The organism is Paraburkholderia phosphatilytica (assembly GCF_003443895.1).
GTDB classification, from domain to species: domain Bacteria; phylum Pseudomonadota; class Gammaproteobacteria; order Burkholderiales; family Burkholderiaceae; genus Paraburkholderia; species Paraburkholderia phosphatilytica.
Genome location: NZ_QQOA01000049.1, coordinates 1 through 48,377 on the forward strand (window position 1 = coordinate 1; position 48,377 = coordinate 48,377).

The following is a 48,377-nucleotide window of genomic DNA, read 5'->3' on the forward strand; positions in this document are numbered from 1 at the left end:
TAAGCTCAAGAGCGGCCAGAAGCGCAAATCGATCATCGTCGCATGTTGGAAACAAGCCGAGCTGTGGTGATGTCATGACTTACGTAAGTCTCAATAAGCTGACCGTCACTTACCTATTGCCTTCGCCGCATCCATTCGCGCGGACCGTGTATCCAACCGGCGTGAAAGGGCGCGTTGAACTGCGTCCAGGAGGGCGTCGCCGCTAACTGACGCAAATGCGGGGCGCTGCAACCTTCTTGAAAACGTGTGGCGAAGTGATCGCCAAGGAGGGATATGCGACCGGGCTTGCTTGAACGGCAATCGGCATCGATGCAAGCCTGGCTTCCGCGGTCGTCGTTCTCGGACTGAGAGAACGACGCTGCCTAACCGCCACTTGCGCGATTGACCGAAGCTGACTGGATTCGAGCAAGAACGGATGTCCGCTAAGCGCTGTTCAGAGCCAGGTACCACCCTGACGTTCGGTCGGCTCTCGTTCCAGGGCGTCGAAATCGTGAATCCAGTCCAGATGATGAAGCAGGCTTTCGCGTGATTGCAGCCGGGCGTTGCGCGCCTGTGCTTCAGGTCCGTCCGGCAGATGCAGCACATCCGCCGTCGATATCGACGCGTACTGCACCTTGCGCGTGCGGCCCCGACGCAAGCGCTCATAAGCCTCCTGTGCATCACGCCAGCGACCCGGGCCCGCTTTGGCCAATTGAGCGGCCAGCACCACGGCGTCTTCGATCGACTGATTGGCGCCCTGACCGTGATGCGGCACGAGCGCGTGCGCGGCATCGCCGATGAGCGTCACGCGGCCCTTGCTCCAGCGCCCGAGCGGCGGACGATGGAACAAGCCCCAGCGCTGGCTGATCGGCACCGCCGAGATCATCTGCACAACCGCCGGATGCCAGTCCTTGATCAGACGCAACTGCTCGCCCTCGCTCGCAGGCGTGACCCAGTCACGAGACGCCCACGGCGACGGATGACGCTCGACGAGCAGGAAGTTCTGGTCGCCGTTGTCGCCGATCGGATAATGCAGCAGGTGGCCCTGCGGGCCGACCCAGAACTGAATCGCCTCGGGATCGGGCAGCAGATGCATGCGTTCGGCCGGCACCAAGCCGCGAAAACCCGAGCAGCCGGAATATAGCGCGTCGTCGTAGCCGAGCATCCAGCGACGCGTAATCGAGCGGGCCCCGTCCGCGCCAATCACCAGATCGGCGTCGATGCGCCGGCCGTTGGCGAAACTCAGGCTCACACGATCCGGATGCTGCACGATATCGGTCAGCCGGTGGCCGAGATTAATGTGCTCGAGGCCGACCGCCTTCGACAGCACGGCCTGCAGATCCGCGCGATGCACGCCCCAGTACGATCCTCCGAACTGCTCGCGATAGCTCGGTTCGCCGTGATGCCGGCCGATCACTTCGCCGCTGCGCCCATCGCGATAGATCAACGCGGGGATCTCGGCGCACACCGCATCAAACGCTGCGCGGAGTCCCATGTGCTCGTAAAACCGCGTCGCATTTGCCGAGAGCGCGACGGCCGCGCCGACCTCGCGAAGCTCGTCGGTCTGCTCGTAGAGTTGCGCGTCGATTCCACGTTCTCGCAGCGCGAGCGCGAGCGTCAGGCCGCCGATGCCGGCACCGATGATTGCGATGTTCAGATCCATTCGTTCCATGAGGCGTCTCCAGTGTTCAGACTGTGTATCCGGCACCGCATTTCCGCCTGGCCAAGGCCGATTGCGTGCGGGGTGTCTGAATTCTCGGTATTGGCCGCGCATTTCACAATAAAATGGCGTGAATCCACGACATCACTGAAATCAATGAAGCTTAGAGATCCGCGCCATGAACCTGAGCGATATCGATCTCAATCTGCTGCTGCTTTTTCATCGATTGATGCGGGAGCGGCGCGTGTCGACCGTTGCCGAGCAGATGAACATGAGTCAGCCGGGCGTGAGCAACGCGCTCGCCAAGTTGCGTCGGCGGCTCGGTGATCCGTTGTTCGTCCGCGGGCCGGGCGGCGTCGTGCCCACGCCCTTCGCCTTGAGCCTCGCGGAGCCGGTCGGTCAGGCGCTCGCGATTCTGCACGCCGCGCTCCATCCCGAGACGGGTTTCGATCCGCTGCGCGTCACGCGCACGATTACCATCGGCATGACCGATATCGGCGAGGTCGTCTTTCTGCCTGCGCTCGTCGAACGGCTGTCACGCGAGGCGCCAGGCATCGCGCTCAACACGGTTCGCGACACGAGCATCGATCTGCGACACGAGATGGCCGAAGGCAGGGTCGATCTCGCCATCGGGCTTTTGCCGCAACTCAAGGGTGGGTTTTATCAGCGCCGCCTGTTCGATCAGCGGTATGTCTGCCTGTTCAGGCGCGGCCACGCGCTCGAAGACGCGCCGCTCACGCTCGCCGCGTGGAGCGAGGCGGAGCATCTGGTGGTGGTGTCCGCCGGCACCGGGCACGGTCGAGTGGACGACTGGCTGAAACAGCGCCGCGTGCACCGCCGGGTGCGATTGACGGTCCCGCACTTCATGAGCGTCGGCTACATCCTGCAACGCACCGACCTGATCGCCACGGTGCCGGAGCAACTGGCTCTCCAACTGGCTGCGCCGTTCTCCCTCAGCCTGCGCGCATTGCCTTTGACGTTACCCGCTGCGCCGATCCATTTGCTCTGGCATGCGCGAGTTCAACAGGACGAAGGCAATCGATGGCTGCGCGAGATGGTGATCGATCTGTTCGCAGAATCGGCGAAAAAGACGCAAGGAAAGAAGATCGTGCGGAAAAGCTAGACGCTGAGCGGTCAAATTTGAGGAAGCGAGCATACAAAGGCACATGGCATGAGGGTCGCTTGCAGACGTCGTCAAGGTACATTCCAAGGTCAGCTGCACCCGGCAAGCGGCCGTTGACGGCCTGCGGTGTAGACCATCAGCTGTGGGTCGGGTTATGCCTCTTGCATGAGACGCGCTGCCGAGGTGATCGTCGCATGCGGCCGCGGGGGCACAGTGCGGCCAGCAGCGGTCGTTCATCGGACAGTGCGGGACGTCGGCTGAAGGTCCGCTTCCAGGCGGAATTCACCCATTCAGAAATTTCAGCAATCTCTTGTTTGTCCTTTGCCCTTCTGATCTGGAAGAATATGAAGAGCAGGCCGAAGATCGCATTGGTTGGTGTCGCGAGAGCCCACAGGCAGGTCTTCCAGTCCGGGGACACCTGGGGCATCATGGCTTGCTCTCGCATCGAGGTTTGTTGCATCCACTTTCACCGCCCGACTTGCCCCGCCGTGCTCGAGAGCCGGTCACGGTCTGAAAGCGGCCGCTTCCAAGCCATGACTGCTCATGCCACCTTCAGTGGGTGCTCTTTCAGGTAGGTCTTGAGCGCGTCATTCATGCGCGTCTGCCAGCCCGCGCCAGTCGCTCGAAATGCCTCCAGAACTTCTGCGTCATATCGCATCGTCAGCTGTTCTTTCGGGTTCTCCTTCGGCGGCCGACCCATGCGCTTCTGCATGACTTCCACGAACGGGCGCGCTTTCGCGAAATCATTGGCGGTCCATTCCGGGTTATCCGGATCCGCTGCGATGCCACGCTGGATTGCTGCCTCCGTGGTGGCGGTGTTGCGGATCAGCTTAGTCTTGCTCATATGCGTCAATCTCCATGTTGCTCGCCTTGCGCAGGCTGATGATGCGCATGGTCTCGTCGCGGGGCGTGAAAACCACGCTGTACAGCCGCCAGCCTAACAGTGCAATGCCCCTGTACCGATCCTCACTGTAGTCGTGCCGGGTGTCCAGCACTACAAGCATTCCGTCCCAGTCGAGCCGCGCGGCCTCGGCGAGCGATACGCCGTGCTTTGCCTGGTTCGAGGCGTCTTTCGCCCGGGTCAAATGTGATTTTCATTCCACTTATTGTAGTGTCGAAAAGCATGGGGTGCAATGACTTTCTGTAACGCCAAAAAATCATTGCACATTGTTTCGTGAGTGCATACTCCGCGAGCGGCCAGCGGCGGGCACAGACCTGAATGACCGGGATGAAGATGGGATCGGCCACACACTTCGCACGAAGGTAGCCGTCTGCTCCGGGTCGGAACTTGTCGCTTGGGTGTCGTCGTGCCGCGGGAGCCCGCGAGAGGGTGTGGCGTCGGGCCGGGCTCCCCCTTATTTTCAGCCGTATCAACAGTGCGATGGCCAGGCGGCAGCATCGTCATCTTGCTGTAATGACGAAGTCATTACGATTCTGATATACTCTAGCCTTCTCCAGCTTTTCAGGGAGGCCTGTATGCCTACCCCGCACGCCGTCGCTCCAAGGCGCGAGGCGCTCAACATGCGAATCACGTCCGACGAGCGCAATCTGATCGACCGGGCCGCTGCTGCTCGGGGCCAGACGCGCACCGACTTCATTCTCGCGGCAGCGCGCGCCGCAGCTGAGGAAACGCTTGTTGAGACCGCGCTCGTCCGTGCGACACCCGAGGTCTTCGCCGAGTTCATGGCGCGCCTCGACGCTGCGCCTGCGCCGAATGAGCGCCTCAAACGCACCATGCGCACACCCGCACCCTGGGACGCTCCCAGCGGAGCGGCATGACGCTGCGCGCACCAGAGCCCCTCCATAGCCACCATGTGCTCAAAACTTTTGAGTCGGGGGAAACGAGCCTCGACGAATGGCTGAGGCGCCGCGCGCTCAAGAACCAAGCGAGCGGCGCCACGCGTACCTTCGTCGTCTGCGACGATGCGGGAGTGATCGCCTACTACGCGCTCGCTTCGGGCGCTGTCGATGTAGACGCGGCGCCAGGTCGTTTCCGCCGCAACATGCCTGATCCTATCCCCGTGGTCGTGCTCGCACGGTTGGCCGTCGATCGCGCTTGGCAGGGTAAAGGCGTGGCTCGGGCACTGATGCGCGATGCCGGCGCTCGCATCGCGCAGGCAGCAGACGTAATAGGGATTCGCGGCGTCATCGCGCACGCGCTCAACCAGGACGCGCACCGCTTCTATCTCGCGCTGGGCTTCGAGGTCTCGCCGCTTGCACCGATGACGGTCATGATGACGCTGGCGGACCTGAAGGCCGCGCTCTGATCCAACGCGACACATGCCTCTTGGGGCTCTGGATGACCATTCGGCGACCTGATCGGTCAGAGGTCGGCCACAAGCGGACGCTCGACCGCAGCTCGAGGATCGCTAACAATCTCGGGAAACCAGTGCTTCCATCAATGGATATTCTCGAACCAAACCGCTCACCGCCTGAATCGGAGATGTCGCTCGCGCCTTGGATGTTGGAGCACCGCGCACCGGGCGCGCGCGAGTTTGTCGGGCAGCTCGCGGCCGCTGAGGTGATGCCATGGCGATGTCCTTGTGGCTGTGGGTTCATCAATTTCCAGATCAATGGCCACGAACCTGCACCGCCGGTGCGTACACATCCTTGGCAACTTCATATTCGGCCCGGACGAGAAGGCAGCGGGAATATTTATATTCGAGAGCGGTGGTCTCTTGAGCGGGATCGAGGTCTACGGGCTGGCCGGCGATGTCCCTGCCGTTTTGCCACGAGCAGACGCACTTCGGCTGTTCTCCATCTTGCCAGAGACGCGCTGAAAGACCCATATATCTGTGATTTCCTCGGCCTACCCGAAAGCACGCAGGAGCGCGATATCGCACGAGCGCTCACGCTGCATATAACTCGCTTCCAGGCGAACTTGATCTCGACACACGCAGGGCACCATCAGGCGACATCAGCGAGAATTTGACCGACTGGGCATTGGTTTGACGTCAATTGAGCAATTTGCTACAATGGTTTGGTTCAAATGCTCATTTTGGGATGTTGCGATGGCTGCGATTTCTTCGTCGGATCAGAAGCCGGTGCGCGGGCGTGCCCGGGCCGCTGCAGCGATGTCAGGCGCGCCAGCCGCGGAAGCGGGCTTGGCGGAATTCGCCGACTTTGTGAGGCTCGGCCCGATTGCCCAGAGCCGGGAGATCCGGCTTGGCCTCGACGCCCAGATCGTTGGGCGTGTTGCGGCGGCGATCCTGAACACGAGCGTGCAGTCGTTGCTGGCCAGCCTTCGCATTCCGTCGAGTACGCTAACCCGGAAGCTCGCGGCCGGCGATCGCCTGAGCAGCGGCGAATCAGACCGCGTCTCGAGGGTCATCCTGATCCACGCACATGCGACCGACGTATTCGAGAGCCGCGACCTGGCTGCACAATGGATGCAGACTCCGCACGCCGAGCTCGATGACGAGATGCCGGTGGCAATGCTCGACACCCAGACCGGCTACGACGAGGTGCAGCGCATCCTGCATCGGATCGAGTTCGGTATCGGTGTATGAAGCTCTACAGGCTCGCGAAGGACCGTCCGGGCAAGTATCGGGCGGACGACCTGAGCGGCAACGGTGCGGCGATCGCGGGCGGTCGCTGGAATCCGCCAGGCATGCGCGCGCTCTACACCTGCGTGAGTCCGTCAACCGCCGTGCTCGAGTTGCGCGTGCACGCGTCGGGGATCATTCCGGCCGGGAACCTTTTCCTGATCGAGGTGAGCGTACCCGACGAGCTGATCGCGCGGGGATATCAGCCGGAGCTGCCGCAGGACTGGGCGGCGCTGGCGGCACCGGCATCGACCGTAGAGATCGGCCGGGCGTGGCTGGCGGAAGGCAGGTCGCTCGCGATGAAGGTCCCGTCGGTAGTGTGCCCCGCAGACTGGAACGTGATTCTCAATCCTCTTCACGGGGATTTTCGGAGCCTGAAGGTGACCCGGCAGGAAGCGTTCGTGCTGGACGCGAGGCTCTTCCGCTGAACGTACGCGAGTGTCACTCGAAACGAGGGCGGTCAGATATTCCGGTTGTATGTCGCCCTCTATGAGAAGCCAAGGGCGAAAGCCGGCCAAAGAACCGTCGCCGCAGTTCGTGGGACGAGGATCGTGAACAGCCGCCGGGCCTCCAGATGAAAAGGCCCGGGTCATCATGCGGTTTGTATTGCCGGCAAAGCGGCGAACTCAGGCAACAGCTGTGTGTTGATACCAGTGCCGGCAGAAGAGCGGCGCAGTGCGGTCAGGTCCTGCAGTAGTGAATGGTGATGGCCGGGATATGCGAAGCAGCTCAGGGTTTCTGGTACAGGTCGGGGTAGCGTCGCGACCGGTCATGCCGCTCCTGTGGATGGTGGAAAAAGTAGCCCAGCTTCGCCCAGAGCGACATCCTGTGCTGGGGCGGATGGTCGGTCGCCGCGTGTTCGCTGTTTGTGCCCTGCCTGCCATGCTCGGTGCGATGATCTCCGTTCGTCGCTTTTCCGTTGGCCGCAGACGTGGACGAGGCCTGCTGTGTGTCATCCGGAGTTGCGGGCGGTGCTTCCGGAATTGCCGCAATGCGCGCGCTCAGCTCGGCCAGCGCCGCCGTTACATCGGGTCGGATCGGAAAAGGGGAATTCCGGTTCGCATCGCGGTGAAACCACCAGCCGGCATACAGCGAGGCGCCGGAAATCGCCACGATTGCGGCGGCAATCCATAACGACCAGCGCAGCAGCCGCGCGGATTCAAAGTGCGGTGCGCCTGCCAGGGCACCGTCGAGCGGTTCGGGTGTCAACGCCGTTTCCAGAGCGGGCTCCCACGATTCATTGGTGTCGGTCACGCGCGCCTCCTGCCTGATCATCTGCGCGAGTTACATTGACGATACATCGCGGCCCGTGACAGCCGCGACCGCGTCGCAGTGTGCGATGGTAAAGCAATTCATCTGCTCCAGCCGGCAACGTGACATCCCGCATGGCGCAATGTTCGCGCCGCGCAGGGATGCCGCGAGGACACCGGCGGGAGCAACGGGGGATCGTCTGGAGTTGCAGGCGTGCTGCGTACGAGGGGTCACGCCTGCGGTGCCGCGCATGAGGCTGGTCTGCACAACCAGCGAATGACGCGTGCGCAAAAAAGTGAGCCGTCGGGTATTCGTTGCCGCAAATGATGGAGCGCCAGTCAGATCCATGTGCCGTCGCGAACATCGTCGTCCGGTGTGGGCGGCGTCTTGTGCGACCGCTGCGTCCCGGCGACTGCACGACGGCGCTTTCATGCAGCAAATTGCGGGCCTTCTGTTGCGGGCGCAGCGGTCTTCCGGCCGACCGTCCGCACCGGTCGCGCGAGGTGCCGTGAAAGCCGCGTCGCGACAGGCCCCGCGCTCAACGGCGCGACTATCGTCCGACAATCGTCGGGACGACCTCGCGCATCATTTCTACAAAACGTACCAGTCGCGATGGATAAAACTGCGCATGCGGATAGGTCAGATAGATCGGCAACGGTGCAGCCTGCCAGCGTGGTGCAAGCTGGATCAGCTCGCCGTTCTCGATCGCGTCCGTGAGCAGCCATGCCGAACCGATTCCCACGCCGAGCCCCAGCAGCGCCGCGCTGCGTAGCGCGTACAGGTTCTCGGTGCTGATGCGCGGGCGGATCGGAAAGCTCACGGTTTCGCCGGTCGTGTCGTGCGTGAGGCGCACCTCGTTGCGGTAATAGGTGCGCAACGCGAGCCACGGCAGCGCAGCCAGCCCGGACGGATGCTCGGGCGGCGGCGCACCTTCGAGCACCGACGGCGCCGCGACGACGATGCGCGGGATGGCCGACAGCCTGATCGCGACCACTGCCGGGTCGGTCGGCTCGCCCGCCTGGATTGCGCAGTCGATGCCGGCACCGATGAAGTCGCGCACCTCGTCCTGCAGCAGCCACTCGACGGTGACGCGCGGATAGCGTCGCAGAAAGTCCGCGAGCGGCCCGACAAACTTCTCCTGACCAAACGCGTGCGGTGCCGCAATCCGCAGCCGGCCTTCCGGCTCTTCCTGTGCGCCGCGCAGGTCCGCCTCGAATGCCGCCCAGCTCGCGAGCAGTTCCTTCGCGCGGCTGAAGCAGCGCTCGCCATCCACGGTGAGACGCATCGCATGGGTGGAACGCTGCAGCAGCCGCACGCCGAGCGATTGCTCGAGCGTCTGCAGGCGCCGGCTGACGGTGGGCTGGGTTGCGTTCAGCTGCGAGGCCGCGGCGGACAGGCTGCCGGCCTCCACGATGCGCACGAACGTTTCCATCAGTTGCAGGCGATCGCCTGCAGCGGCAAGACTGGCGCCGCGCGGCGTCGCGCTCGCGGTGCGGCCGTGCTTCGACGGGGCAGGGCGTGAAGTGATCATGCGCTGAGCGTATAACAAATCTGCGGCCAGTGGTACTACCGTGAAGTGGTGCGACGAAGCACACTCGCCTTCATTGTTCGAATGCGAGGTACCTTGAATGTCCACGATGCATGACACTGGCGTTGAAGCCTGCGAACCGGTCTGCGAACCGGTCGCGCTTCCTGCTGCTTCCACCGAACCAGCCGCGGGCGGCAGCGCGCTGCTCACGCCGCGGCTGGTGCTGCTGCTGGCGGCGGGCGCGGGCCTTGGCGTCGCGCCGCTCTACTACAGCCAGCCGATGCTCGGCGTGCTGGGCGCCGACACCGGCGCCTCGGCGCGGATCGTCGGACTCGTGCCCACGCTGACGCAGCTCGGCTATGCGGTTGGCATCCTGTTCCTCGCGCCGCTCGGCGACCGCTTCGACCGTCGTCGCGTGATTCTCGTCAAGGCTGCGTCGCTTGTGGCGGCATTGCTGCTGGCAGCGCTGTCACCGTCGATTGGGCTGCTGCTTGTCGCCAGTCTTGCGACTGGCATCGCGGCGACGCTTGCGCAGGACATCGTGCCGGCCGCCGCCATGCTCGCGCCGCAGGCGCATCGCGGCAAGGTGGTCGGCACTGTGATGACAGGATTGCTGCTGGGGATTCTGCTGTCGCGCGTCGTGAGCGGCTGCGTGGCGGGCGAACTCGGCTGGCGCGCGACCTTCGGGCTCGCGGCGGCAAGCGTCGCGGCGATCGGCGTGGCGTCCTGGCGCGGCCTGCCGCGCTTCGCACCGACCACGACGCTGCCGTACGGCGCGCTGCTCGCTTCGCTCGCGCAGCTGTGGCGCGGACATCGCGCGCTGCGCCGTGCGGCGCTCGCGCAGGGGCTGCTTGCGATCGGCTTCAGCGCGTTCTGGTCGACACTCGCGATGATGCTGCGCGGCGCACCGTTTCACCTCGGCAGCGCGGCGGCGGGCGCGTTCGGTCTCGCCGGTGCAGCGGGCGCACTGGCCGCGCCGCTGGCGGGGCGTCTCGCGGATCGTCGTGGCCCTGAACTCGTCACGCGCCTCGGCGCGGCGCTCGCAACACTGTCCTTCGCGGCGATGGGCTTCATGCCGCTGCTGTCGCCGCACGCGCAGCTGGCGTTGCTCGCCGTGTGTGCGCTCGGCTTCGACCTCGGTTTCCAGACGATGCTGATCGCGCATCAAACGATCATCTACGGCCTCGATCCGGTCGCCCGCAGCCGGCTCAACGCGGTGCTGTTCGTCGGCATGTTCATCGGCATGGCGACGGGCGCGGCCGCCGGCAGCGTGTTGCTCGCGCAATGGGGCTGGACCGCGGTAACTGTGCTCGCCACCACGATGGGGCTCGCGGCGCTGACCGTGCGGCTCTGCAGTCCGGCCGCTCAGGCGACGGACCTGGCTATTGCTGCGCGCGTCTGAACGGATGCTCCTCGACCGGTTTCATCCAGTGGCTCGATTCCGGGTAAACGACAGGCTCCAGATGAAATGAAAATGTCGGAATCGAATAATTAAACAGACAGGTTCGATTCGAAGTGAATGATGTAGCGCAACGGTATCGAAGACGGCACGGCGACGTGGTATCGCAATGCCAGCCCGGGTGCTGTCGCGACAGAAAGCGAGACGTCAGGAAGCTGAATCAAGTTTGACGGCTGATGTGCAATTATCTGCATTCCTGATGAAAGCAATTCGTCTTTTAGGCATCCAGGACATAGAGGTATTCAAGGCGTGACACGCTATCCCGTTTGTTGTCCGACGAACCGAACGCGCAATGTCGGCGCGTTCCAATGAACCCGTCAGAACGTCGTACGTCGCGCACGTTGCTGTGGAAACCGGCCATGCGGCGGCGATCGCTGGCAACGGGGTGCCGGCGGGTGGAACGTTCGACATACGAGACGCGGCTGGACAACAAGAGAGTGTGCGATGAACCTCAGCAATGAACTGGATCATGTCAACCAGCATGCGTGGAACTCGCGCGATGCCAGACGCGAGTTCACGACCTCACGAGGCTGGAGCGACCCGGGAGAACAGGCGGCGGTGGATTGGTGCGCGCCGTACTGCCGCCGGCAACCGCTACTTGATGTCGGCGTTGGCGCGGGCCGTACCGTGCCGATGATGACCGCGCTGTCGAGCGACTACACGGCGGTCGATTACACGCCGAAGCTCGTCGAGCTGTGCCGCGCGCGTTATCCGCACATCGACGTGCGCGTGATGGATGCGCGCGACATGTCTGCGCTTCCATCCGATCACTACGCGCTCGTGCAGTTCAGCTGGAACGGCATCGACTGCGTCGATCACGACGGTCGCATCAGCATCCTGCGCGAGATGAAGCGGGTCGCGCGTCCGGGCGGGCTGATCCTGTTTTCGTCGCACAATCGCGAAGGCCCGGGTTTTCGCGAGCCGCTTTCGCGCCTGCTGCCGGCGTTTTCGTTCAACCCGCTGCGGTTTGGCGTGCGAACGCTGCGTTCGCTGAAACGTCTGCCGCCCGGCGCGATCAACTACCTGCGCCACGCGCATCTCGCGCGTGACTTCGACGGTTACTCGCTCGCCACCGCGGCCGCGCACAACTTCGGCATTGTGATCGTCTACACGACGATCCAGCACGAACGGCAGACGCTCGCGGCGCTCGGGCTCGAACTCGAGGTCATGTACGGCAGCACGGACAGCCGTCCGATACCCGCCGATGCGCAGTCGAGCGACGCATGGTGGCTGCATTTCGTTGCGCGAAAGCCGGTGCTTCATGCGGCGGTCTGAAGTGCGGAACGGTAGGGTTGCGCGTCGCGCGGAGCATTGAAAATCCGGCGTTATACCAAAAATTGGTAGATGATGGGCGGGTTCGAGAGGAGAGCCTGATGCCGCGCAACACGTCCGTTTCTCTCGGCGATCACCTCGCCGGGTTCGTCGACACCCAGGTCGCTTCGGGCCGCTATGGCTCGGCGAGCGATGTCGTGCGGGCCGGCCTGCGCCTGCTCGAATCGCATGAAACGCAGGTGCGCGCGCTGCAGGAAGCATTGAAGGCCGGCGAGGCATCGGGTGCGCCAGCCCCGTTCGATAGCGAAGCGTTCCTCGCCCGCATGCGGACCTCGCATGGCAAGTAGCAGGCGGCCGCTCAGGCTGACGCCGCTTGCCGGAACCGATCTCGAAGACATCTGGCGTTACTCCGCTGCGCAGTGGTCGCCCGAACAGGCCGACCCGTATCACCGCGATCTGGTCGCGACGATGGAAGCGCTGGCTGCCGGGAAGAAGTCAGGTCGCGCGTGCACCGTGCGGGACGGCTATTTCCGCTACGGCGTGGGTTCGCACGTTGTCTTCTACCTGGAGTCCCCGCATACGCTGGATGTCATCCGGGTGCTTCACCAGCGCACGGACATCGAACGTCATCTGTAGGAGACGGACGCACGCGGGCTGTCCGCTCCGCACTCCAGCCGCAACTGCTCGATGAACGACTGCTGCATGGCCGTGCCGAGCCAGTCGCTGCGGAGCGTGTAGCCAACGGTGCGTTCCGACGCGGGGATTTCGAGTTCCAGCGCGACCATCTCGCTGCCGAGGTACGCCTCGCGGATCTGCGAGCGCGATTGCAGCGTGATGCAGTCGCTCTCCGTGAGCATCGCCATCATCATCGCAAGCGAACTGGTTTCGACCACGAGCGGTGGCTGCTTCGGCAGGCGCGCGAGAATCGCATCGATCACCGTGCGGCGCGGGACGCCACGTTGCGGGACGACCCAGTCGAACGCGGCAAGGTCGCGCGCGCTGACCTTCTTCCGGCCCGCGAGCCGGTGTCCTTTTCTCACCGCCACCACGTAAGGATCGGCGAACAGTTCGCTCTCCTGCACGGATTCCGACAGGCGCGGCTCGCGCAGCGCACCGAGCAGCACGTCGATCGTGCCGAAGCGTAGTTCGCGCAGCAGGCGTGCATGCGAACCCTCGTCGACGGTGACCTTGGCGGCAGGGTAGATCGCGAGCAGCCGGCGGATCGCACGCGCGACGAGCCGGGGCGGCAGCATCGGCAGAATGCCGATCGCGACCTTGCCGGTCATCTGCCCGCGCGCGTATGCGAGGTCTTCGCGAGCCTGGGCGATCTCGTACAGCGCGAGACTCAGGCAGCGTGCGAACTCGACGCCCGCGGCGTTTGCCGACACGCTATGCACGCGGCGCCGGTACAGCGTCACGCCAACCGCCTGCTCGATCTGCCTCGCGGCGCGGTGCACGGCGGGTTGCGAGACGTCGAGCTGCTGCGCCGCCTCCGCGGCCGAGCCGCATCGTGCGATCGCGATGTGACAGCGTACCTGCGTGTCGGTCAGATGCCGGCAGACCTTGGCGATCGACGCTGCAGACAGCGCTTCGCAGCCGGGCAGACCTGCGACCGCGCGCTCCATCTGATCGAGCATGCGCCGCACGCGGCGCTGCAGGATCGCACCTTCCTGCGTCAGTTCGCTGCCGCCGTAGCCGCGCACGAACAATGCGCCGCCGAAGCTCTCTTCGAGCTTCCCGATAGCGAGGCTCACCGCGGGCTGGGTGCGGCCCGCCTGGGACGCCGCCGCGCCGATTCCGCCCGCGGCACAAACTGCGTCGAACAGAAAGAGGCGCCGCAGGCGCGTCAGATCGTCGTCCATCCGGGCTCCTGATTTCGTGGAAGAAGCGCGGCGAAATTCTACGGGAGAACCCTCGGCTTAACCAGAATTTATGTCCGGCAGCAAAGTTCATATTAAGGGATTCGACGCAGGCAAGCTTACAGTGACGTGCATCGAGCAAGCCATCTTTCAGCCAGGAGTTCGTTCATGTCCGTTGTCATCGACACTCACACTCACGCCATTTCCCCGGATCCGCAGCGCTATCCGCTGGCTCCCGTCGGCGGTCACCAGTCGGAATGGTCGGTGCAACGGCCCGTCAGTTTCGAAGGGCTGCTGGCGGCAATGGACGAAGCCTGCATCGATCGCGCGGTGGTCGTGCAGGCATCGACGGTGTATGGCAACGACAATAGTTATGTCGTCGACGCGGTGCGTGCGCATCGCGACCGCTTTGCCGGCGTGTGTTCGGTCGACGTGCTGGCGAGCGATGCGGTTGCGCAGCTCGAGCGCTGGCTCGATGCGGGACTGGGCGGCCTGCGGCTATTCACGACGGGCAGCACGATGCCTGGCCAGGCGGGCTGGCTTGACGACGAGCGATCGTTTCCGGTCTGGGAATACGCGCAGCAGCACGATGTGCCGATCTGCCTGCAGATGACCGCGCTCGGCATTCCGGCATTGCTGAAGATGCTCGCGCGCTTTCCCGCCGTGCGCGTGCTGCTCGATCATCTCGCGCGGCCAGAGCTTGCGGGCGGCCCGCCATACGAAGCAGCGGCGCCGCTTTTCAGTCTCGCCGCACATCCGGGCGTCTTCCTCAAGCTGACCAACCGCACGATCGCGGAGTCGTCCCGAGGCGCATCGACGCCGGCCGCGTTTTTCCCGCGGGTGCTCGATGCGTTCGGTGCCGGCCGCATCGCGTGGGGATCCAATTTCCCGGCCGCCGAAGGCGCGCTTTCGCAACTGCTGGCGGATGCACGTGAAAGTCTCGCGATGCTTCCTGCTGATGCACGCGAAGCCATTTTCGGCGGGACCGCACGCGGGCTCTATCCGTCGCTCGTGGCCTGACGCGCACGCAAGGCAATACGTAAGGCAATAGGCAAAGCATTACGCAAAGGATCGCAGATATGACCGCAATACCGACACCGCTGCGCGTGAGCGTCGCACTCAAGACGTATCCGCACACACGCGCGCTGAAGGCGGGTGAACTGACCGACCCGGCCGTCGACCTCGTGTTCGAAAACGTCGAGCCGATCCATCGCGCGTTCGCGCCGATGGTGCGCTCGCACGCGTACGACGTCAGCGAACTGGCCATTGTGACGTTTCTGCAGGCGAAGGCCTACGGCAAGCCACTGATGCTGCTGCCGGTGGTGGTCGCGTCGCGCTTCCAGCAAGGATGCATACTCTACAACGCGCAGCGTGCGAAGTTTGACGTCGCCCAGCTTGCCGGCAAGCGGGTTGGCGTGCGTACATACTCGCAGACCACCGGCATGTGGGTGCGCGCGATTCTCGCGGAAAGCTGGGGCATGCGGCTCGACAGCGTCGACTGGATCACGTTCGAAGGCGGACATCTCGAGGAATATCGCGATCCTTCTTTCGTACGTCGCGCGGAACCAGGCCAGCAGATGCTGCCGATGCTGCGTGCCGGCGAACTCGACGCCGCCATCTTCGGCAACGACCTGCCGGACGAACCGGGGCTCGCGCCGCTGATCGACAATGCGGCGGCGGCCGATCGCGCCTGGTACGCCGCGCATCGCTATGTGCCGCTCAACCATGTGGTCGTCGTGACGAAGGCGCTGGCGGATCAGCATCCGCATGCGGTGCGCGCAGTCTACGACCTGCTGTGCCGCGGCAATGCCGCTGCCGCCAACGCACCGGACAATGCCGGCAAGCCTGATCGCGCGCCCTTCGGCATCGATGCGCTGCGTGGACCGCTCGCGGAAACGCTGGCGTTTTGCGAGCGCCAGCAGTTGCTGCCCCGCAAGCTCGACGTCGACGAAATCTTTGCCGATTGCGTCGACGTGCTGGGCGACGCCGCGTATTGAGAACTGAGAACGTACGACGGATAACGCACCGCATCCTGCATCCGTATCGAGCGAACAGCGATTCGCCGCAGTCATCGAAGGAGACATCATGAGCATGCCGAGCCACACCGCACCGAAACGCGGAAGGCGCCAGCCGTTCTATCGGGACCTGTCCTTCCAGGTGCTCGCGGGGATGGTGCTCGGCGTCGCCGCCGGCTACGCGCTGCCGAACTTCGCGATCAACCTGCAACCGCTCGGCGACGCATTCATCCGCGTCATCCAGATGCTGATCGGGCCGATCATCTTTTGCACGGTCTGCAGCGGAATTGCCGGCGTGAACGACTTCAGGAAAGTTGGCCGGGTTGCGATCAAGGCGCTGTTCTACTTCGAAGTGGTGACGTCGCTCGCGCTCGTGCTGGGACTCGTCGCGATCAACGTGCTGAAGCCGGGCATGGGCATGAACGTCGACATGCACCACGTGCATTCGGCGGCAGTCGATGCCTATGTCGTGAAGGCGCAGCACGCTGTGACGGTCAGCGAATTCCTGCTGAACGTGATTCCGCATACGGCCGTGAGCGCGTTCGCGAGCGGCGACGTGCTGCAGGTGCTGTTCTTTTCGGTGCTGTTCGCGTTGGGTCTCGCGGCGATCGGGGAGCGCGCGCGTCCGGCGCTCGACGTGATCGATGCGGTTTCCAGCGCGCTGTTCTGGATCATCGGCTTGACGATGAAGATCGCGCCGGTCGCAGCGTTCGGTGCGATCGCGTTCACGGTCAGCAAGTTCGGCTTCGGCACGCTGCTGTCGCTCGGCAGACTGATCGTTGAGTTCTATCTGACCTGCGCGCTGTTCATCGGGTTCGTGCTATGGCCGATCGCGAAGGCAAACGGCTTCAGCCTGCCGCGCCTGATGCGCTATATCGGCGCCGAACTGCTGCTGGTGCTCGGCACGAGTTCGTCGGAAACTGTGTTTCCGCAGCTGATCGACAAGCTCGAACGGCTCGGTTGCGAGAAGTCCGTCGTGGGTGTCGTATTGCCGACGGCCTATACGTTCAATCACGACGGCACCTGCCTGTATTTCGCCGCGGCCGCGGTGTTTCTCGCGCAGGCCACCAACACGCCGATGAGCTGGCACGACCAGCTGGTGCTGCTGATGGTGCTGCTGCTCACGTCGAAGGGTGCGGCCGGCGTGTCGGGTGCGGCGATCGCGGTACTCGCGGCGACGCTCGCCGCGTCGAACACGATCCCGGTCGAATCGATCGCGCTGATTCTCGGCATCCACAAGGTGCTGTCGAGCGCGTTCGTGTTCACGAATGTCGTCGGCAACAGCGTGGCCACGATCGTGGTGGCGAACTGGGAGAAGGCATTGAACCGGACCGCGCTGCGCCGCGAACTGGCCACCGGTTTCCGTGACGTGGAGGCGCCGGTCGGCGTGCTCGATCGCTCGCCGAACGGATCGGCCGGGCGCTGATGCCTGAGCATTCCTGGCCCGATAGCGGAATGGCCATGATAAATAGTTAGCTATACGAATCAAAAAATGCATCGTGTACCGCGCACGGTACGCGCAAAAACTAATCCAAAGGAGACATTTCGTGAACAGAAAGCTGATGAGCCGTGTCGGACTGGGCGTGACGACGTCCATGAGCCTGCTGGTCGCACCGCCGGCCCACGCGCAGTCGAGCGTGACGCTGTACGGCACGGTCGATGGCGGGGTTCGCTATCAAACCCATGCGGCCGCGGGCGGCGGCTCGGTCGTCACGATGAATTCGAACGGCTACTTCAGTTCGAACAAGCTCGGATTTCTCGGCAAGGAGGATCTGGGCGACGGCTGGAACGCCCACTTCCAGCTGGAGAGCGGTTTCAATCTCGGCAATGGGCAGTACGACAACACGACCGGCACGGAATTCAACCGGCAGGCGTTCGTGGGCATCGGCAACGAACGTTATGGCTCGCTCGATCTCGGCCGTCAATATACGATCGCACACGACCTCATCAGCATCTACGATCCGTACGGTTTCCACTTCACGCCGATCATTCCGCTGACCAATGCATCGGACGGCACGCGTAACAACAACGACGTGAAGTACAAGAACAACTTCGGCCCTGTGCTCTTCGAGGCGGACAACTCGTTCGGCGGCGTGGCGGGCGACTTCAGCAGCGGCGCGGCGCGCGCCGTCGGCGTCAGCTACGCGAGCGGTCCCTTCGCAATCGGCGGATTGTACGGACATCGTAATCTTCTCGTTAGCACCGCGTATGTCGGCGACACCTATTACATGATCGGCGCCGGCTATCAGCTCGGACCCGTGCGCTTCTCGGGCGGCTTCATGTCCGAGGACCAGCAGAACCGCGTCGGTCCACATACGGTCACGAACAACGGCTTCGGCGGCATCGTGTGGAGCGTCACGCCGTCACTCGCGTTCCGTGGCGCCTATTACCAGACCAACGTGTCGACGGACAAGGCCGGGAGCCGCGGCATGTCGGTACTCTCGCTCGCGTATTCGCTGTCGAAACGCACGGTGCTGTATGGCGAGATGGACTACATGTCGTACCGGCACGCGGTGGTGAGCACGTTGAACACGGCGGGCGCGTCGAGCCAGACCGCCGTGACCGTCGGCATCGATCACCTCTTCTGATTGCTCGCCTATTGAGTGGCGTCGTCTCCCGCCGATTTCGCCGGGTTTGCGTGTATGCTGCGTGGATCCCGGAATCGATGCTGGATGCCTGTTCCCGTGTTCGCGCGCGAGGTTCGAGGCGCAGAGGAACAGACGATGAGCGAGATTGCCCCGACCCACGCCCCAAGTGGACTTTCATGCTGTGGCCAGCTGCACTGGGGCGCTCACTTCTGCCATCTGTACGAGACTCGCGACGATCTGATCGACACACTCGTGCCGTACTTCGCGGTGGGCCTTGGCAACAACGAGCAATGTCTGTGGATCACGTCCGAACCGCTCGACGCGAACGATGCGAAGGCCGCGCTCGCGCAACGCGTGCCCGATCTCGACGACTATCTGGCGCGCGGCCAGATCACGATCGTCGACCACGCGGAATGGCACGTGCGTACCGGCGCCCAGGATACGGATTCGCTGCTGCGGGCGTGGCTCGGCGCCGAGGAAGCGGCGCTCGCGAAAGGCTACACAGGGCTGCGCGCCAGCGGCAACGTAACCTTCCTCCGGTCGCGCGAAGCGTGGGTTGAATTCGAGCGTTTCGAAGCGCTGGTGACGCAGGCCTTTGCCGGGCGACGTCTGCTCGGATTGTGCAGCTATCAGCTGGGCACGATCAACGGCGCCGATGTGCTCGACGTGGTGCGCAATCACGAATTCGCGCTGGCGCGTCGTGACGGCGAGTGGGAAATCATCGAGAGCGCCGCGCTGAAAGTCGCGAAACAGGAACTTCACGACGCGAATGTCGAACTGGAAGCGCGTGTCGCATTGCGAACGGCCGAGCTGCGCGCCGTGCTATCGACACTCGAATCGCAAAAGCGCGAACTCGAGGAAGCGCTGCGCCTGCGCACCGAGAGTCAACAGCAGCTCGAAGCGGAACTTGCCGATGCGCGCCTGCTGCACGACATCAGCGCGACGCTCATCGACGAGGACGTGGTGCAAGGGCTGTACGACCGGCTGGTCGAGGCCGCGGCGCAGATCATGCGGTCCGACTTCGCCAGCATGCAGCGCCTGCATCCCGAACGGAACGAGCTCGAACTGCTGGGACACAGCGGCTTCAGCGCAGATGCGGCAGACCACTGGCACTGGATCAGCGCGACCTCCGAAACGACGTGCGGTGCCGCGTTGCGCGAGCGCAGCCGGATCGTCGCGACGGACCTCGACCGCTCGCCGTATGTCGGACCCGAAGAACGGTTGGTGTTTCGGAGCGCGGGCATCCGCTCGTGCCAGACGACGCCGCTCGTGTCGCGAAACGGCACGCTGCTCGGGATGATCTCGACGCACTGGAAAGAAGCGCACGAACCTTCCGCGCGCGATCTGCGCCTGATCGACATCCTCGCGCGCCAGGCCGCCGATCTGGTCGAACGTACCGCCGCGGCCGAGGCGCTGCGCGCGCATACGCTGCAGCTCGTCGACGCCGATCGCCGCAAGGACGAATTCCTCGCGACGCTCGCGCACGAGCTGCGCAATCCGCTCGCGCCGATCCAGAACGGCCTCGCGGTGCTCAAGGCCGGCAGGCCGGAGCTGACGTCGCGCGTGCTGCCGATGATGGAGCGCCAGCTGATGCACATGGTGCGCCTGATCGACGACCTGCTCGATGTGTCGCGCGTGAGCCGGGGCGTCGTGGTGCTCAAGCGCGAGCGCGTCAAGCTGCAGACGGTGATCGACAGCGCGTTCGAAACCAGCCGGCCTTTGCTGGAAGCCGCCGCGCACCGGCTCAACATTTCGGTGCCGGGTCAGCAGATCTGGCTGGACGCGGACGTGACGCGCGTCGCGCAGGTGTTGAGCAACGTGCTCAACAACGCCGCCAAATACACGCCGCACGGCGGCAACATCGATCTGCTCGCCGAGCGGGTGGCCAACGACGTGGTGATCAGCATCACGGATACCGGCATCGGCATTCCGGCGAACATGCTGTCCGGAATCTTCGACATCTTCGCGCAGGTCGAGCATGCGATCGATCGCTCGCAGGGTGGTCTCGGGCTCGGTCTGTCGCTCGCGCGGCGGCTCGTCGACATGCATGGCGGCTCGATCGAAGCACGCAGCGAGGGTCCGGGCCGCGGCTCGACCTTCGTGATTCGCCTGCCCGTGGCGGAGGCGCCGCCAGCTGTCGCAGCCATCGAACCGGAAAGTGCGCGCGCTGCCATCGCGCCGCGCATGCGGGTGCTCGTCGTCGACGACAACGTTGATGCGGCGGAGTCGCTCGGACTCCTGCTCGAAGGCACCGGCTACGAAGTCCGCATCGTCACCGAGGCGACCGAAGCGCTGGACATCGCGCTCGGGTTCCGGCCCGAAGTGATCTTCCTCGATCTGGGCATGCCGCGTCTGAACGGCTTCGAGCTCGCGGAGCGGATCCGTGCACAACGGCATCTGCAGGCGGTCGATCTGGTTGCCGTGAGCGGGTGGGGCGCGGAAGAGGACCGGGCCCGAAGCAGCGCTGCCGGCATCGCGCATCACCTGACGAAGCCTGTGCAGCCGGACGACATCCACGCGTTGCTGACCCGCCTGGCCGTGTCGTCCCGGCATGACGGGTATGACGGACTGAATGGACACAACGGACACGATGGACGTTATGGCCCGCTCGCCTGACGCGCGTTCATCGCGACAGGTCTGAAGAAAGTACGCCGACCCAGTCCCAAACCAGTCCCGAACTCCGCCGGCCGCGAAGATTGCGTGCGCTGGCGCGCATCCGCGCGGGCTTTCCCGGGCCATGAGCGGCGTACATTGCGGTGTAGTATCGGGTTCGTAAGGTCACCGGCGCGCGGCATTCGCACACGGCTTCGAAGGCAGTAGCGCAGCTCCGGTGGAACCCCTGGGGAACGGCATGAGGAGCTGGCTTCTGGCATGGGCATGCGCGTGTCTGGCATCGGTCGCCACGGCGCAGGGCGCATCGGTGGCAGCCGTCGCGCCCGGGCCCTCGGTCGCCGCGCGTGACTATCTGCTCGAAGCACGGCGCGTCGTCGATGCCGCGTCGCAACCCTCAGCGCCCTGGGACGGCCCGCGCACCGGACCGCGCGCGCACGCCGGCAGGCATGTCGCGGTCGTCGCCGAAGATCTGCGCAATGGCGGCATTCTCGGCGTCGTCGACGGTGTGCTGGAAGCGGCGAAGGTGATCGGCTGGAGCGTGAAGATTTTCGACGCGACCGGCACGCCCGACCTGCGGCTCAAGATGCTCGCGAATGCGCTCGCGAGTCACCCCGATGGCCTGATCATTGCCGGCGGCGACGCGCACGCATTGCTGTCCGGTTTGCAGCCGTTCGCGAGCCAGGGCATTCCGGTCGTCGGCTGGCACGTCGCGGCGAAGGCCGGACCGGTGCCCGGCACGCCAGTCGCGATGAACGTCGCGACGGATCCGCTCGAAGTGGCGCGCGTCACGGCGCTCGCGGCCATCGTGCAGTCCGGCGGGCGCGCGGGCGTCGTCATCTTCACCGATTCCAATTTCCGGATTGCGGAGGACAAGTCGGCCGCGATGGCGGCGGTCGTGCGCGCGTGCAGCGGTTGCACGCTGCTCGAAGTGCGTGACGTGCCGATCTCGCGCGCCGAGGAGCAGATGCCGAACATCACACGCGCGCTGCTCGCGCGCTACGGTAAGCGCTGGACCTGCGCGCTCGCGATCAACGACATCTACTTCGACTATGCCGCGCCGGTGCTGACCCAGGCAGGCATGCCGGACGCGGCGATGAGCATGCTGTCGGCGGGCGACGGCAGCGAGTCCGCGTTCCTGCGCATCCAGACGGGCACGTTCCAGACCGGCACGGTGGCCGAACCGCTGAACCTGCAGGGCTGGCAGCTGGTCGACGAGATGAACCGGCTCTTCGCCGGCGAGGGCGTCACGGGTTACACGTTTCCGGTGCACCTCGTGACGGCGGACAACATCGGCACGGACGGCGGCGAGCAGCTGCGCTACGACCCCGCCAACGGCTATCGCGACATCTATCGGCGCATCTGGCAACGCCCGTGAAACTACCGTTCCCACAGTCGCTTTCGGCGCAGTTCGCACTCGTGGTGTCATGCCTCGGCGCACTGGTGGTCGTGGTCGGGATCACGACGCTCTACTCGCTGACCGGCTCCGCGCACGCGATCCGCCAGCTGGCCGACGCGCGGCTCGCGCGTCTCACGGATGCGCAGGACCTGGTGCAGCACACGCTCACAGTCGAACGCCTCGCGCTGCAGCTCTCCCGCGACGATACGGTCGACGCCGTGCGCGAGACGCACGGTCATGTGATCGAACAGCTGGCGTCGTTCGATCGCCTCGTGGACCGTCTCGCTGCCGCGACCGCGAGCGATGGCGTCGGTGTGGACGCGCTCGCGCTGCATCGATCGAGTCAGCGCTTTCGCAATACGGTGAACGTCGAGGCGCAGGTGCGCGAAACCACGCTGGACACGCGGCCATCGCGGCCCGGTGCATCGCTCGCCACGCTCGATGACGATCTGCGCCGCCAGGCCGATGCGCTCGCGGTTGCGGCGCGTGAGCAGTCGGACTACCTGACGCGCGAGTATCGCGAAGCCGTGCAGGAACTCGCCGACAGTTCCGACCGTACGCGTCGCTGGGTCGCCAGCGAAGTCGCCGTGAGCCTGCTGCTCGCGTGGCTGATTGCGCGCGTGTTTCTCGGCCGTCATGTGGTGGCGCGGCTGCGGCGGGTCAGCCACGCGCTGCGGCACGGCGACGCTGCGGGGGCGGAGGGCGGCGTGCCCGTGCACGGCGGCGACGAGATCGCCGACATGGCGCGCGCGGTCGAGCAGTTCCTCGAAGACCGGCGCCAGCGCAGGCAGGCCGAGGACGCGCTGAAGGAACTCAACGCCGGGCTCGAGGCGCGCGTCGCGCAGCGCACGGCGGAGCTCAGCACGGCGCTGGCGGGGCAGGCCGCCGAGATCGTCGAACGTCAGCATGCCGAAGAATCCGCGCGCGCGAGCGAGCATTTTCTCGACAGCATCATCGAGAACATCCCGGACATGATCTTCGTGAAGGATGCGGCCACGCTGCGCTTCATCCGCTTCAACAAGGCCGCGGAGCAGCTGCTCGGCTATCACCGCGAAGAACTCATCGGGCGATCCGTTCACGATCTGTTCCCCGCGCACGAAGCCGATTTCTTCGCGCAGAAGGATCGGGCCGTGCTGGAGTCGGGGCAGATGGCGGACGTGCCGGAGGAGCCGGTTCACACGCGCTACGGACCGCGGGTCGTCCACACGATGAAGATGGCGATCTGCGATTCGCACGGCAAGCCACAGTTCCTGCTCGGCATCTCGCGCGATATCACCGAGCACAAGCGTGCCGAGGAAGAGCTGCGGCGCTACCGCGAGCATCTCGAAGACATGATCCGCGAGCGCACCGCCGAGCTGGCCGTTGCGAAGGAGCACGCCGATGCGGCTAACCAGGCGAAGAGCGACTTCCTTGCGCATATGAGCCACGAGCTGCGCACGCCGCTGAACGGCATTCTCGGCTACGCGCAGATCCTGAAGCGCGACCGGCAGCTCGATCAGCGACAGCTGGACGGGCTCACGGTGATCCAGCGCAGCGGCGATCATCTGCTCACGCTGATCAACGACATTCTCGACATGGCGAAGATCGAGGCGGGACGGGTGGAGCTCAACCTGTCCGACGTGCCGCTCGAACGCTTCGTCTACTTCATCGCGGAGACGATGCGCGTGAAGGCGACGGAAAAGGGGCTCGCGTTTTCGTGCGAGATGGCGCCCGGTCTGCCGGCGGGCGTGCGGGTCGACGAGAAGCGGCTGCGCCAGGTGCTGCTCAATCTGCTCTCCAATGCGATCCGTTTCACCGAGGCGGGAAGCGTGCGGTTTTGCGTCGGCTTCGCGCCGTCGGGGCGGCTGCGATTCGACGTGCAGGACACCGGCATCGGCATCGACGCGGCGCGGCTGGAGGCGATCTTCCAGCCGTTCGAGCAGGCGAGCGACACGCGGCACCGCTTCGGCGGCACGGGGTTGGGTCTCGCGATCAGCCGGCAGCTCGTGCGGCTGATGGGCGGCGAGATTCGCGTCGAAAGTCGACGGGGTGCCGGCAGTACGTTTTCATTCGAGCTGGACGTGGCGGTGGTGGCGGCGCCTCGGGCCGAGGCGCCGCCTGAGCTTTCGATCGCTGGCTACGCGGGGCCGCGCAGGACCATCCTCGTGGTGGACGACGTCGCGGAGAACCGCGCGGTAGCGGTCGACATGCTCGGGCAACTGGGCTTCGAGATGGCGGAGGCCGGCGATGGTGAGGAAGCGCTGGAGAAGGCGCTGGCGCTGCGGCCCGCGCTCGTGCTGATGGATGTCGTAATGCCGGGTATGGATGGACTCGAAGCGACGCGCCGCCTGCGCGCGATGCCGGCGTTTCATGACCTGCCGATCGTTGCGGTGTCCGCGGGTGCGTCCGGATCCGATGCCGCGAAGAGTCTCGCCGCCGGTGCGAATGCTTTCCTCACGAAGCCGGTCGACTTCCGCGAGCTGTTGTCGCAGGTCGCGGCGCTGCTGGATATCGAGTGGATCGACGACGTGCCGGAGGGCCTGTCCAGTGCGTCAGCCGATGCTTCGGCCGGCGCGCTGGTCGCGCCGCCGCAGCAGGAGATCGACACGCTGCACCACCTCGCGCGGCTGGGCGACATGCGGGCGATCGCGGAGCATGCGCTGCGTCTCGTCGAACTCGACGAGCGCTATCGACCGTTCGCCGATCACCTCGGGCAACTGGCGAAAGCGTATCGGTCGAAGGCGATCCTGAGCTTTGTCGAGACGTATCGGGAGACCCGGCGGGTGTCGTCCTGACCTGGCGCTGGGTCGCACTGAGTCGGCACTACGAATGCTAAGTGCAACAGTGGCGGTGAGAGGTCTAGAATCCCGCGTATCGAGTTCGCGCACGCTCGCCATGTCCGGGTCTTTCTTCACACATTGCCTCGCGTTATTGTCCGACGTTCAGCCGATAACCGGCGTGCTGGTCGCGTTCGCGATCGGCTATCTTGCGATCGGCTTTCCAACGCATGTGCGCGCAGGCGGCAGCGCGCGCGACGTCTGGGGCACTGCCGCCGGCCTATGCGCCGCGGCGCTTTACGCGTTCCTCATCACCAGCGTGGTCCCGCCGGCCGCGCATCATCATCCGCAGCCCACCACCATCAGCAGCAGCGCACACTGATCTCGCCGTTGACCTGGTCTTCGCAAAATCGTTAGTCGTCCATTCCCCCTCCGCAAGCGCTTCACGTCACGTCAGGCTTCAGTTTTACCTGTCGCATCCGTTATCACGTCAACGGCCGCGCAAAGCGCGCAGCGTTAGCCTCGAATTCTTACGATTGGATAAACCAGGGAGAGACTCTTCATGCTTTCGCAACTGGAACCGGTCCGGTTCCCTGCGTCACTGGGCTCGAGCACGATCCATACGGTCGCACCTCAGGTTGCCGTGCGCATCTTTCTCGTCGACGAGTCTGTGCCGCTTTACAACGTGGTGTATGGGCCTCTGAAATTCTTTGCCGACCGGGCACAGGCGGAGCGCCAGATTGAAGCGCTGTCACTTGACGGCGCAAAGATGCCTGCTCCCGACTGGACATGGAAGCTCGACGCAGGCTTCGACAGGTCCGTCGATGGTCACTCGAAGAAAGGCTGGACTGTCCAGTACGACCGCCAGGAAATCCCGGCGAAATAACTGCACCGCGAACTGCACCGCGGGCAATGACGGTGACGGGATGCCGGACAGGCTCCCCGAAAAGCTCGCGAAGGTCGGAGGATAGGATGGAAGACCATAACGCCGCGCTGAAGGCGGTGGAACAGCATGGGGTGCCTGGCGTGACTTCGTCGGATCGCATTCTGGCCCGCATCGGGCATTTGACCCGTACGCTGCTCGATTCGATGAGCGAACTTGGGCTCGACAGACAGATCGGGCAGGCGGCCGAAGCCGTGCCTGACGCACGCGAACGGCTCAGGTACGTCGCAACGATGACCGAACAGGCTGCGGAGCGTGTGCTGACCGCGATCGAACTGGCCAAGCCGATCCAGGAAGACCTGCAGCAGCAGGCACTCGACCTCGGATCGAGATGGTCCGCGTGGCCCGAGACGCCGGTCGAGCGCCCCGATTTGCGCAGACTGATGAGCGATACGCGCGCATTTCTCGGTCGCATTCCGGACGCGAGCACGGCAACCAGCCAGCATCTGCTCGAGATCCTGATGGCGCAGGATTTCCAGGACCTGACCGGTCAGGTCATCAAGAAGATCATGGACATCGTGTTCCTGATCGAGCAGCAGTTGCTCAGTGTGCTTGTCGAGCACATCACCCCCGAGCGCCGTGAGCAGTTTGCCGCGAGTGCGGCCGCGCTCGCGAACCTGAACTCGCCCGAATCCTTGATGAACGGTCCGCAGATCGCGCCGGAAGGCAAGGCGGACGTGATGCAGGGCCAGGCCGACGTCGACGACCTGCTCGCGAGCCTGGGTTTCTGAACCGGTAGAGGATTCGCCCGGCGGTTCCTCCACGCGAACCGCCGTCACCCTGGGACCAGCGTCACGTGCTCTCCAATGATCTGATAAATAAAGGTTTTCCCTCGGAGAGGCGGCAGAAAAATTCCGCTTTTCCGCATTAACACCCCTCCAGAAGCTTCGGGCGCGCGCCGTAATTGCGGCAAGAGCGGTTTATGTATGACCGCGATCGTGCACGCCAGCCGCGTGCATCGAACTGCCCACGGAGAGAAAGGTGAATCGTTTGACGCTCGGCAAAAAACTGGGACTGGCCTTGCTGGTCATGTGGGTGGGGCTGCTGCTGTTCGGCGGGTTCGCCGCGATGCAATTGCGCGAGACGATGCTGGCCGGGCGCGAGGCGGCGATCCGCAACATCGTCGAAGCCGGCGTCAACGTAGCTGCGCAATTCCAGCAGATGGCCGAGCGCCATGAAATCTCCGAGGACGAGGCCAAACACCGCGCGATGGCCCAGCTGGCCGCGATGCGCTATCCGGGTAATGGCTACCTGTTCATCATGAACGCCAGCACGGTGGTGATCATGCATCCCGTGCTGCCCGATCTGGTCAACAAGGACCAGAGCAACTACCACGACGTCAACGGCAAGTATCTGTTCGTCGAGATGCTGAAAGAGGCGCGTGCGCACGGCTCCGGCTTCGTCGACTATATGGCGCGGCTGCCGGGGAAATCGACCGAAGTGCCGAAGATCTCGTACGTCAAACGCTTCGAGCCGTGGGACTGGTACGTCGCGTCGGGCGTCTATATCAACGACATCGACGCGGCGTTTCGCGTGCGTCTGGCCGGCTACCTGCTGACCATCCTCGCACTCGGCAGCATCAGTTCCTTCGTGCTCTTCGTGATCATTCGCAACGTCAAGCGCAGCCTGGGCGGCGAGCCGGTGTACGCGGCGACGGTGGCCGAATGGATCGCCGACGGCGACCTGACGCGAGAGGTCGACGTGCGCGACGGAGACCGTAGCAGCATGGTGTTCGCGATGCAGCGCATGCAGCATCGTCTGGCGGAAACCATGCAACGGATTCACGGCGGCTCCGAGACCATCAGCGACGCTGCGCGGCAGATCGCCGCCGGCAACCTCGACCTGTCGTCGCGCACCGAGGAGCAGGCGTCTTCGCTCGGCGAGACGGCCGCGAGCATGGAGCAACTGACGGCAACGGTCAGGCAGAACGCGGATAACGCGCGTCAGGCCAATCAGATGGCGGTGGATACGTCGCGCATTGCCGGCGAAGGCGGCGAGGCGGTGCAGCAGGTGGTGACCACGATGCAGAACATCGCCGCGAGCTCGGCGCGAGTCGTCGACATCATCTCCGTGATCGAAGGCATCGCGTTCCAGACCAACATTCTTGCGTTGAACGCGGCGGTCGAAGCGGCGCGCGCGGGCGAACAGGGGCGGGGTTTCGCGGTCGTCGCGAGCGAAGTGCGCAACCTCGCGCGTCGCAGCTCGGACGCGGCAAAAGAGATCAAGGCGCTGATCGAAGAATCGGTGAGCAGCGTCGAGGATGGAAAGACGCTGGTGGTGAGCGCCGGCAGCAAGATGCAGTCGCTCGTGAGTTCGGTCAAGCGTGTGAGCGACATCATCGGCGAGATTACATCGGCATCGGAGGAGCAGAGCCGGGGTATCGAGCAGATCAATATCGCCATCGCGCAGATGGACCAGACGACCCAGCAGAACGCGGCGATGGTCGAGCAGGCCGCAGGGGCCGCGCAGTCGATGCAGGAGCAGGCGCGGTTGCTCACCGACGTCGTCGGTACGTTCCGCGTTCGCGACGTGGCGCTCTGATACGCTTCGGGCGGGCGCGATCGTCGCGCCTGCCCGCCCGCGATGACACTGTCCCGCGGAAGAATTTCATCAGGATGACTTAGCAGAGATACAAGCATCCTGAATTCGAAGGCGATGACCGGTTACTCGGTACGTCGTCTGAATCTCTCTGTCGCCTGGCTTTCCCTCCAGACAGACTCCGTATCGCATTTCTGTGTCAGGTGTACGACAGGCGTCGCATCGCCTGGACATCTGCGAGTTCGACATCCCCCCACGTTGACAGCACGGTTGCCTGTGCAATGGTCCTGGGTCTTCCCAATGGATCCGGCGATTGAAGGCATTCTGAAAACCATTTGTCTCCAACCAGTCATCCGCGGGTGTTTCAATGCAGCGCTGCTGCAAGTGTAAGAAAAAGTAAGCATCCCCAGCAGCGACATTTCCCCGCATTCCACGCTACGCGTGTCCGAATGCCTGACCAGCAAAAGTCGAGAACCTGGAGCCCCGACCGATGTTCCGCAAAGCCCTGTTACCCATTCCATTTGCCGCCGCACTGTTTGTGCTGGCTGCGTGCGGCAGCAATGTCCACACTGCTTCCACGTCCGCGGCCAGCGTTTCTGCTCAGGACGCGCTGCAGACCGCTACGCCAATCAAACACGTCGTCGTGATTTTTGGCGAAAACCGTTCGTTCGATCATTACTTCGGCACGTACCCGAGCGCGGCCAACCCGGTGGGTGAGCCGACGTTTACGGCCGCAGCCGGTACGCCGTCGGTGGTGGGTCTGACCACGACGCTGCTGACCAACAGCCCGACCAAGGCCAACACGAAGAACGGCGCGAACGCGAAGGACTCGTTCCGTCTGGACCGGTCGCAGGCCAACACCGAAGGCCAGAACCACAACTACACCCCGGAACAGCTGGCCGAAGACAACGGTGCGATGGACCTGTTTCCGTTCTATACGGGGAACAACACCGTCAGCAGCACGGGTGTGTTCGGCACGAACGGTCTCGTGATGGGCTATTACGACGGCAATACGGTCACGGGGCTGTGGAACTACGCGCAGAACTTCGCGATGAACGACAACGCCTACACGGACACGTTCGGCCCGTCCACGCCGGGCGCGATCGCGGTGGTTTCGGGTACGAACAATGGCGCCGTCGCCGGCATCGGTACGTCGTCGACGATCAGCGACACGCAGGGTGGCCTCACGCTGATCGGCGATACGGATCCGGCTGGCGACACGTGCTCGTCGAAGACCAGCACGGTGTCCATGTCCTCGAAGAACATCGGCGATCTGCTCAACGCGAAGAACATCACCTGGGGTGGCTTCATGGGTGGCTTCGATCTGACTGCCACCAATGCCAATGGCACGACCGGATGCAGCCGCACCACGTATTCTTCCGTGCTGGGTACGTCGCCGACGGACTATTCCCCGCACCACAACTGGTTCCAGTACTACGCAACGACGTCGAATCCGACGCACGCGCGCCCGACCTCGGTCGCCCTGATCGGCCAGACCGACCCGAAGGACAATACGTCGACGCCGGTTCACCACGAATACGATGTCAACGATTTCGAGGCTGCGGTGAGCGCGGGCAACTTCCCGTCGGTCAGCTTCATCAAGGCACCTGAAATCGGCGACGGACACCCGGGCAACTCGGATCCGCTCGACGAACAGTCGTTCGACACCCAGCTCGTCGACTTCATCATGAAGCAGCCCGACTGGAAGAACACTGCGATCATCATCACGTATGACGATTCGGACGGCTGGTTCGACCACCGCTACACGGCGCCGACCACCTCGTCGTTCGATGCGACGACGTCGGAGAGCGCAGGCGGCTCGACGGTGACCGGCGCGGACCAGCTGACCAGCACAGGCGTCTGTAATGCCACCGGCGCCACCCAGGGTGTGGGCGTCAATGGCGGCACGGTGAACGGCCGTTGCGGACCGGGAACCCGCGTTCCGTTCCTCGTCATCTCGCCGTACGCGAAGACCAACTACGTGGATGACACACAGATCACGCAGGCTTCGGTGGTCCGGTTCATCGAGGACAACTGGCTTGGCGGTCAGCGTATCGGTCAGGGTTCGAACGATGCGACGACGGGCAGCATCCTGAACATGTTCGATTTCACGCAGTCGGTGGCGACCCCGCGTACGCTGCTCCTCAATACCGACGGCACGAAGCAGTCGAGCTAGGTTGTTGGCTCACAGCGCTCACTTCGGACTGGGGTCCGTGGCGAGCGCTGACGAAGTTAGCTGTATTCGCTCACGAGTCAGGCGGTCCGCTGGCTCGCTTTTTCGCTTGTTGAAGCCGGAACCTGTTCACCATGACTCCTGACTCTCCGAACGCCGCCATGACCTCCGATCTGTCCACAGACCGACAACCCGACCCGCGCAGGACACGGCGAACGGTTCGTCGCGCGCTACTGTGGTCCGCCGCGGTGGTGGTGCTTGGCGTGATCGGGGCCGGCACCTATGCGGTGGCTTACCCTGAGCGGATGCCGCCCGGCGTGGGTGAGGTGATCGAAAACCTGACCGGGGCCAATCCGCGTCCGATCCACCTCGTGCGGCCGCCGCAGGCGCCGCTGAGCGCGGTCGCACTACTCGGCAGGCAGCTCTTCAACGATCCCTCGCTGTCGGCTTCCGGGAAGCAGTCGTGTGCGTCCTGTCACAGTGCGCAGCACGCGTATGGGCCGCCGAACGACCTGACGGTCCAGATGGGCGGACCGCACATGGACCAGGCGGGTTACCGGCCGCCGCCCTCGCTCGCGTACCTCTATCGTCAGGCGCCATTCAGCATCGGTCCCGACCAGGGCGATGTCGATACGGCGGTGAACCTGAACGACGTGGCGTCCGCGGCGCAGGGCGTGCAGCGCGCGACGAAAAGCGCGGGTGTCGCGCCTGCCGCGCCGGCCATGGTGCCGCAAGGCGGACTCTTCTGGGACGGTCGCGCGGACACGCTGCAGCGGCAGGCCATGGGTCCGATGCTGAACCCGGTCGAGATGGCCAATACGAGCGCCGACGAGGTCGTGGCCAAGCTGCAGAAATCGAAGTATGCGGAGACGCTGAAGCAGCTCTTCGGCGCGAACATCTTCGACAACCATGATCTCGTGATCTCGGAAGCGATGTTTGCGATCGGCCGGTACCAGTTCGAGGACAACTCGTTCCACGAATTCACCAGCAAGTACGACTACTGGCTCGAAGGCAAGGCACGCCTGAGCTCCGCCGAACTGCGCGGCATGCGACTGTTCAACGATTCGGACAAGGCAAACTGCGCGGGCTGTCACCTGAGTCAGCCGACCAGGGACGGCCTGCCGCCGCTCTTTACCGACACGCAGTACGAGGCGCTCGGCGTACCTCGCAACCATGCGCTGGCGATCAACAAGGACCCGAAGTTTTTCGATCTCGGCGTCTGCGGACCTTTCCGCACGGACCTGAAGGACCAGACGCAGTACTGCGGGATGTTCCTCACGCCGACGCTGCGAAATTCGGCCACGCGCAAGGTCTTCTTCCACAACGGCGTGTATCACGACCTCAAGCAGGTGATGGATTTCTATAACCTGCGCAACACCGACCCTGGCAAGATCTACCCGAAAGACGCATCGGGCAGGATCGAGAAATACGACGACATTCCCGCGAAGTATCAGGCCAATGTCGACGTTGCCGATGCACCGTTCGACCGGAAGCTCGGCGATTCGCCCGCCATGACCGACCAGGATATCGACGACATCATCGCGTTCATCAAGACGCTCAACGACGGTTACAAGGGATCGGGCAGCTGACTGCACCCGTCGCGCGCCGGGCGCCCTGCGCGCCCGGTTCGCAGACCGTGCAACGTTTTCAAGGGTGCTTTTTCCTGAAAATACGCAGGCGGCGAACTATTTCCTGCGTCAGGTGTCCCTGAAAATTATTCGTAAGTGGCCTGACATTCAGCATTCATCCCCTGATGCTCCAATCCGTCTGCCGCGTAGCGTTCTGCATCCAGGCTGAGAAGTCGCAGCGATGCAGATTCGACGGTGCCTGCGTTCCCGTTATGCGGAAATCCCCACGAAACGAATGTAAACAATCAGGAGCCAGTTATGAAATGGCGTCACGTAGCGCTTGGTTCGCTCACCGCCGTCGCATTTGCTTCGACCGTTGCATGGAGTGCTGGTGACGAACACGACAGAAACTGGCCGAACGAGGTTCATACGGCCACGCCGATCAAGCATCTGGTCGTGATCTATGGCGAGAACGTTTCGTTTGATCACTACTTCGGCACGTATCCGCATGCCACCAACCCGTCCGGCGAGCCGGCATTCAACGCGACGCCCGGCACGCCCGAGGTGAACGGCCTCACGCCCGCGTTGCTGTCGAACAACCCGAACCTGAATCCGCTGAATGGCACGGGCGCGTACAACCCGTTCCGCCTCGACCGCACGCAGGCCGCGACGGCCGACCAGAACCACGCGTACACGGCCGAGCAGCAGGCCTACGACAATGGCGCGGCCGACCTGTTTCCGAAGTACACGGGTAACGGCACGTCCGGCGGCGCGGGCGCCTTCGGCACGACGGGCCAGGTGATGGGCTACTTCGACGGCAACACCGTCACGGCGCTGTGGAACTACGCGCAGCACTACGCGATGAGCGACAACGCGTATACGTCGACGTACGGTCCGTCGACGCCGGGCGCGCTCGAAGTGGTGGCTGGACAGACGAACGGCATGAAGGTTGTCCTCACGACGAAGCAGCCGTCCGTGGCAGGCTCGTACTATGTGAACGACGGACAGAACGGCTTCACGATGGTCAATGACGTCGACCCGGGCTACGACAGCTGCTCGAGCACGACCGATACGGCGATGATGACCGGCAGGAATATCGGTGACCTGCTGAATGAACGTCGCATCACGTGGGGCGGCTTCATGGGCGGCTTCAATCTCGGTACGGTGAACAGCAACGGAACGACCGGGTGCAAGCGCAGCACGATGTCGACGGTGGTCGGCGCGGCCACGGCCGACTACATTCCGCACCACAACTGGTTCCAGTATTTCGCTTCGACGTCGAACCCGAAGCACCTGCGCCCGAGCTCGATCGATGCGATCGGTCACACGATGGAACGCAATAGCCGCACGCCGGATCCGGCGAATCACCAGTACGACACCGACGATTTCTTTGCGGCCGTGAGCAAGGGCAATTTCCCGTCGGTCAGCTTCCTGAAGGCGCCGGCTTTCCAGGACGGTCATGCGGGCTATTCGGATCCGCTCGACGAGCAGGCTTTCGTAACGAAGGTCGTCAACTTCCTGCAGCAGCAGCGGGAGTGGGAAGACACCGCCGTGATCGTGGCATGGGACGACTCCGACGGCTGGTACGATCACGCGTACACGCTGCCGACGAGCGCGTCGTATGACTCGGTTGCCGATCAACTGAACGGCAATGGCATCTGCGGTACGGGCTCGGCACACGACGGCGTGAAGGGCAAGCCGGTGAACGGCCGCTGCGGCCCGGGCACGCGTATCCCGTTCGTCGTGATCTCGCCGTGGGCGAAGGAAGACTTCGTCGACCATACGCAGATCGACCAGACGTCCGTCGTGCGTTTCATCGAAGACAACTGGCTTGACGGACAGCGGATCGGTGGCGGTTCGTTCGACGCGAGCGCTGGCAGCATCATGGGCATGTTCGACTTCAACCGTCGCGGCGAAGGCCACTATCAGCGCCGACTGTTCCTCGATCCGGTGACGGGCCTGGCGGTCGACAAGGCTCCGAACAGCTGAAATCTGACTGCGGTCGCGTCCGACCGCAGTTGAAAGCAGCTGGATCATCGATGCCCGCTCTGCCGTCCCAACGGCTGGGCGGGCATCTCGCTATGTGGCTGATAAATCAAGGGTTCCCTGTTGTGTCGTTGGTATTGTGGGGTTCGCTCGCCGGGCGCATGTCCGCGCAACGAACTCGGCAACTGCAGTGGTGTTCAGCAAATCGCGATTGAAGATACATGGCCCGAGCGACAGAGGATGCTCTGCTGCGATCTCGCCGCGCTCGACTGCGAGTCCGAGCGTTTTTGGACTCACGCCGATGCCTCGGTCAGGTTCATCCATCCTTCGGCAGCACGCCGCTCAATCGAATAGACGTGAATTCGACGATGACTGCGCAACGCAGTGACGCGCTCCTGTGTCCAGAAGTTGCCTCGCCCGGTCCGTAGCCCATTGCGATTGAGCACGCTGGCAATCACCAGATCCGGACAGATGCGAGCCAGCAGGCGCACAGCATCAGTCGCTTCAGGCGACGTCCGGGTGGCGCATTGGCCGCGACGCCGGCGTGGTACACGGATCTCGGTATGGACACCGCCTTTCCAGTTGATGACGAGTACGATCTCGCTGGCTGCATTGTCGAGATCGACGACGACCTCATGGATCAAGGCGCGCGCGTCGCATCGTTACCTCCTGTATAGGACAAAGGACAGTGCTCGGCTTGTACCACATTGAATTGGGCGCAGAGAGATTTATCGGTCAACAGGTGCTTCAGTTCGCGCAGCGCACTGCAGTCAACGATTGGGAATGCAGATGATCGGATATGAAGGCGGGCAACTGGATCAAACATCCACTGCGGCATCTGCGATACACGTGTTGTCTCGCGTGGCTCAAGAGAACATCGCAGAATGATCTCGCCATTCTTCTCGACCACACTGAAAATCCAGGCCATCCGACCGAACCACGGGTACAACCGCAGTCGTCGTCATTCGTCGCTCGGCCTGGTTTCTCCGGAGCGGTTCCTTTGGGACTGGATCGAAGCTCAGCAGACCAACGATGCCGCTGCATAACTCGGGGCCGATGGAAGGCGAAAAACCGAGGGAAGCCCATCTCCTTCGGGCCACACATGCACATCATCTTGCTTGTACCGCCGCAACTGAGTGAGTGGCGGCCTGCGAGCAAGCGTTTCCGTCTACCTGTTTCGCGGGACGCCCATAAAACTATCCCGCGAATGAACTGCCTCCGAAAAGGCGGTCTCTCCTCCCATTGCGTGGTCGAGCACGGCAATGGCGCGGTTTATCGACGCGATCTCGGCCCCATACGTTCTCGCTTCCCGCATGTAGAAATTTATTGCATCTAGGCCTTCGAGCGTAAGAACTTCGCTCTCCGTTTGCCCCGGCCAGCTTGCGCTCAACATCGCGGCGGGTGGCGACACGCCGTCGTCCGCGATGGAAAGCACACATCCCGTCCCGATGTGAACGACCTTGCACCCGAAGCGGTCCGCATGAAACTGCGGAAGTGTTGCGAGAAACTCAAGCAGTGGAGACATGGGGCCTCTGGCCGACGCACTAGTGAGCCGTTAATACCATCAGAATATCCGCATACCAGGCGCTGTTCAGCCCGAGCGACTCATCCAGTTGCTCGTCGCGGCCGCCCATATCGATGCTCGAAGAATGGACGCCTAAAAGCAGCCACTCCAGTTCATCGGATTGACCACCGGCCGATGCCGCTCGCAGAACGACCGGTGCGCCGCTGGTGCCGCGATGCGTTCGCGCATCCGTGACGAAACAGCCTTTCCCCTGGAAACGCAAACCGAATGCCGACGCCAGAACGCCCTGCCGAACGACTGGCAAGTGGTGCAGCGAATCGTGGAATCCCAGCGGAAACCCGACGATCAGAAGCGATGCCCCGATTGGCATCACATCGCCCGGACGCGGCAAATGACGGGGACGGAACGCCTGAAACTCCGCGCCCGGCGGCAACGCGGCGCGGTCGAGTTCGAGTACGGCTACATCGACCTCGCCACCGTCGTCCGTTCCCTGACGCCAGAGGGGATGCCCCGCGGCGTACAACGGAACCGACAGCCAGGTGGCGACTGCGAGGTTCTTCGCATCGACGTGAAACTCTATCTCCAGCCGGTCGGGAAAATGCCCGCCGGACACGTCGATCATCACGTGTCGGCTGGTCACGAGAAAGAGCCGGGTTCCGTGCTGGAAAAAGAAGCCGCTTGCGCTGGTCAACCGCCGCTCCTGCGCGAACGTACAGACGCGTGTCACGGCGAGAAGCAATGCATCCGCGCCTACCTGGACATGCGACTCCGGGGGACTCTCAAGGCATGGAACGGCCGCGGGACGTCCACCGCCTGACTGAGCTGATTCGCGGGCGGATGGAATCAGTCCCGAAAGCAGGTTCATCAGCGCATCGTGCTCGGGTCCGCGCCGCCTTGATGAAAGAAACGCGCCGACCTCAAGTTCCGATACGGTCCCGCCCGACGCCGCGTTCGGCACATGTCGCACGATAGGGGCTTCGCCCTCGCAGCGGCAGAGAAACCATTCATCGCCACTGGAACTGCGATGGAATTCGAGTACATCGCCAGCCGTTTCAGCGCCGCGTTCTGTGCCGGTTGTCGGAGAATCCATTCGTATTCCTGAAGTGGTCGCGAAATCAATGCTCGATTGCACCGCGGATTATGGCTACAGGCGCGATCGAATTGCCGGAACCCCTCGTCCTCTGAAGCACGCGGGCGTGCTCGCGGATGGCTCGCCCTGGTCCGAAAGTTCAGGCGGGCTCCCAAATCGCGCGATCGGAACCGCCTTTGTCGATCAACATTTCAGCGTAGGCCACGCACGCGCGCCTTGCGTCACCGGTATTCAAAAAAGACCGCCTGCCGGGCACACGGAACAGGCGGCTCCTCACCTTGTCCGTCCCGGACTCGGGTTCGCTGATACGGACCGATGCATCGAATCCTTCCTCGTAGTTGTGGCTGAACCCGGCTTGGGTCGCGCGATGGGGGTACACGAGCAGGGAAATATCGAGGCCTCGATAATGGCGAATGGTGGTCATCAGGTCACTCCTTGGGGCCGCAGCAAGCAGCCGTTTTTTTGATCGTTGTGTGCGTTTGGCCGACAGCGATATCCGAACCGCCTGGCGGGCCGGCCGTGCTTCCCGGCGGGAAAGCTGGCACTTGAGCGAACAATGATTCGGACGGCTTTGCGCAGCTCCGGGCCCAAAGCGCGCCGCAATCCCTTTCGCGTTGTGGTCGGCGCAGCGCCGGGAAAGCATCCGTCGCTCGTGCGATGGGGTCAATCCTTCACCGATTCATCGCGCGGCAAGCAACCAACCCTGGTCGCCGCTGAACGTTCTCAGGAGGACCGCTAGGTATGGCAGAGGGGGAGCGAGGCTGACAGCCGTCGTCAGGTCATCTGAACGAAGAGGGATCACAGCGCAGACAAGATCCGCTTTGCGGACTTCGTAACCCACCATACGCGCGCCGGCACCACGGGTCAACTCTATTCGGAAAATATCTGCGTCGCCCTGCGTTGCCTGTTCCGGGGTATAGTGGGTCTCCCCTGTGGAGTGACTGAAATGCCGACACACCTGCTTCTTCTCTACAAGGGGTATGAACTTCATCCTCTTGTCTTCCCCCGCACCTTCAGTCGCTTTGACGGCCACTCCCGCTACGCCGAGGGGTATGACATCGCGGTGCGGATATGTCGTCCTTCCGCGATAGCGAGTTCGGCTGCAAGTCGCGTTTTCAGGCTAAACCAGCCCCATGCATTCTCCGACTTTGGAGTGGCGCGGCGTGCTGCCCGGCAACAGGGGGAGGACATCGTCGACGGTAAAATAAACGGAGCTTCGGTCGTCGACATGTGAAATCGCTGCGGGCGTGCCAAAGCAGTTGACCGGCCCCATCGTCGGTCGCCTTCTGGCCGCCGTTTTTTGAAAAGACACGACCCGTAGCGGAAAGCCGCAGACCGCACGGCGAAGCGATGATCCGAACGTGAGGATTCCTCCAGACCGTTATCGGCAGTGCCAATCAACCTCAATGTAATTCCGCATTACCTCGTGCTGCGCACGGGCTATGAACCGTATGTGCTGAACGCCAACCGCTGTGTTTTGCGCCGCGCAGCAAGTCGCCTTCTGCTCAGGTTCGCGAGAACCCGCGGTGCGCCCACTTCAATCGCAAACGACGAGTGAAACGCCTTTTCCGGCACAGAGTCCATTTCGGCCGACGAGCGGGCCGAGATGCGGGCTTACGCACTGGTTGGCGGTGCCGAAAGCGAACACCAGCTCCTGTTGCTGGCTGGCCTCTGACTCCCGATGGAGCGCTTTATGTATCGGATGATCGCGTACCGCGGATTTGAGATCCATGTCGAACTCAGTCAGTCTTCAGCGGATCTCTACGACGTCACGTTTCAGATCAAGGGCGGCGACAATCTTCGTGTCGTGGGTCAGCGTGGAGGCAAGATTTCGCTGCACAACGGCCCCTATACACGCCGTTGGGCGTACCTCATTGCTGAAGCCGCCGGGCGAGCCGCAATCGATCTGCTCCTTGGAGTGATCGTCGCGGACGGTGACCCTATCGCGTAACGCAAGTTGAGCGTCTACCGTTGCGCGGTGATGTTGCCGGTTGCAGCTTCGTCAGGCAGGTAATGAAATGACGTGAGCGCAGCGGCGGCGCACCGCAACGGGCCGCATTTCGCCGTCGCTGACGCAGTGTCACGCGAACGTCGGCTGCGGATAGGCACTGTGCGCATGCCCGCATGCCGATCCAGGCTGCCGGCTTCGCAAAAGAAGCGGCGACGAATGAACATTCGCTGTACAAAGAGGGCAATGGGCGTAGCATGAAAGCGTTGATTGACCCACGGCCCTTCTCTACGTCTTCCCAGTCACCTTTCCCAACGGAATCGGGCCGCTCACTTTCATCGCAGGCCGCACAACGCGGCCGATCATGTGAAGACTGACCTCAGTCGCTCACACCCTTTTCCCGATTCGTCACGTGTTGACGCGACCTCAAAGGTATTTCATGACCGCCGGTTTCCGTCTCTACCGTGGACTGGCTCTACCGTGGACTGGCAGTTTGTCCACTGGTCTATCCACATCGTGCTACCGAGCCCGGAAGTGGCATAACTACGAGGAAGGGTTCGATGCTGCCGTACGTATCCAGGAGTCGGGAAGCTCACGGGAACGCCCCGCACCCGCGTATTTCGGCTTTGGGGGGCGAAGCCCTTTCAGGGCGACGGCGACGCGCGGCGTGCGTCGACTGCCTGGCACAACACGTCATCGACACGTGTTTCCAAAGCACGAACATTCTCGATCTGGAGTTGTGATTTGTACCTCGTTGCATGCAGGAACCATCGCCACACACACGCGGCGGTACACACAGGCAACATCGGAGGTTTGACATGGACAGAGCTGATCTCTTGAAGTGGATTCGACGCGATGGCTCCGGGCTTATCGACCGGTTTCTGCCGTTAGGGGCCCGTGCCGCGCTCGAAGACGTCATCCTCGACGGCCGCCACGAGGTCGATGCGGATGCTTATCTGATGTTTGTGTCAATTAGCGCACTGCTGCGCAAGGACGGCATGGCGAGCTGCGCTTCGGACCGCGAGGCCGGCCGGATCATGGCCCTGCTGAACGCGTGACGTAGCCCACCCATTCACGCGGCGCTGGCGCAATGATCATGGCTGCGCGGCACTCGAACAAGGAACGATAGTGCGCTTCAATTCGACACGATTCATCATCGACCCGACGCCACGCAGGGCTGACGGCGAATACATGGCCCATGCCCGCATTGGTACCAGCCGTGCGGACGGGAGCGAGTACGACATTCATCTAAGTGGTGATCTTGCGGGCTTCGACGTGCGCGCAGACGTCATTACCGATGCGAAAAAACGGGTGCAGGACTGGCTGAACGCGTGCTTTGGCTGACGGGACTCTCACATCGACAGCAGGTTATCGCACCACAGGAGCAAAGGTATCGGGCAACAAAGAGCACCGATCGCGTCTATGTGTCTTCGTTAGATGACAATCACCGCAACGAAATAGAACAGCGAACCCCGTCATGGACGTCCGGACGATTCACGGCGCAAACTCACAACCAGGAAAAAAATTGACTACCGTAACCCCCAAGCTGAACGAACCGGTGGAAGTCGCGTTGCGCCGCTTCCGCCGTTCGATCGAGAGCACCGGTTTGATAAAGGAACTGCGGGCCAGAACGGCTTATGAAACACCGACTGCGAAACGCAAACGAAAAAAGGCTGCCGCTGTGGCTCGACTCCGAAAACAGATCAAACGGTCGTTGCCACCGAAGAAGCTGTACTGAGTCGAAGTTTTGATGCGGATAAGCGAGCGGCGGCTGTCCTGGCTGGCGCTCAGTGTCGACCGGGCGCTTATGTGGCGTCGTTCGATGCGCTCCGCAACGCGATGGCGAACGCATCGGCCAGCGTCAACGCTGTCGTCACGCTCGCGAATTCCGCGCCCAGGTACACCATCGTCTGTGCAACATGCGGCCGAACGCCGCTGATGAGACAGTCTGTACCCATCAGTCTGGCTGCGGCGATCGTTTTCAGCAGATGTTGCGCAACGAGCGTGTCGACGGTCTGTATGCCCGTGATGTCGATGATCGCAGTCCGCGCCCGCGTCTCGGCAATCCTCTGCAGCAGCATTTCCGTCATCACGAGAGCGCGCGAAGAGTCGAGCGTGCCGACCAGCGGCAGCGCGAGAACTCCCTTCCATAGCTGCAGAACGGGCGTCGACAGTTCAAGCAGTTCCTGTCGCTGGCGTGTGATGACGGCGTTCCTGCTACGCTCAAGCGTCTCGGTGGCATGAAGGCCGAGCGCGTCCAGCAACTGGTCGATTGCCCAGCTCATCGCTGCCAGTGCGGCCGGTTCATCCTGAAGCGCGTCGCTCACATAGCGGCTCAAGGGACGTTTGAAGGAAAACACGAAAGACATGGTCTCGAGAGGCGAAAAGCCTTGGCGGGCACGCGTTGCTGCTATGTCCGCAAGAAGACGGCGTAAGGGATCCCAGTGTTCGTTCCTCGCATCCAGTGTCGTGGTGCGCATGAGTGTGGAAACGAACAGTTCCACGAACCGGTGACATTGGCTGCGCAGCTCGTTTTCCGGGACGAGTCCGCGCCGCATGTCGTGTATCAGATGTTGATCGAGCCAGTCGGACAGGAGGGCTGAGCGCTGCGCGTCCAGCGCATGACCGAGAATTGCGCTGTCCGAGGTAGCCACGACGAAAGCGGGGTGCATTATTCCGGCACGGCAATGTCGCCGCTCACCAGTTTCTCGCCCCACGCTTCGGCGAACTTCGTCGCGCTCTGCGCGTCGGCACAGAGCGGCATGTCCGCGCAGCCCTGAAAGGGATAAATCAGACGCCCGTCGCTCAGACGTACAACCTTCAACAACGGAATAATGCCGTAAGAGGTGCGCCGGAAGGACGCGGTAATTTCGTACCGGTCGCGTTCAACTGAAGCGGCTGCCATTTATAGCTCCTTGTGCGGGGCCGGGTGAGCAGAGTGCTGGATCCGGCGAGTGGTGGCTGCGCTCCTGGCACGACCGGCAACTGATTCTGGTCGTGTGAGGATAGTGCATGGAAGCATGTGCTCCGACCTGCTGTCACGACTTATCGAATTCCAGAGTGCCGACCCGCTTTCCGCAGCCTGCGTCCGCTGGCGGAATCGTGCTTCAGTACATTTTCCTGATCTGCCTGCGCAGTCTCGCTACGGCTGTCGACTTTCTGCGCTTTCGTTCAGCCATTGGATTTTCGTATGCCATACGCGCGCAGTTCCTTCAGCAGGCCAAGGTTGTCGAGTTGGGGCGGGGAATGATGGTAGTCAAACGGATCCTTGAGCGGTGAACGGAGTGGTCAGGCGGGAGGTTCGTGCGAGCCAGTACGAGCCGGTCTCACAGGTCGTCGATCGAGGCGTCTTCGATCTTTCCGTCGATGATCGCTTCGCCGCGCTGGCGGGCGGCACGGCGCGCAGAGCCGAAATCGGCGAAGGTGAGCCGCTGCTCAAGCCTGAACACGCGGCCTGCGCCTACGTCGCCTGACAGGCCGGGCGGCAGAGATGCGCACCGCGGTATCGAAGCCCTCTGCATAGAGCGAATGACCGTCGAATCGCGAGAAAGTGCGCGAAAACACCAGCGCGTAAAGTTCGAAGCCCTTATAAAGGGGCGGCCGGTCTGCAGACATCGTCGCTCCTGTACAGGGACGATCCACTATACACGCTATCCCGCCGTTCGGGGCGCTGTTTCGGCCAGCGGGTTGTAATGCAGCAAGGATCAGATTTTCAGGACGTCAAAATTATGGTCGGGTCCGCGCAAATGCGTTGACCGACCTGCCGGGTACGCGTACTGTGGGCAATGAAATCAAGGCACACCGATTGCTGATCACCATCATCATGCATCCGTGGCTGCGCGGCACGTGTTGTCCTCTCCCTTCTCCTTGATCCCCGAGCTTCGCGCGTCGATTGTTACCGGACCTGGCGGGATGCGGGTAGCCGGTCCGACGATGCGTAACACGCAGGGCAGCGTTCCGGTTGGTGTGTTGTACGAGCGTTCGCGAATCATGCGCATCGTTTGCGCTGACACTTTAGTGGAGTCTTGCATGGTGACCGACCAGCGCGAGGAACTGCTGCGTCTGCTGCGGGCCGCAGCGTTGGTGGGGCGGGATATACAGTCGCTTCTTGAACTTCTTGCGCGGCGTTGCATTCACAGCATTGATCTCGCCGTAGAGCTGGACGAGGCGCTGGATGCAAGTTGCAGGCATCAGGTTCTGCTAGCGCAATGCATTCGACGGATCGAGGGCGAGGCGGCCGCGCAACCGTGTTCCCGGCGCGTATGTGCCACGTTCGCGCACCCGACATTGGCTGAGCCTGCCGCAGGGACGCAGCACGATGTCGGGGATCTACGCATGCAGGTGTTGAGCGAAATCGCAATCTTCGAAGCGGCCATTGTCGCGGCCGAATCGAGTGGTCTGTTCGAAACCCGTCTGGCCTGTGAGACGATCCTGGCGCAGACGCTATCGATGTCGCGCCGGCTTTCAACGTACGCGGCCGGTGGGGACGTTGCCGGGCAGACCGTTACACAGGGTGCTATGGGCGAGGCAGCGGCCGGTGATCATTGACCGGCCGGGTTCAGCGCCCGTCTTCTTTAATCTACGCTGCGGATAACGCAGCAAGGGGAATACATCATGACAACAACCCAGCGACTCTATCGCGGACTCGAATTTCATGCACTCGTCTACCCGCATCACGTGACCCCGGCGGGATTCAGCCATAACTACGAGGAAGGCTTTGATGCCTCTGTTCGCATCAGCGAACCGGAAGTGGATTCTGCGCCGTTACGAAGCCGCGTCTTCCGGGTGTCAGGCGAGCGGCCGTTCAGCTGTACCGGCGAAGCCCGGCGTGCGTGCACACGCTACGCGGAATGGCTGATCGACGAATCTGACCGTACCGGCAAGCCGATCTGGGACCGTAGCTAGAGATGCGGAGGGTCAGCTTCAAGCAGGCGATGCGGGCAGTTTTTTGCGATCGTGTTTTTGCACTTCAGGAGTTGTCATGAGCCCGTATTCCACGACGTTCCGTATCGATCCCACGCCGCGGCGCGCCGACGGCGAATACATGGCACATGCGAAGATCACCTGCGTAAGCGGCGACGGCCGCGAGACTGACGTTCATCTGAGCGGTGACCTCGCAGGCTTCGAGATGCGTGAGGATGCGATCGTGTACGCCCGTCAGTGGGCGGTCGACTGGCTGGGTGAGCGGTATGGTTGACGTTCTGTCGTCTGCGCTGGCGTGTCGGGCATGCCGGAATCAACCAGATGCCGCGAATCGTTCGGCTGTCATCGGCGATCCACGATCTCGTCTATGGTGCATTTTGACATGACAAGCGTGCGGACGATCGCAAGTTCTCTCGATGTCGAGTGAAGACGCCTGCACCCAAGCCAGGGCATCTGCGGAATCGGAATTCCATCCATCCTCGCCTTTGGCACAATGTGCAGCTCAGTGAGAAACCGTCCCGACGCGAGCCGCTCGACATCAATCGTGATTTCATAACCGCGATATTCGTGGGTTTCCATTGTTTCCTCGACCGGTTACACGCGATGTTTGGAGCCAGCGTGTACCGAGGCGATACGGGCCGGGCTACAGGCCGCGATCACCGGCTAGCGACGGTAACGTCGTAGAGATCGTGGTCCGTGCGGTTCTCCACGGTCATGCCGGCGCGCCACCGTCGCGCGGCTGTGGACGTATCGAATGTCACAGTCGTCGGACAGGAGCAGCACCAAACAGGCCATATCTTGGCGACACCGACGACGTACAGCGTCACGCATGCCTCAATACCGCCTCTGGTATCCCTCGCGCCACAGTGCCGCGCCAATCGATGTCAGCAACGCGATGTCCTTCGTCGACAGATGGTCCCATTCACACGCGAGCCATGCTGCAAATGCCTCGCACGCGCCATTGAGCTCGCCAGTCGCGCGTCCTTCGCGATTCAACTGTTCGAATACCTGAGCAACATCGGCCGGCGTCATAGCCTCTCCAGCTGCGGTTTCATGAGGACGACCTCGAGGGGCGGGAGGGAACCGGACTTTCCGGTAATCGCGAACCGCCATACGCACGGTCAGCGCGCCGGGACTGCTTCGAACGGCGCGAGCGACGTTGCGCGCACGTGTCGCACTGGTTCCGGCCGGTACGACGATCGACTGTCCTCGCGGCCGCCGCAATGCTGATTGTCCACCCATTCTGGCGCTTCGGGCGCTTTTTTTCTTCTGCTCGCGAGCAAGGCACGCGTTGCCACAGTGTTGTTGCCGCAGCCGGCGGGCCAACACAGACCTGCCGTCTTCCCGGCAAAGATGCAACTACTCGCACCGGTGCGAACCAGTGGCGGTGTGCGTCTTCGAGAAGGTCAACGACGCGCTGGCCGCGCAGTGGATGCACGCTCTCGACGAGAATGATCGCGCCTCTGTTGCCCATGGAATGGAAAGAGATTGCGTTATCCCCGAGTGGCAGGGCACGCGAAGCCCGAGCCGGTAGCGATCGGGCCCGCTGGGCCTGGGTATCACGTGGAAGCCGAGGCTGTGTCGTCCGCCCGTTGCGCGAAGGAGCTACAGACTCGCAACCTGTTGCTTGGAATGCTTGGACACGACATGCGCAGTCCTCCGCAGACCATCCAGATGACCGCATCGTATCTCGCAGCGCTGAATGCCGGGGGCAAGGTGTCTGAGGCTGCAGCCCAGCTTATAAAAAGTGGCGCCTGCATGCAGACGCTTCTTGATGACCTGTGCGATTTCAACGGAACAAAGCTGGGCCTGGGCATCGACATCGTCCCTCACGATGTTGATCTGGCTGAAGTGTTTGCCGATGTGGTGGACCAGTTGCGTGCGGCACATCCCGGGCGCCAGATCGAGCCTCACGTAGAGGGCGATACCCAGGGAGTCTGGGACCCTCACCGTCTTGAGCAACTGATCAGTAACCCTGCAATCAACGCCATCAGGTATGGGGCACTGGATGCGCCGATGCGTATTGTTGACTGGCGCTGGCGCGGAAGTACGTTTCGAGGTCAGGAACAGCGGCTCTGCCATCGACGTGCCGACACTGGACACATCTTTGGGCCGCGCCGGCCTGGTCCGGGTCAGGCCGGCGACAGTGGACTCGGACTTGGCCTGTACATCGCGGGCGAAATTGCCAGGCACATCGTGGCTATATCGATGCGCGGTCTGACCGGACCGGCGCCGCATTCGCCGTGCGCCTTCCAGGCCTCCCATAGCGCAAAGCGTCGCGCCCCTGCGGACAGAGACCACCCTGTCCGAGCCTTCACTGGAGGCCACGGTGCCCGTTCCTTGCATGGATATCGACGTCCGCCATTCCCGTTACGTTTGGTCGCGTGAATCATGAAGCGTTCCGTCCGTCGGTGCCATGATCCTGGAAACGGCTACGGCGCCGCCAGCGATTCGCGCGAGGCCAGTGAACGACAGAGGCGCAGACCCTCGCCCTGCCGCTTGGCTGACGGGGAGAGGACGACATCGACAGGGCGGTCGAAGATACTTTTCCAGCGAGAGGGACGGACCGGCCACCGGCGGCACGACGCGGATCGAGAAGCCTGTCGGAAGCGACGTTCCGGGTACCGGGCCGGATGACGATTGCCGGACGAAAGTACGCCTGGCGAGCCATCGCCCGACGATGTCCGAGGCGATGGGGCCCTGCCGCAGCGAGGATAGATTCCGGTGCGCAGAGGCATGCCGGTGCAGGTCGGTGAGCATGGCGCCGGCAGGAAGCAGCGGCATCACGCCCGAGCCCAAGGCGTGGCAAGCATTCTCGTGGTCGACGACGATCTGGACAACCTTTGGGCACTGCAGTTGGCGCTCGAGGCTGGCGGCCATCGCGTCAGCCTCGCAGGCGATGCTCGGCTGGCGCTGGAGATATTGCATCGGCAGTCGGTCCAGATAATTGCCACGGACTACGAAATGCCTGAGATCGACGGCGTCGAACTATTTTGACGCAAATCAAGAGGCGTGGTGCGCGGCATCGCGGGTGCGATCCAGTCCCAGCGCGGTGCCGCACCGCGCTCCTGCCTGTCCGCCAACTCCGTCTGGTCTGCGCCTTGCCAGGCAAGACGGCGCAGTCATGCGGGGCTGCATCGGTTCCACTGCAGAACGGGCCACCTGGCGAGACAGTTACAAGTTAAATATTGACGCTGGTCCACCAGGCAGGTACTGTAGCGTTCGAAGTTCAAGAAGTTCGATTGCTGTTCATCAATTGCTCGCTCCTCAGCGGTATTCGTTGTCCTCTCCCTCCTTGAAGCTTCACGCGCTCTGTGACAGGGCAACTCTTCGTATTTTTACTCAAGGATTCTTCATGGATACCGGTACCGTTAAGTGGTTCAACGACAGCAAAGGCTTTGGCTTCATCACCCCGGACAATGGGGGCGCCGACCTGTTCGCGCACTTCTCCGAAATCAGGGGCGAGGGCTTCAAGACGCTGGCTGAAAACCAGAAGGTGAGCTTCGAAACGAAGCAAGGCCCGAAGGGGCTGCAAGCGGCTAACATCCAGCCGATGTAAGACTGAAGAACCCGGCCTCCGCGACGGACGCCGGGTTGCAGCGACACCCTCGCGGAGCTTTGTCTCCCGCTACTGGCGCGATCGCTCCTGATTGGCATCTGTCTATCGGGCAGCTTGCCAGGCGCCATACGCCTCGTTGTGCCTCTTCTCCCCCTAGGCTGCAACGCCATTCTGCGGTTTTCGACCGCTTCAGAGTTCGGCTCGAATGACCTTGAATCGGTGCACACGTGCGCCTTTCGCACTGCGCGAGCTCAAATCATTAAAATTAGAATGCAAAACAAACAGATCCAACAGTACAACGGCTATGCTGTCCAATCCTCGGCGCATCGTTTGCGCGACGGTAGCTTTTCATCAAACCTGCTGCTCGAACGCATCGACAGGACGCGAGTCGAAGGCCGCTACTGGTTCTATTCGCTCGAATACTTCAGGAGCGAAGAAGAGGCATTGCTGCACTCGACCCAGTGGGGACGCAACTGGGTCGACGCACGTGGTTAGTAATACACCACAGTTCGAAACGCCCAACGCTGCCGGGGGCAGGGCCGGCGCAACAAAGCGCGACCAAACATCATGCAGGATGCCGAACTGCGCATCGTCGGCAAGCATGGCTGCCCCCTTCCTTCTGGCCCCGCCGATAGTTGCAGGACAGATGACGGCCTTAGGTTACAATGCGGGACCCGTTCGCGTCGCACAGCACCGAAAAGATGAGTGCTGGTTAGTCGCGAATCTTCCCTTGATCGATAATCCAGCGATAGCAGTGCTCGCCGGACTGCACGCGCCGACTCGCACCGGACCGGTATTGCGCGCTCCCGTGTCTGACTGATCCCCTCACGTACATGATTCGCATCCCAGACAGGGCGGCGTCCGTGACTTCCAGGATGCGAGGGCCGCCAGGCAGATTTAACGCTTCCCACGACCGCGCGAGTGCGTGTCGATCAACGCTTGCGGCTTCCTCCTCAAAGCGCCTTCGGAGCCATGTCCCGCCAATTATTGAGGTTTACTTAATCCATGACAACCGACCTTCAGTTCGCGCGTTATAAGGTCAGTACCTTGATCGGAGGAACGGTTCATGGCCAAGATGGA

General features: G+C 62.9%; 51 protein-coding genes and 2 pseudogenes. 35 read left to right on the top strand and 18 right to left on the bottom strand.

Annotated elements, in window-relative coordinates:
• Window positions 1-433 precede the first annotated feature (433 nt).
• The gene (locus tag DVS29_RS32055; RefSeq protein ID WP_118184554.1) at window positions 434-1,651 is read right to left on the bottom strand and encodes an FAD-dependent monooxygenase; all 1,218 of its coding nucleotides are present in this window, start codon (window positions 1,649-1,651) and stop codon (window positions 434-436) included.
• Between the two features lie 166 nt (window positions 1,652-1,817).
• Between DVS29_RS32055 and DVS29_RS32060 the strand changes: the two genes are divergently transcribed.
• On the top strand, window positions 1,818-2,762 hold the full coding sequence (locus DVS29_RS32060) for a LysR family transcriptional regulator (protein WP_118184555.1): 945 nt from the start codon (window positions 1,818-1,820) through the stop codon (window positions 2,760-2,762).
• A gap of 136 nt (window positions 2,763-2,898) precedes the next feature.
• On the opposite strand, the gene DVS29_RS37080 is transcribed toward DVS29_RS32060, so the two are convergent.
• From DVS29_RS37080 to DVS29_RS32070, 3 genes are all read right to left on the bottom strand, one after another.
• A complete protein-coding gene (locus DVS29_RS37080; RefSeq protein WP_124800742.1) occupies window positions 2,899-3,222 on the bottom strand; it encodes a hypothetical protein in 324 nt (107 codons plus the stop codon).
• Window positions 3,223-3,303: 81 nt separating this feature from the next.
• A complete protein-coding gene (locus DVS29_RS32065) occupies window positions 3,304-3,606 on the bottom strand; it encodes a BrnA antitoxin family protein (protein WP_118184556.1) in 303 nt (100 codons plus the stop codon).
• Window positions 3,593-3,847: a BrnT family toxin gene (locus DVS29_RS32070; protein WP_118184557.1), complete on the bottom strand. Its 255-nt coding sequence runs from the start codon at window positions 3,845-3,847 to the stop codon at window positions 3,593-3,595. The genes DVS29_RS32065 and DVS29_RS32070 overlap by 14 nt, the downstream gene beginning before the upstream one ends.
• A gap of 436 nt (window positions 3,848-4,283) precedes the next feature.
• Between DVS29_RS32070 and DVS29_RS32075 the strand changes: the two genes are divergently transcribed.
• The 4 genes from DVS29_RS32075 (at window position 4,284) to DVS29_RS32095 (ending at window position 6,735) form a co-directional block, all read left to right on the top strand.
• Window positions 4,284-4,541: a type II toxin-antitoxin system TacA family antitoxin gene (locus DVS29_RS32075; RefSeq protein WP_240655915.1), complete on the top strand. Its 258-nt coding sequence runs from the start codon at window positions 4,284-4,286 to the stop codon at window positions 4,539-4,541.
• Window positions 4,538-5,029, top strand: coding sequence for a GNAT family N-acetyltransferase (locus DVS29_RS32080; protein ID WP_118184559.1), 492 nt, complete (start codon window positions 4,538-4,540; stop codon window positions 5,027-5,029). The genes DVS29_RS32075 and DVS29_RS32080 overlap by 4 nt, the downstream gene beginning before the upstream one ends.
• 744 nt (window positions 5,030-5,773) lie before the next feature.
• The gene (gene parS, locus DVS29_RS32090; protein ID WP_164708039.1) at window positions 5,774-6,271 is read left to right on the top strand and encodes a type II RES/Xre toxin-antitoxin system antitoxin; all 498 of its coding nucleotides are present in this window, start codon (window positions 5,774-5,776) and stop codon (window positions 6,269-6,271) included.
• Window positions 6,268-6,735 carry an RES family NAD+ phosphorylase gene (locus tag DVS29_RS32095; RefSeq protein WP_118184561.1) on the top strand — a complete coding sequence of 156 codons (468 nt, stop codon included), beginning with the start codon at window positions 6,268-6,270 and terminating at the stop codon, window positions 6,733-6,735. The genes parS and DVS29_RS32095 overlap by 4 nt, the downstream gene beginning before the upstream one ends.
• A gap of 301 nt (window positions 6,736-7,036) precedes the next feature.
• Here DVS29_RS32095 and DVS29_RS32100 read toward each other — a convergent pair whose 3' ends face one another.
• Window positions 7,037-7,561: a hypothetical protein gene (locus tag DVS29_RS32100; protein WP_124800743.1), complete on the bottom strand. Its 525-nt coding sequence runs from the start codon at window positions 7,559-7,561 to the stop codon at window positions 7,037-7,039.
• Window positions 7,562-8,108: 547 nt separating this feature from the next.
• On the bottom strand, window positions 8,109-8,990 hold the full coding sequence (locus DVS29_RS32105; RefSeq protein WP_240655921.1) for a LysR family transcriptional regulator: 882 nt from the start codon (window positions 8,988-8,990) through the stop codon (window positions 8,109-8,111).
• Window positions 8,991-9,195: 205 nt separating this feature from the next.
• On the opposite strand from DVS29_RS32105, the gene DVS29_RS32110 reads away from it, so the two are divergent.
• The 4 genes from DVS29_RS32110 (at window position 9,196) to DVS29_RS32125 (ending at window position 12,453) form a co-directional block, all read left to right on the top strand.
• Window positions 9,196-10,488, top strand: a complete 1,293-nt coding sequence (locus DVS29_RS32110; protein WP_118184596.1) for an MFS transporter — start codon at window positions 9,196-9,198, stop codon at window positions 10,486-10,488.
• A 501-nt stretch (window positions 10,489-10,989) separates the two neighbouring features.
• Window positions 10,990-11,820, top strand: coding sequence for a class I SAM-dependent methyltransferase (locus DVS29_RS32115; RefSeq protein ID WP_118184564.1), 831 nt, complete (start codon window positions 10,990-10,992; stop codon window positions 11,818-11,820).
• Window positions 11,821-11,918: 98 nt separating this feature from the next.
• Window positions 11,919-12,164 carry a type II toxin-antitoxin system ParD family antitoxin gene (locus tag DVS29_RS32120; protein WP_118184565.1) on the top strand — a complete coding sequence of 82 codons (246 nt, stop codon included), beginning with the start codon at window positions 11,919-11,921 and terminating at the stop codon, window positions 12,162-12,164.
• Complete coding sequence (locus tag DVS29_RS32125; protein ID WP_118184566.1) at window positions 12,154-12,453, top strand: type II toxin-antitoxin system RelE/ParE family toxin; 300 nt, start codon at window positions 12,154-12,156, stop codon at window positions 12,451-12,453. The genes DVS29_RS32120 and DVS29_RS32125 overlap by 11 nt, the downstream gene beginning before the upstream one ends.
• On the opposite strand, the gene DVS29_RS32130 is transcribed toward DVS29_RS32125, so the two are convergent.
• The gene (locus DVS29_RS32130) at window positions 12,444-13,679 is read right to left on the bottom strand and encodes a LysR family transcriptional regulator (RefSeq protein WP_118184567.1); all 1,236 of its coding nucleotides are present in this window, start codon (window positions 13,677-13,679) and stop codon (window positions 12,444-12,446) included. The two genes, DVS29_RS32125 and DVS29_RS32130, sit on opposite strands and share 10 nt — an antisense overlap.
• Before the next feature lie 165 nt (window positions 13,680-13,844).
• Here DVS29_RS32130 and DVS29_RS32135 point away from each other — a divergent pair, with 165 nt between their 5' ends.
• From DVS29_RS32135 to DVS29_RS32200, 14 genes are all read left to right on the top strand, one after another.
• The gene (locus DVS29_RS32135) at window positions 13,845-14,696 is read left to right on the top strand and encodes an amidohydrolase family protein (RefSeq protein ID WP_118184568.1); all 852 of its coding nucleotides are present in this window, start codon (window positions 13,845-13,847) and stop codon (window positions 14,694-14,696) included.
• 59 nt (window positions 14,697-14,755) lie between these two features.
• On the top strand, window positions 14,756-15,673 hold the full coding sequence (locus DVS29_RS32140; RefSeq protein WP_118184569.1) for a substrate-binding domain-containing protein: 918 nt from the start codon (window positions 14,756-14,758) through the stop codon (window positions 15,671-15,673).
• A gap of 88 nt (window positions 15,674-15,761) precedes the next feature.
• Window positions 15,762-17,117, top strand: coding sequence for a C4-dicarboxylate transporter DctA (gene dctA, locus DVS29_RS32145; protein ID WP_118184570.1), 1,356 nt, complete (start codon window positions 15,762-15,764; stop codon window positions 17,115-17,117).
• 121 nt (window positions 17,118-17,238) lie between these two features.
• Window positions 17,239-18,279, top strand: a complete 1,041-nt coding sequence (locus DVS29_RS32150) for a porin (RefSeq protein ID WP_240655917.1) — start codon at window positions 17,239-17,241, stop codon at window positions 18,277-18,279.
• A gap of 135 nt (window positions 18,280-18,414) precedes the next feature.
• The gene (locus DVS29_RS32155) at window positions 18,415-20,895 is read left to right on the top strand and encodes an MEDS domain-containing protein (RefSeq protein WP_164708040.1); all 2,481 of its coding nucleotides are present in this window, start codon (window positions 18,415-18,417) and stop codon (window positions 20,893-20,895) included.
• A 235-nt stretch (window positions 20,896-21,130) separates the two neighbouring features.
• The gene (locus DVS29_RS32160; RefSeq protein ID WP_118184573.1) at window positions 21,131-22,267 is read left to right on the top strand and encodes a substrate-binding domain-containing protein; all 1,137 of its coding nucleotides are present in this window, start codon (window positions 21,131-21,133) and stop codon (window positions 22,265-22,267) included.
• On the top strand, window positions 22,264-25,062 hold the full coding sequence (locus DVS29_RS32165) for an ATP-binding protein (protein ID WP_118184574.1): 2,799 nt from the start codon (window positions 22,264-22,266) through the stop codon (window positions 25,060-25,062). The genes DVS29_RS32160 and DVS29_RS32165 overlap by 4 nt, the downstream gene beginning before the upstream one ends.
• A 100-nt stretch (window positions 25,063-25,162) precedes the next feature.
• On the top strand, window positions 25,163-25,426 hold the full coding sequence (locus DVS29_RS32170) for a hypothetical protein (protein WP_205962563.1): 264 nt from the start codon (window positions 25,163-25,165) through the stop codon (window positions 25,424-25,426).
• Window positions 25,427-25,606: 180 nt separating this feature from the next.
• Window positions 25,607-25,930 carry a hypothetical protein gene (locus DVS29_RS32175; RefSeq protein ID WP_118184575.1) on the top strand — a complete coding sequence of 108 codons (324 nt, stop codon included), beginning with the start codon at window positions 25,607-25,609 and terminating at the stop codon, window positions 25,928-25,930.
• An 86-nt stretch (window positions 25,931-26,016) separates the two neighbouring features.
• Complete coding sequence (gene cheZ, locus DVS29_RS32180) at window positions 26,017-26,718, top strand: protein phosphatase CheZ (RefSeq protein ID WP_118184576.1); 702 nt, start codon at window positions 26,017-26,019, stop codon at window positions 26,716-26,718.
• 250 nt (window positions 26,719-26,968) lie between these two features.
• Complete coding sequence (locus tag DVS29_RS32185) at window positions 26,969-28,528, top strand: methyl-accepting chemotaxis protein (RefSeq protein WP_240655918.1); 1,560 nt, start codon at window positions 26,969-26,971, stop codon at window positions 28,526-28,528.
• A 487-nt stretch (window positions 28,529-29,015) separates the two neighbouring features.
• Window positions 29,016-30,701 (top strand): phospholipase C, encoded by a 1,686-nt coding sequence (locus DVS29_RS32190; RefSeq protein WP_118184577.1) that lies wholly within the window; start codon window positions 29,016-29,018, stop codon window positions 30,699-30,701.
• 131 nt (window positions 30,702-30,832) lie between these two features.
• On the top strand, window positions 30,833-32,287 hold the full coding sequence (locus tag DVS29_RS32195) for a cytochrome-c peroxidase (RefSeq protein WP_118184578.1): 1,455 nt from the start codon (window positions 30,833-30,835) through the stop codon (window positions 32,285-32,287).
• Between the two features lie 297 nt (window positions 32,288-32,584).
• Complete coding sequence (locus DVS29_RS32200) at window positions 32,585-34,255, top strand: phospholipase C (RefSeq protein WP_118184579.1); 1,671 nt, start codon at window positions 32,585-32,587, stop codon at window positions 34,253-34,255.
• 290 nt (window positions 34,256-34,545) lie between these two features.
• Here DVS29_RS32200 and DVS29_RS37675 read toward each other — a convergent pair whose 3' ends face one another.
• The 5 genes from DVS29_RS37675 to DVS29_RS32220 form a co-directional block, all read right to left on the bottom strand.
• Complete coding sequence (locus DVS29_RS37675) at window positions 34,546-34,896, bottom strand: hypothetical protein (RefSeq protein ID WP_205962564.1); 351 nt, start codon at window positions 34,894-34,896, stop codon at window positions 34,546-34,548.
• Window positions 34,893-35,180 carry a hypothetical protein gene (locus DVS29_RS37490; RefSeq protein WP_164708038.1) on the bottom strand — a complete coding sequence of 96 codons (288 nt, stop codon included), beginning with the start codon at window positions 35,178-35,180 and terminating at the stop codon, window positions 34,893-34,895. The genes DVS29_RS37675 and DVS29_RS37490 overlap by 4 nt, the downstream gene beginning before the upstream one ends.
• 240 nt (window positions 35,181-35,420) lie before the next feature.
• Window positions 35,421-35,777: a hypothetical protein gene (locus DVS29_RS32210; RefSeq protein WP_118184580.1), complete on the bottom strand. Its 357-nt coding sequence runs from the start codon at window positions 35,775-35,777 to the stop codon at window positions 35,421-35,423.
• 19 nt (window positions 35,778-35,796) lie between these two features.
• Window positions 35,797-36,867: a trypsin-like peptidase domain-containing protein gene (locus DVS29_RS32215; protein WP_118184581.1), complete on the bottom strand. Its 1,071-nt coding sequence runs from the start codon at window positions 36,865-36,867 to the stop codon at window positions 35,797-35,799.
• Between the two features lie 139 nt (window positions 36,868-37,006).
• Window positions 37,007-37,291, bottom strand: coding sequence for a hypothetical protein (locus DVS29_RS32220; RefSeq protein ID WP_118184582.1), 285 nt, complete (start codon window positions 37,289-37,291; stop codon window positions 37,007-37,009).
• A 522-nt stretch (window positions 37,292-37,813) separates the two neighbouring features.
• Here DVS29_RS32220 and DVS29_RS32225 point away from each other — a divergent pair.
• The 5 genes from DVS29_RS32225 to rpsU all read left to right on the top strand — a co-directional run bounded on the left by DVS29_RS32225 (window position 37,814) and on the right by rpsU (window position 40,553).
• Window positions 37,814-38,101, top strand: coding sequence for a hypothetical protein (locus DVS29_RS32225; RefSeq protein WP_118184583.1), 288 nt, complete (start codon window positions 37,814-37,816; stop codon window positions 38,099-38,101).
• 459 nt (window positions 38,102-38,560) lie between these two features.
• A complete protein-coding gene (locus tag DVS29_RS32235; RefSeq protein WP_118184584.1) occupies window positions 38,561-38,818 on the top strand; it encodes a hypothetical protein in 258 nt (85 codons plus the stop codon).
• An 815-nt stretch (window positions 38,819-39,633) separates the two neighbouring features.
• A complete protein-coding gene (locus tag DVS29_RS32245) occupies window positions 39,634-39,873 on the top strand; it encodes a hypothetical protein (protein WP_118184585.1) in 240 nt (79 codons plus the stop codon).
• A 70-nt stretch (window positions 39,874-39,943) separates the two neighbouring features.
• Window positions 39,944-40,159: a hypothetical protein gene (locus DVS29_RS32250; protein WP_118184586.1), complete on the top strand. Its 216-nt coding sequence runs from the start codon at window positions 39,944-39,946 to the stop codon at window positions 40,157-40,159.
• A 181-nt stretch (window positions 40,160-40,340) separates the two neighbouring features.
• The gene (gene rpsU, locus DVS29_RS32255) at window positions 40,341-40,553 is read left to right on the top strand and encodes a 30S ribosomal protein S21 (RefSeq protein WP_118184598.1); all 213 of its coding nucleotides are present in this window, start codon (window positions 40,341-40,343) and stop codon (window positions 40,551-40,553) included.
• Window positions 40,554-40,620: 67 nt separating this feature from the next.
• Here the strand turns inward: rpsU and DVS29_RS32260 are convergent, their stop codons facing one another.
• The 4 genes and pseudogenes from DVS29_RS32260 to DVS29_RS38375 all read right to left on the bottom strand — a co-directional run bounded on the left by DVS29_RS32260 (window position 40,621) and on the right by DVS29_RS38375 (window position 42,264).
• On the bottom strand, window positions 40,621-41,469 hold the full coding sequence (locus tag DVS29_RS32260; protein ID WP_240655919.1) for an STAS domain-containing protein: 849 nt from the start codon (window positions 41,467-41,469) through the stop codon (window positions 40,621-40,623).
• A gap of 17 nt (window positions 41,470-41,486) precedes the next feature.
• Entirely contained in the window at window positions 41,487-41,720 is a 234-nt protein-coding gene (locus DVS29_RS32265; protein ID WP_240655920.1) for a DUF6723 family protein, read from the bottom strand.
• A 202-nt stretch (window positions 41,721-41,922) separates the two neighbouring features.
• Window positions 41,923-42,037, bottom strand: a pseudogene (locus DVS29_RS38275) (30S ribosomal protein S21); the annotation flags it as partial.
• 104 nt (window positions 42,038-42,141) lie between these two features.
• A complete protein-coding gene (locus DVS29_RS38375) occupies window positions 42,142-42,264 on the bottom strand; it encodes a hypothetical protein (protein ID WP_420816181.1) in 123 nt (40 codons plus the stop codon).
• Window positions 42,265-42,844: 580 nt separating this feature from the next.
• On the opposite strand from DVS29_RS38375, the gene DVS29_RS32280 reads away from it, so the two are divergent.
• The 3 genes from DVS29_RS32280 to DVS29_RS32290 all read left to right on the top strand — a co-directional run bounded on the left by DVS29_RS32280 (window position 42,845) and on the right by DVS29_RS32290 (window position 44,012).
• A complete protein-coding gene (locus DVS29_RS32280; protein ID WP_164708041.1) occupies window positions 42,845-43,363 on the top strand; it encodes a DUF892 family protein in 519 nt (172 codons plus the stop codon).
• A 66-nt stretch (window positions 43,364-43,429) separates the two neighbouring features.
• Window positions 43,430-43,720 carry a hypothetical protein gene (locus tag DVS29_RS32285; RefSeq protein ID WP_118184589.1) on the top strand — a complete coding sequence of 97 codons (291 nt, stop codon included), beginning with the start codon at window positions 43,430-43,432 and terminating at the stop codon, window positions 43,718-43,720.
• Between the two features lie 76 nt (window positions 43,721-43,796).
• Complete coding sequence (locus tag DVS29_RS32290) at window positions 43,797-44,012, top strand: hypothetical protein (protein ID WP_118184590.1); 216 nt, start codon at window positions 43,797-43,799, stop codon at window positions 44,010-44,012.
• A gap of 68 nt (window positions 44,013-44,080) precedes the next feature.
• Here the strand turns inward: DVS29_RS32290 and DVS29_RS32295 are convergent, their stop codons facing one another.
• Entirely contained in the window at window positions 44,081-44,317 is a 237-nt protein-coding gene (locus tag DVS29_RS32295) for a hypothetical protein (RefSeq protein ID WP_118184591.1), read from the bottom strand.
• A 255-nt stretch (window positions 44,318-44,572) separates the two neighbouring features.
• Window positions 44,573-44,770: a hypothetical protein gene (locus DVS29_RS32300; RefSeq protein WP_118184592.1), complete on the bottom strand. Its 198-nt coding sequence runs from the start codon at window positions 44,768-44,770 to the stop codon at window positions 44,573-44,575.
• 576 nt (window positions 44,771-45,346) lie between these two features.
• Between DVS29_RS32300 and DVS29_RS38380 the strand changes: the two are divergent.
• The 4 genes and pseudogenes from DVS29_RS38380 to DVS29_RS32320 form a co-directional block, all read left to right on the top strand.
• A pseudogene (locus DVS29_RS38380) lies at window positions 45,347-46,005 on the top strand (sensor histidine kinase); the annotation flags it as partial.
• A gap of 469 nt (window positions 46,006-46,474) precedes the next feature.
• Window positions 46,475-46,735 carry a response regulator gene (locus DVS29_RS32310; RefSeq protein WP_118184593.1) on the top strand — a complete coding sequence of 87 codons (261 nt, stop codon included), beginning with the start codon at window positions 46,475-46,477 and terminating at the stop codon, window positions 46,733-46,735.
• A 358-nt stretch (window positions 46,736-47,093) separates the two neighbouring features.
• Entirely contained in the window at window positions 47,094-47,297 is a 204-nt protein-coding gene (locus tag DVS29_RS32315; protein ID WP_118184594.1) for a cold-shock protein, read from the top strand.
• Between the two features lie 270 nt (window positions 47,298-47,567).
• Window positions 47,568-47,792 (top strand): hypothetical protein, encoded by a 225-nt coding sequence (locus tag DVS29_RS32320; RefSeq protein WP_118184595.1) that lies wholly within the window; start codon window positions 47,568-47,570, stop codon window positions 47,790-47,792.
• Window positions 47,793-48,377: the final 585 nt, after the last annotated feature.

Coding starts and splice junctions, on each gene's coding strand:
- DVS29_RS32055 (WP_118184554.1), bottom strand. CDS start 1,651: ATGGAACGAATGGATCTGAACATCGCAATCATCGGTGCCGGCATCGGC.
- DVS29_RS32060 (WP_118184555.1), top strand. CDS start 1,818: ATGAACCTGAGCGATATCGATCTCAATCTGCTGCTGCTTTTTCATCGA.
- DVS29_RS37080 (WP_124800742.1), bottom strand. CDS start 3,222: ATGCAACAAACCTCGATGCGAGAGCAAGCCATGATGCCCCAGGTGTCC.
- DVS29_RS32065 (WP_118184556.1), bottom strand. CDS start 3,606: ATGAGCAAGACTAAGCTGATCCGCAACACCGCCACCACGGAGGCAGCA.
- DVS29_RS32075 (WP_240655915.1), top strand. CDS start 4,284: ATGCGAATCACGTCCGACGAGCGCAATCTGATCGACCGGGCCGCTGCT.
- DVS29_RS32080 (WP_118184559.1), top strand. CDS start 4,538: ATGACGCTGCGCGCACCAGAGCCCCTCCATAGCCACCATGTGCTCAAA.
- parS (WP_164708039.1), top strand. CDS start 5,774: ATGGCTGCGATTTCTTCGTCGGATCAGAAGCCGGTGCGCGGGCGTGCC.
- DVS29_RS32095 (WP_118184561.1), top strand. CDS start 6,268: ATGAAGCTCTACAGGCTCGCGAAGGACCGTCCGGGCAAGTATCGGGCG.
- DVS29_RS32105 (WP_240655921.1), bottom strand. CDS start 8,990: ATGGAAACGTTCGTGCGCATCGTGGAGGCCGGCAGCCTGTCCGCCGCG.
- DVS29_RS32110 (WP_118184596.1), top strand. CDS start 9,196: ATGCATGACACTGGCGTTGAAGCCTGCGAACCGGTCTGCGAACCGGTC.
- DVS29_RS32115 (WP_118184564.1), top strand. CDS start 10,990: ATGAACCTCAGCAATGAACTGGATCATGTCAACCAGCATGCGTGGAAC.
- DVS29_RS32120 (WP_118184565.1), top strand. CDS start 11,919: ATGCCGCGCAACACGTCCGTTTCTCTCGGCGATCACCTCGCCGGGTTC.
- DVS29_RS32125 (WP_118184566.1), top strand. CDS start 12,154: ATGGCAAGTAGCAGGCGGCCGCTCAGGCTGACGCCGCTTGCCGGAACC.
- DVS29_RS32130 (WP_118184567.1), bottom strand. CDS start 13,679: ATGGACGACGATCTGACGCGCCTGCGGCGCCTCTTTCTGTTCGACGCA.
- DVS29_RS32135 (WP_118184568.1), top strand. CDS start 13,845: ATGTCCGTTGTCATCGACACTCACACTCACGCCATTTCCCCGGATCCG.
- DVS29_RS32140 (WP_118184569.1), top strand. CDS start 14,756: ATGACCGCAATACCGACACCGCTGCGCGTGAGCGTCGCACTCAAGACG.
- dctA (WP_118184570.1), top strand. CDS start 15,762: ATGAGCATGCCGAGCCACACCGCACCGAAACGCGGAAGGCGCCAGCCG.
- DVS29_RS32155 (WP_164708040.1), top strand. CDS start 18,415: ATGAGCGAGATTGCCCCGACCCACGCCCCAAGTGGACTTTCATGCTGT.
- DVS29_RS32160 (WP_118184573.1), top strand. CDS start 21,131: ATGAGGAGCTGGCTTCTGGCATGGGCATGCGCGTGTCTGGCATCGGTC.
- DVS29_RS32170 (WP_205962563.1), top strand. CDS start 25,163: ATGTCCGGGTCTTTCTTCACACATTGCCTCGCGTTATTGTCCGACGTT.
- DVS29_RS32175 (WP_118184575.1), top strand. CDS start 25,607: ATGCTTTCGCAACTGGAACCGGTCCGGTTCCCTGCGTCACTGGGCTCG.
- cheZ (WP_118184576.1), top strand. CDS start 26,017: ATGGAAGACCATAACGCCGCGCTGAAGGCGGTGGAACAGCATGGGGTG.
- DVS29_RS32190 (WP_118184577.1), top strand. CDS start 29,016: ATGTTCCGCAAAGCCCTGTTACCCATTCCATTTGCCGCCGCACTGTTT.
- DVS29_RS32195 (WP_118184578.1), top strand. CDS start 30,833: ATGACTCCTGACTCTCCGAACGCCGCCATGACCTCCGATCTGTCCACA.
- DVS29_RS32200 (WP_118184579.1), top strand. CDS start 32,585: ATGAAATGGCGTCACGTAGCGCTTGGTTCGCTCACCGCCGTCGCATTT.
- DVS29_RS37490 (WP_164708038.1), bottom strand. CDS start 35,180: ATGGCCTGGATTTTCAGTGTGGTCGAGAAGAATGGCGAGATCATTCTG.
- DVS29_RS32210 (WP_118184580.1), bottom strand. CDS start 35,777: ATGTCTCCACTGCTTGAGTTTCTCGCAACACTTCCGCAGTTTCATGCG.
- DVS29_RS32215 (WP_118184581.1), bottom strand. CDS start 36,867: ATGGATTCTCCGACAACCGGCACAGAACGCGGCGCTGAAACGGCTGGC.
- DVS29_RS32220 (WP_118184582.1), bottom strand. CDS start 37,291: ATGACCACCATTCGCCATTATCGAGGCCTCGATATTTCCCTGCTCGTG.
- DVS29_RS32225 (WP_118184583.1), top strand. CDS start 37,814: ATGCCGACACACCTGCTTCTTCTCTACAAGGGGTATGAACTTCATCCT.
- DVS29_RS32235 (WP_118184584.1), top strand. CDS start 38,561: ATGTATCGGATGATCGCGTACCGCGGATTTGAGATCCATGTCGAACTC.
- DVS29_RS32245 (WP_118184585.1), top strand. CDS start 39,634: ATGGACAGAGCTGATCTCTTGAAGTGGATTCGACGCGATGGCTCCGGG.
- DVS29_RS32265 (WP_240655920.1), bottom strand. CDS start 41,720: ATGGCAGCCGCTTCAGTTGAACGCGACCGGTACGAAATTACCGCGTCC.
- DVS29_RS32280 (WP_164708041.1), top strand. CDS start 42,845: ATGGTGACCGACCAGCGCGAGGAACTGCTGCGTCTGCTGCGGGCCGCA.
- DVS29_RS32285 (WP_118184589.1), top strand. CDS start 43,430: ATGACAACAACCCAGCGACTCTATCGCGGACTCGAATTTCATGCACTC.
- DVS29_RS32290 (WP_118184590.1), top strand. CDS start 43,797: ATGAGCCCGTATTCCACGACGTTCCGTATCGATCCCACGCCGCGGCGC.
- DVS29_RS32295 (WP_118184591.1), bottom strand. CDS start 44,317: ATGGAAACCCACGAATATCGCGGTTATGAAATCACGATTGATGTCGAG.
- DVS29_RS32300 (WP_118184592.1), bottom strand. CDS start 44,770: ATGACGCCGGCCGATGTTGCTCAGGTATTCGAACAGTTGAATCGCGAA.
- DVS29_RS32310 (WP_118184593.1), top strand. CDS start 46,475: ATGCCGGTGCAGGTCGGTGAGCATGGCGCCGGCAGGAAGCAGCGGCAT.
- DVS29_RS32315 (WP_118184594.1), top strand. CDS start 47,094: ATGGATACCGGTACCGTTAAGTGGTTCAACGACAGCAAAGGCTTTGGC.
- DVS29_RS32320 (WP_118184595.1), top strand. CDS start 47,568: ATGCAAAACAAACAGATCCAACAGTACAACGGCTATGCTGTCCAATCC.